57 protein-coding genes (2 of these 57 cut by a window edge) are annotated in these 56702 nt (G+C 49.7%); 34 read left to right on the top strand and 23 right to left on the bottom strand.

Going from position 1 to position 56702, the window contains the following annotated elements:
• Together ACFSUC_RS18330 and ACFSUC_RS18325 are read right to left on the bottom strand one after the other, a co-directional pair.
• Positions 1–177: the 5' portion of a hypothetical protein gene (locus tag ACFSUC_RS18330; RefSeq protein WP_379931095.1), read on the bottom strand. It extends 105 nt beyond the left edge of the window; the window shows 177 of its 282 coding nt (coding positions 1–177); it begins with the start codon at positions 175–177; its stop codon lies beyond the left edge, outside the window.
• A gap of 116 nt (positions 178–293) precedes the next feature.
• On the bottom strand, positions 294–887 hold the full coding sequence (locus ACFSUC_RS18325; RefSeq protein WP_379931094.1) for an NAD(P)H-dependent oxidoreductase: 594 nt from the start codon (positions 885–887) through the stop codon (positions 294–296).
• A gap of 186 nt (positions 888–1073) precedes the next feature.
• Here ACFSUC_RS18325 and egtB point away from each other — a divergent pair, with 186 nt between their 5' ends.
• Genes egtB through ACFSUC_RS18310 form a run of 3 tightly spaced genes read left to right on the top strand, consistent with a single transcriptional unit; the run spans position 1074 to position 4072 of the window.
• Positions 1074–2387, top strand: a complete 1314-nt coding sequence (gene egtB / locus ACFSUC_RS18320) for an ergothioneine biosynthesis protein EgtB (RefSeq protein ID WP_379931093.1) — start codon at positions 1074–1076, stop codon at positions 2385–2387.
• On the top strand, positions 2381–3406 hold the full coding sequence (gene egtD, locus ACFSUC_RS18315) for an L-histidine N(alpha)-methyltransferase (protein WP_379931092.1): 1026 nt from the start codon (positions 2381–2383) through the stop codon (positions 3404–3406). Before egtB ends, egtD begins: the two co-directional genes overlap by 7 nt.
• 33 nt (positions 3407–3439) lie before the next feature.
• Positions 3440–4072 (top strand): flavodoxin family protein, encoded by a 633-nt coding sequence (locus ACFSUC_RS18310; protein WP_379931091.1) that lies wholly within the window; start codon positions 3440–3442, stop codon positions 4070–4072.
• A gap of 120 nt (positions 4073–4192) precedes the next feature.
• Here ACFSUC_RS18310 and ACFSUC_RS18305 read toward each other — a convergent pair whose 3' ends face one another.
• Positions 4193–5686 (bottom strand): methyl-accepting chemotaxis protein, encoded by a 1494-nt coding sequence (locus ACFSUC_RS18305; RefSeq protein ID WP_379931090.1) that lies wholly within the window; start codon positions 5684–5686, stop codon positions 4193–4195.
• 178 nt (positions 5687–5864) lie between these two features.
• Between ACFSUC_RS18305 and ACFSUC_RS18300 the strand changes: the two genes are divergently transcribed.
• From ACFSUC_RS18300 to ACFSUC_RS18280, 5 genes are all read left to right on the top strand, one after another.
• Positions 5865–6386, top strand: coding sequence for a type 1 glutamine amidotransferase domain-containing protein (locus ACFSUC_RS18300; RefSeq protein ID WP_379931089.1), 522 nt, complete (start codon positions 5865–5867; stop codon positions 6384–6386).
• 207 nt (positions 6387–6593) lie between these two features.
• Positions 6594–6944 (top strand): YrhK family protein, encoded by a 351-nt coding sequence (locus ACFSUC_RS18295; RefSeq protein ID WP_379931088.1) that lies wholly within the window; start codon positions 6594–6596, stop codon positions 6942–6944.
• A 126-nt stretch (positions 6945–7070) separates the two neighbouring features.
• Positions 7071–7541, top strand: coding sequence for a MarR family winged helix-turn-helix transcriptional regulator (locus ACFSUC_RS18290; protein WP_379931087.1), 471 nt, complete (start codon positions 7071–7073; stop codon positions 7539–7541).
• Positions 7542–7561: 20 nt separating this feature from the next.
• Positions 7562–8116 carry a glutathione peroxidase gene (locus ACFSUC_RS18285; RefSeq protein ID WP_379931086.1) on the top strand — a complete coding sequence of 185 codons (555 nt, stop codon included), beginning with the start codon at positions 7562–7564 and terminating at the stop codon, positions 8114–8116.
• 172 nt (positions 8117–8288) lie between these two features.
• Complete coding sequence (locus ACFSUC_RS18280; protein WP_379931085.1) at positions 8289–9275, top strand: NADPH:quinone oxidoreductase family protein; 987 nt, start codon at positions 8289–8291, stop codon at positions 9273–9275.
• A gap of 128 nt (positions 9276–9403) precedes the next feature.
• On the opposite strand, the gene ACFSUC_RS18275 is transcribed toward ACFSUC_RS18280, so the two are convergent.
• From ACFSUC_RS18275 to ACFSUC_RS18260, 4 genes are all read right to left on the bottom strand, one after another.
• Entirely contained in the window at positions 9404–10096 is a 693-nt protein-coding gene (locus ACFSUC_RS18275; RefSeq protein ID WP_379931084.1) for a DNA alkylation repair protein, read from the bottom strand.
• 21 nt (positions 10097–10117) lie between these two features.
• On the bottom strand, positions 10118–11683 hold the full coding sequence (abc-f, locus tag ACFSUC_RS18270; protein ID WP_379931083.1) for a ribosomal protection-like ABC-F family protein: 1566 nt from the start codon (positions 11681–11683) through the stop codon (positions 10118–10120).
• Between the two features lie 199 nt (positions 11684–11882).
• Positions 11883–12581: a GerMN domain-containing protein gene (locus tag ACFSUC_RS18265; RefSeq protein WP_379931082.1), complete on the bottom strand. Its 699-nt coding sequence runs from the start codon at positions 12579–12581 to the stop codon at positions 11883–11885.
• Between the two features lie 141 nt (positions 12582–12722).
• The gene (locus ACFSUC_RS18260) at positions 12723–13808 is read right to left on the bottom strand and encodes a VanZ family protein (RefSeq protein WP_379931081.1); all 1086 of its coding nucleotides are present in this window, start codon (positions 13806–13808) and stop codon (positions 12723–12725) included.
• A gap of 187 nt (positions 13809–13995) precedes the next feature.
• On the opposite strand from ACFSUC_RS18260, the gene ACFSUC_RS18255 reads away from it, so the two are divergent.
• The 4 genes from ACFSUC_RS18255 to ACFSUC_RS18240 all read left to right on the top strand — a co-directional run bounded on the left by ACFSUC_RS18255 (position 13996) and on the right by ACFSUC_RS18240 (position 21096).
• Positions 13996–17244: a DEAD/DEAH box helicase gene (locus tag ACFSUC_RS18255; RefSeq protein WP_379931118.1), complete on the top strand. Its 3249-nt coding sequence runs from the start codon at positions 13996–13998 to the stop codon at positions 17242–17244.
• A gap of 53 nt (positions 17245–17297) precedes the next feature.
• On the top strand, positions 17298–17780 hold the full coding sequence (locus ACFSUC_RS18250; RefSeq protein WP_379931080.1) for a DUF456 domain-containing protein: 483 nt from the start codon (positions 17298–17300) through the stop codon (positions 17778–17780).
• A gap of 92 nt (positions 17781–17872) precedes the next feature.
• The gene (locus tag ACFSUC_RS18245) at positions 17873–18832 is read left to right on the top strand and encodes a diacylglycerol/lipid kinase family protein (protein ID WP_379931079.1); all 960 of its coding nucleotides are present in this window, start codon (positions 17873–17875) and stop codon (positions 18830–18832) included.
• Positions 18833–18894: 62 nt separating this feature from the next.
• The gene (locus tag ACFSUC_RS18240; protein WP_379931078.1) at positions 18895–21096 is read left to right on the top strand and encodes a DNA topoisomerase III; all 2202 of its coding nucleotides are present in this window, start codon (positions 18895–18897) and stop codon (positions 21094–21096) included.
• 102 nt (positions 21097–21198) lie between these two features.
• On the opposite strand, the gene ACFSUC_RS18235 is transcribed toward ACFSUC_RS18240, so the two are convergent.
• The 5 genes from ACFSUC_RS18235 to ACFSUC_RS18215 all read right to left on the bottom strand — a co-directional run bounded on the left by ACFSUC_RS18235 (position 21199) and on the right by ACFSUC_RS18215 (position 23426).
• Complete coding sequence (locus ACFSUC_RS18235) at positions 21199–21573, bottom strand: hypothetical protein (protein WP_379931077.1); 375 nt, start codon at positions 21571–21573, stop codon at positions 21199–21201.
• Positions 21574–21585: 12 nt separating this feature from the next.
• Entirely contained in the window at positions 21586–21723 is a 138-nt protein-coding gene (locus ACFSUC_RS18230) for a cyclic lactone autoinducer peptide (RefSeq protein WP_379931076.1), read from the bottom strand.
• Between the two features lie 5 nt (positions 21724–21728).
• Positions 21729–22250, bottom strand: coding sequence for an accessory gene regulator B family protein (locus ACFSUC_RS18225; protein WP_379931075.1), 522 nt, complete (start codon positions 22248–22250; stop codon positions 21729–21731).
• A gap of 9 nt (positions 22251–22259) precedes the next feature.
• A complete protein-coding gene (locus tag ACFSUC_RS18220; protein ID WP_379931074.1) occupies positions 22260–22616 on the bottom strand; it encodes a hypothetical protein in 357 nt (118 codons plus the stop codon).
• 597 nt (positions 22617–23213) lie between these two features.
• Positions 23214–23426 (bottom strand): hypothetical protein, encoded by a 213-nt coding sequence (locus ACFSUC_RS18215; protein WP_379931073.1) that lies wholly within the window; start codon positions 23424–23426, stop codon positions 23214–23216.
• 301 nt (positions 23427–23727) lie between these two features.
• Between ACFSUC_RS18215 and ACFSUC_RS18210 the strand changes: the two genes are divergently transcribed.
• Both ACFSUC_RS18210 and ACFSUC_RS18205 read left to right on the top strand, forming a co-directional pair.
• Complete coding sequence (locus tag ACFSUC_RS18210) at positions 23728–25023, top strand: DUF2254 domain-containing protein (RefSeq protein WP_379931072.1); 1296 nt, start codon at positions 23728–23730, stop codon at positions 25021–25023.
• Positions 25024–25572: 549 nt separating this feature from the next.
• Positions 25573–26106, top strand: a complete 534-nt coding sequence (locus tag ACFSUC_RS18205) for a hypothetical protein (protein ID WP_379931071.1) — start codon at positions 25573–25575, stop codon at positions 26104–26106.
• Positions 26107–26160: 54 nt separating this feature from the next.
• Here ACFSUC_RS18205 and ACFSUC_RS18200 read toward each other — a convergent pair whose 3' ends face one another.
• The 5 genes from ACFSUC_RS18200 to ACFSUC_RS18180 form a co-directional block, all read right to left on the bottom strand.
• A complete protein-coding gene (locus ACFSUC_RS18200) occupies positions 26161–26412 on the bottom strand; it encodes a hypothetical protein (protein ID WP_379931070.1) in 252 nt (83 codons plus the stop codon).
• 2 nt (positions 26413–26414) lie between these two features.
• Positions 26415–27818 carry a radical SAM protein gene (locus ACFSUC_RS18195; RefSeq protein WP_379931069.1) on the bottom strand — a complete coding sequence of 468 codons (1404 nt, stop codon included), beginning with the start codon at positions 27816–27818 and terminating at the stop codon, positions 26415–26417.
• A complete protein-coding gene (locus ACFSUC_RS18190; protein ID WP_379931117.1) occupies positions 27811–28569 on the bottom strand; it encodes a prolipoprotein diacylglyceryl transferase in 759 nt (252 codons plus the stop codon). The genes ACFSUC_RS18195 and ACFSUC_RS18190 overlap by 8 nt, the downstream gene beginning before the upstream one ends.
• Before the next feature lie 171 nt (positions 28570–28740).
• Complete coding sequence (locus tag ACFSUC_RS18185; protein ID WP_379931068.1) at positions 28741–29766, bottom strand: FecCD family ABC transporter permease; 1026 nt, start codon at positions 29764–29766, stop codon at positions 28741–28743.
• Complete coding sequence (locus ACFSUC_RS18180) at positions 29759–30769, bottom strand: FecCD family ABC transporter permease (RefSeq protein WP_379931067.1); 1011 nt, start codon at positions 30767–30769, stop codon at positions 29759–29761. Before ACFSUC_RS18180 ends, ACFSUC_RS18185 begins: the two co-directional genes overlap by 8 nt.
• Before the next feature lie 249 nt (positions 30770–31018).
• Between ACFSUC_RS18180 and ACFSUC_RS18175 the strand changes: the two genes are divergently transcribed.
• On the top strand, positions 31019–32053 hold the full coding sequence (locus ACFSUC_RS18175; RefSeq protein WP_379931066.1) for an ABC transporter substrate-binding protein: 1035 nt from the start codon (positions 31019–31021) through the stop codon (positions 32051–32053).
• A gap of 220 nt (positions 32054–32273) precedes the next feature.
• On the opposite strand, the gene ACFSUC_RS18170 is transcribed toward ACFSUC_RS18175, so the two are convergent.
• On the bottom strand, positions 32274–32795 hold the full coding sequence (locus ACFSUC_RS18170; RefSeq protein WP_379931065.1) for a FixH family protein: 522 nt from the start codon (positions 32793–32795) through the stop codon (positions 32274–32276).
• A gap of 192 nt (positions 32796–32987) precedes the next feature.
• Here ACFSUC_RS18170 and ACFSUC_RS18165 point away from each other — a divergent pair, with 192 nt between their 5' ends.
• From ACFSUC_RS18165 to ACFSUC_RS18140, 6 genes are all read left to right on the top strand, one after another.
• Complete coding sequence (locus ACFSUC_RS18165) at positions 32988–34010, top strand: LLM class flavin-dependent oxidoreductase (RefSeq protein WP_379931064.1); 1023 nt, start codon at positions 32988–32990, stop codon at positions 34008–34010.
• Between the two features lie 93 nt (positions 34011–34103).
• A complete protein-coding gene (cysK, locus tag ACFSUC_RS18160; protein WP_379931063.1) occupies positions 34104–35030 on the top strand; it encodes a cysteine synthase A in 927 nt (308 codons plus the stop codon).
• A gap of 159 nt (positions 35031–35189) precedes the next feature.
• Entirely contained in the window at positions 35190–36158 is a 969-nt protein-coding gene (locus tag ACFSUC_RS18155) for a LacI family DNA-binding transcriptional regulator (protein WP_379931062.1), read from the top strand.
• 83 nt (positions 36159–36241) lie between these two features.
• Positions 36242–39490, top strand: a complete 3249-nt coding sequence (locus ACFSUC_RS18150; RefSeq protein ID WP_379931061.1) for an EAL domain-containing protein — start codon at positions 36242–36244, stop codon at positions 39488–39490.
• A 41-nt stretch (positions 39491–39531) separates the two neighbouring features.
• Complete coding sequence (locus ACFSUC_RS18145; protein ID WP_379931060.1) at positions 39532–40029, top strand: GAF domain-containing protein; 498 nt, start codon at positions 39532–39534, stop codon at positions 40027–40029.
• A 293-nt stretch (positions 40030–40322) separates the two neighbouring features.
• A complete protein-coding gene (locus ACFSUC_RS18140) occupies positions 40323–41975 on the top strand; it encodes a glutamine--tRNA ligase/YqeY domain fusion protein (RefSeq protein ID WP_379931116.1) in 1653 nt (550 codons plus the stop codon).
• An 89-nt stretch (positions 41976–42064) separates the two neighbouring features.
• On the opposite strand, the gene ACFSUC_RS18135 is transcribed toward ACFSUC_RS18140, so the two are convergent.
• Positions 42065–43393 (bottom strand): hemolysin family protein, encoded by a 1329-nt coding sequence (locus tag ACFSUC_RS18135; RefSeq protein ID WP_379931059.1) that lies wholly within the window; start codon positions 43391–43393, stop codon positions 42065–42067.
• 335 nt (positions 43394–43728) lie between these two features.
• On the opposite strand from ACFSUC_RS18135, the gene ACFSUC_RS18130 reads away from it, so the two are divergent.
• From ACFSUC_RS18130 to ACFSUC_RS18120, 3 genes are all read left to right on the top strand, one after another.
• The gene (locus ACFSUC_RS18130; protein WP_379931058.1) at positions 43729–44721 is read left to right on the top strand and encodes a YbgA family protein; all 993 of its coding nucleotides are present in this window, start codon (positions 43729–43731) and stop codon (positions 44719–44721) included.
• A 315-nt stretch (positions 44722–45036) separates the two neighbouring features.
• Positions 45037–45774, top strand: coding sequence for a hypothetical protein (locus ACFSUC_RS18125; protein WP_379931057.1), 738 nt, complete (start codon positions 45037–45039; stop codon positions 45772–45774).
• Between the two features lie 4 nt (positions 45775–45778).
• The gene (locus ACFSUC_RS18120; protein ID WP_379931056.1) at positions 45779–46732 is read left to right on the top strand and encodes a hypothetical protein; all 954 of its coding nucleotides are present in this window, start codon (positions 45779–45781) and stop codon (positions 46730–46732) included.
• Between the two features lie 106 nt (positions 46733–46838).
• On the opposite strand, the gene ACFSUC_RS18115 is transcribed toward ACFSUC_RS18120, so the two are convergent.
• Positions 46839–47459 (bottom strand): HD-GYP domain-containing protein, encoded by a 621-nt coding sequence (locus ACFSUC_RS18115; RefSeq protein ID WP_379931055.1) that lies wholly within the window; start codon positions 47457–47459, stop codon positions 46839–46841.
• 262 nt (positions 47460–47721) lie between these two features.
• Here ACFSUC_RS18115 and ACFSUC_RS18110 point away from each other — a divergent pair, with 262 nt between their 5' ends.
• The 8 genes from ACFSUC_RS18110 (at position 47722) to ACFSUC_RS18075 (ending at position 53355) form a co-directional block, all read left to right on the top strand.
• Positions 47722–48576, top strand: a complete 855-nt coding sequence (locus ACFSUC_RS18110) for a carbon-nitrogen hydrolase family protein (protein ID WP_379931054.1) — start codon at positions 47722–47724, stop codon at positions 48574–48576.
• 140 nt (positions 48577–48716) lie between these two features.
• Positions 48717–49580 carry a DUF72 domain-containing protein gene (locus ACFSUC_RS18105; RefSeq protein WP_379931053.1) on the top strand — a complete coding sequence of 288 codons (864 nt, stop codon included), beginning with the start codon at positions 48717–48719 and terminating at the stop codon, positions 49578–49580.
• A gap of 71 nt (positions 49581–49651) precedes the next feature.
• On the top strand, positions 49652–50374 hold the full coding sequence (deoC, locus tag ACFSUC_RS18100; protein WP_379931052.1) for a deoxyribose-phosphate aldolase: 723 nt from the start codon (positions 49652–49654) through the stop codon (positions 50372–50374).
• A gap of 195 nt (positions 50375–50569) precedes the next feature.
• Entirely contained in the window at positions 50570–50854 is a 285-nt protein-coding gene (locus ACFSUC_RS18095; protein ID WP_379931051.1) for a hypothetical protein, read from the top strand.
• A gap of 221 nt (positions 50855–51075) precedes the next feature.
• On the top strand, positions 51076–51903 hold the full coding sequence (locus tag ACFSUC_RS18090) for an aldo/keto reductase (RefSeq protein WP_379931050.1): 828 nt from the start codon (positions 51076–51078) through the stop codon (positions 51901–51903).
• Between the two features lie 155 nt (positions 51904–52058).
• Positions 52059–52745 carry a DUF421 domain-containing protein gene (locus tag ACFSUC_RS18085; RefSeq protein ID WP_379931049.1) on the top strand — a complete coding sequence of 229 codons (687 nt, stop codon included), beginning with the start codon at positions 52059–52061 and terminating at the stop codon, positions 52743–52745.
• A 54-nt stretch (positions 52746–52799) separates the two neighbouring features.
• A complete protein-coding gene (locus tag ACFSUC_RS18080) occupies positions 52800–53033 on the top strand; it encodes a hypothetical protein (RefSeq protein WP_379931048.1) in 234 nt (77 codons plus the stop codon).
• Positions 53034–53037: 4 nt separating this feature from the next.
• Positions 53038–53355, top strand: coding sequence for a hypothetical protein (locus ACFSUC_RS18075; protein ID WP_379931047.1), 318 nt, complete (start codon positions 53038–53040; stop codon positions 53353–53355).
• 53 nt (positions 53356–53408) lie between these two features.
• Here the strand turns inward: ACFSUC_RS18075 and ACFSUC_RS18070 are convergent, their stop codons facing one another.
• Positions 53409–53537: a hypothetical protein gene (locus tag ACFSUC_RS18070; protein WP_379931046.1), complete on the bottom strand. Its 129-nt coding sequence runs from the start codon at positions 53535–53537 to the stop codon at positions 53409–53411.
• Between the two features lie 116 nt (positions 53538–53653).
• Here ACFSUC_RS18070 and ACFSUC_RS18065 point away from each other — a divergent pair, with 116 nt between their 5' ends.
• Entirely contained in the window at positions 53654–54547 is an 894-nt protein-coding gene (locus tag ACFSUC_RS18065; RefSeq protein ID WP_379931045.1) for a TIGR01777 family oxidoreductase, read from the top strand.
• A 52-nt stretch (positions 54548–54599) separates the two neighbouring features.
• The gene (locus ACFSUC_RS18060) at positions 54600–55109 is read left to right on the top strand and encodes a ferritin (RefSeq protein WP_379931044.1); all 510 of its coding nucleotides are present in this window, start codon (positions 54600–54602) and stop codon (positions 55107–55109) included.
• A 178-nt stretch (positions 55110–55287) separates the two neighbouring features.
• Here the strand turns inward: ACFSUC_RS18060 and ACFSUC_RS18055 are convergent, their stop codons facing one another.
• Both ACFSUC_RS18055 and ACFSUC_RS18050 read right to left on the bottom strand, forming a co-directional pair.
• Positions 55288–55935: a copper amine oxidase N-terminal domain-containing protein gene (locus tag ACFSUC_RS18055; RefSeq protein ID WP_379931043.1), complete on the bottom strand. Its 648-nt coding sequence runs from the start codon at positions 55933–55935 to the stop codon at positions 55288–55290.
• A gap of 123 nt (positions 55936–56058) precedes the next feature.
• Positions 56059–56702, bottom strand: partial view of an MATE family efflux transporter gene (locus ACFSUC_RS18050; protein ID WP_379931042.1) — the final stretch only. 715 nt of this gene lie beyond the right edge of the window; only the last 644 of its 1359 coding nucleotides appear in the window; its start codon lies off the right edge, out of view — the gene reads right to left on this strand; its stop codon occupies positions 56059–56061.

Below are 56702 nucleotides of genomic sequence, written 5' to 3'. Positions count from 1 at the left end.
CTCAGGAACATCCACGTCTACGTTAGTGTCCCCTTCTTCAGGTACAGTCGTCGGTTCATTGTTCTCGATAATGATGTTCTCATTGTTTGCCGCCTCGTTATTTCCGCATCCGGCCAAAGCAGCCATCGATACACTCAGAACCAAAGTCAGTAAAATACTCATCCACTTCTTCGTCATTTTCATTCTCCTCTCAGTGTCTATCTCTCTGTTTTTGTTTGCTGCACCTACTTCTTACCCAGTGACTCAGAGTTGAAACCACGATGTCGATATTTTTTTTAAAAAAAATAGGCAGCTTAGTGAACGGTGCTTTGTTGCGCTTGAATGATTCCCTTCACTTTATCCAGCATTTGCTTGCGGTCGTCATCAGTGATCGTCGGGACTTCATAAAAGATTTCATGAGCGAGCGTCTCGATGCCGCAGAAACCAAGTATACCGGTATCGATGGAAATGCGAAGCGGCTCAATCAAGCCATATTGCTGTAACACTTGCTCAGGCTGCCCGCATGTTTGAAAGACCAGCGCTTTCTTGCCGGTAAGTAGCCCTTCTGCTCCGCTCTCCGTATAGCGAAATGCAAAACCGTTCGTGAATACCCGGTCAACATATCCTTTCAATATGGCGGGCATGCTGATCCACCATGTGGGATACAGGAGAATGAGCTGCTCCGCCCAAGCGATGTGTTCCTGCTCTTCTTTCACATCGGCCGGCAACGATTTCTGTGCATATTCGTTAAAGTCATCGACACTGAGAATAGGGTTGAATCTCATCTCATACAAGTCGCGAATCCGAACCTCACTCCCCTGTTCCTGCAACGAATGCTGGAGTGTGTGCTTAATCGCGGCATTGAAGCTTTGCGGATTGGGATGGGCATACAAGATTAATGTATTCATGAAAATAACCTCCAGTTTCATAGATATATTCCCTTCATTCACCTGAATAGCTTTTCCAAATCGCCTGGAATCATCCCATAAAGATGGTTCGTCATTGGCATATTGTGGTTAAGTCAGAAATATTGTAATCAGGAATTTTGTTGTGCGTATCGTACGCAAGCATTGATTTATGGAGGAGGCTGAGTGGTGCATATTCAAACCGGAACCCCGATTCATCACCAGATGGATCTGCGTAAAGAACAGTTTCTCGCCGTCAGAGCGACCACGGACAGACTGGTCAAGCCGCTATACACAGAGGATTACGTCATTCAGGCATCAGAGGATGTCAGTCCGGTTAAGTGGCATCTTGGACATACGACCTGGTTTTTCGAGGCTTTCATGCTTGTTCCGCATCAGGAGGGTTATGAATGGTATGAACCCAAGCTGGATGGCTTATTCAACTCGTATTACATCACACACGGGCATCCATTTGAGAAGAAGCATCGCGGATGGCTGTCCAGACCGACGGTCGAACAGGTCAAAGCTTATCGGGAGCATGTAGAAGCACACGTCCTGCAATTGATCAATGAAGCGGATGAAGAGAAGTTGCAAGAGCTCGAGCCCATTTTGGAAGTAGGCATCCATCATGAACAGCAGCACCAGGAGTTGCTGTTGATGGACATCAAATACAACTTTTCCGTCAATCCATTGCGTCCCGTCTATCATCCCTTGGATGCTGCGACCGATCGTGTCGTGGATGAGATTCATACCGTGCAGCCCGGTCAGGAATGGCTATTCTTCGAAGGCGGCAAGACGATGATGGGATGGGAGGAACAAGGCTTCGCCTATGACAATGAAAAGCCCAGACATACGGTTTGGCTGGAGGATTACTCCCTTGCGGCCAGGCCGGTAACGAATGGAGAATACATCGCATTTATGGAAGATGGCGGCTATCAGAAAGGGGAATACTGGCTGGCCGCAGGGTGGGATACGGTTCAGAAAATGGCGTGGACCCATCCCTTGTACTGGGAACAGAAGCAGGACGGAACGTGGCATTCGTTCACGTTGAGCGGGATGAAGCCGGTTCACCCGGATCAGCCGGTGTGCCATATCAGTTATTATGAGGCCGATGCCTTCGCGAGATGGGCAGGCAAAAGGCTGCCGACGGAAGCAGAATGGGAGCATGCGTTTCGCCATCATAGTCAATCGGGACATTTTGCCGAACTGGAGACCTACCACCCGACAAGCGTATATCAAAAGGAAAAGGACGGCAGCTATAAAGCATTCGGAGATGTCTGGGAGTGGACGCAGAGTCCGTATACCCCCTATCCGGGCAATAAGCCCTTTGACGGGGTGCTGGGTGAGTACAATGCCAAGTTTATGTGCAATGCCTATGTATTAAGAGGAGGAAGCTGTGTGACACCACAAACACATATACGTGAAACCTATCGGAATTTTTTCGCGCCAGACAAGAGATGGGCCTTCAGCGGCTTTCGATTGGCAGGTGACGGCAAATGCTAGAAGCTACGTTACGAACCGCTAGTCTGCCCACAGCTGACCTGCAAACGGCGGCCCTGCAAATGCCACAACGGACCTCAGCTCGCAGGTTGCCCCTTCAGACCCGGAGTTTTTATCAGGATGTGGTGTCCGGGCTTAGCCAAGAGCAAAAAAAACTGCATCCTAAATATTTCTATGATGAAGAGGGCTCCAAGCTGTTTGAAGAGATTACGACTGTTTCGGAGTATTACGTGACCCGCACGGAAATGGCCATTCTCCAGTCCTGTATCGCCGATTTGTGCGCTCAGATTGGAGCCGGAGCTTCTCTCATTGAATTTGGCAGTGGAAGCAGCAGAAAAATCAAGCTGTTATTGAATGAGCTGGAGGCCCTGTCTTGCTACATGCCGATCGACATTGCACAGGAGATGCTAAGTGAAGCGTGCGCCTCCCTGTCGGAGGCCTATCCCGAGTTGCCGATTATTCCGGTTTGCGCGGACTTTACACGTTCCCTTCAGTTGCCTGCGATTCCTGGCAATCAGAAGAAGGTCATCTTCTATCCTGGTTCCACCATCGGCAATTTTGAGCCGATGGAGGCGATGCTGCTGATGAAGCAGACCCGCCAGCTGCTGGAGCCAGGCGATGGCTTCATTATCGGAGTAGATCTGAAGAAAGACGTACAGGTGCTGCATGAAGCTTATAATGACCGACAGGGCGTGACAGCCCGGTTCAATCTGAATGTTTTGCGCAGAATGAATCGGGAGTTGCATGCAGACTTTCAGCTAGAGGAATTTGAGCATTTTGCATACTACAACGCTAGGGAAGGCCGGATTGAAATGCACATTCGCAGCGCTATCGATCAACAGGTTCGAATTGGAGATCATGTGTTTGATTTTCATGCAGGCGAGACGATTCATACCGAGAGTTCCTACAAATATGACATTGATCAATTTCAACAGCTTGCTTCCCAGTGCGGGTATGCATCGAAGCAAGTGTGGACCGATCCACGCCAGTGGTTCAGTGTCCATTACTTTGAGGCGATCTGATCCGTTTTAGAAAAGAAAGGCAGGGGAGAGACGATGAAGAAACTGAAAGCCGTATTGCTGAACTGTTCACTGAAAAAAGGAAACGAGACTTCCAACACGGACGCCCTGCTCCAGGAATCGGTTAAGATCATGCAGGAAAAAGAAGTGGCGATCACCCAAATTCGCGTCGCGGATTACCACATTGCCTACGGCATTTCCGAGGATATGGGGGATGGGGATGAGTGGCCCCGTATATTCGATCATGTAAAAGAAGCCGATATTGTCCTGATCGGGACCCCGTTATGGATCGGGGAGAAGAGCAGTCTGGCTGCGCTCGTGATGGAGAGGTTGTACGGGGGCAGTGGACTGACGAATGAAAAGGGTCAGTATCTGTATTACAACAAAGTCGGTGGCGTGGTCATTACGGGCAATGAGGACGGAGCCAAGCAGGCTGCCAGCTCGATTCTGTATGGCATGTCGCACATCGGCTTTACGGTACCGCCCAATGTAGATACGTATTGGGTGGGTGAAGCTGGACCGGGGCCTTCCTACATCGAGGCAGAAGGGCATAAGAACGAATTTACGATGCAGCATGCCAAAATTATGACATACAACCTTATTCATTTTGCGCGCATGCTCAATGAGCATCCGATTCCGACAGAAGGAAATGTCATATCTCAGTCTTAACTTGTCAGGAAGCCAAAAACAAGCCCCCTCACACCGAGGGGGCTTGTTTTTTGGGTCCGGATATCAGATGGATGAGACGCTCGGTTCCGAGGTTACTCCATTTGTTTCGATTATGAGCCATCAGGAGACAGCAGGGTCAGTGGTGTTGGCGGTAGCCTGCTCCTTCGTCAGTTTCTTCAAATCGGCAATCAGCTGCTCCAATTGTGTGAAATGAGAGGCGATGCTCGCAATGCGGGCCGACTGTGTTTCGACACTGGCCGCGATTTCCTGGAAGGACGCACTTGATTGCTCCGTAATGCTCGACATATTCTCCGCTTCGGATACGATGACGCTGGAGCCTTCCTTGAGCTGTTTCATTCTCGTTTCGATCGCGAGGGTTCGACTGGATACGTCCTCCGATTGCGCCTGGATGGTACGGAAGATGTCGCCGGCTTCTCTGACCGTACGCTCACCTTCCGTGACTTTGTCCCGTCCTTGCTGGGTCTGCACCACGGCTTCATCGGCCTGGTTGACGATCGTCATTAAAATGCCGGTAATATCTCGCGTAGCCGTCTCGCTCATGGCAGCCAGCTTGCGAATTTCATTGGACACGACCGCAAATCCTTTGCCATGCTCGCCGGCTCTGGCTGCTTCAATGGCAGCATTGAGCGAGAGCAGGTTCGTCTGCTTGGAGATGTTTTCAATTGTTTTCAAAATACCGCTAATTTTTTGCGATTGTTCACTGAGCGACGCCATCGTTTCCACCGTTGTGTTCATTTGCCGGGTAATCTGGGTCATTTCCTGCTCCAGCTCGGACATTTTGACCGATCCTTGCCGGGTGACGGTATGCGTGCTTCGGGACAGGGTCTCCAGTTCAGCGGTCCGTGCGACCACATCATCGACAGAGGCATCGGCATCCAGGATGGAGTCATTGATCGAAATGATGCTGGAAGTCTGGGTTTCAATGCCCGCACACACTTCATTGACGCCTACCGTAATATCCTTGGCAATCTGGTTGGACGCCTCTACATTTTCCTTGAGCTGCTCACCGAATTGACCGAGATGATCGATGGATAGCTGAATACGTTCCAGCAGTTGCTCGTTTTCCACGCTTTTCTTTTCGATATCCTTGAACATGCGATTGCCGATGACACAGACGCAGGTCGCGGCCAACTGGACCATGATTAGCGCCGCGTAAACGACGAGATAATCAATGCCTTCCGAAAAAGAAATATAGTCATTGAAAAAGAGGTGAATCGTAACGACTAGCAGGGAGTAGGCGAATCCATAAACCATGACTTTCGTATCCAGATAAATCAGGGTAAGCAGTACGTAAAGAAAGATAATCGCCCAGGCAAGGGAAGAAGGAACAAACCAGATAATCGTAAAGCAGGCCAGGTACGCTGCTGCTGAGAGGATATATTTCGATTTTGGAGACGCCATAAATTGTTGGTACAGGACATACAGTAAGCCGGAGAGGGCTATGGCACAGATGGCGAAAATCCCAACCCTCGCCCAGGTTAGCATGCCGGTGAGTGCAGAAACAGCAAAAATCGGAACGCTGGACAGGATGAGACCGATGAGAGTAAAAGTAAGCAGTTTCGAGCTGAATTTGTCATATGCTGTGGTCGTCAAATTGTTCACCCTTTTTGTGATGTAAATTAGAATCATTCTTATTTTATATATTATACAGCGGGAAACAACATGGAAACAACTACCGATTTTTATCGAGGGAATCTTCGATTCAGGGAAGAGATGGCAGGGTAATGGAAGGGGTGACAGACAATCAGGATGAATAGGAGTGAGATTTCAAATGGCAAAAGTAGCTTTTCTGTTAGGCCCTCAATTCGAAGACAGTGAAATGAAAAATCCGTATGATGCCGTGAAGGAAGCAGGACATGAGGCCGTCATTATTGGTTTAACCAAGGGTGACACAGTAGAAGGCAAGCAAGGAGAAGCGTCCTATCAGACGGATTTGTCTATCGAAGAGGCCAATGCCGATGAATATGACGCCGTGGTCATCCCGGGTGGTTCTTCCCCTGAAAACTTGCGGCTGAATCGCTTTATTCAGACATTTGTACAAAAGATGAACCAGCAGCAGAAGCCGATCTCCGCGATCTGCCATGGACCGCAAATTTTGATCAGTGCGAATCTGTTGCATGACCGTACTCTGACCTGCTATCCGCAGTTAAAAGACGATATGATCAATGCCGGGGCCAACTTCAAGGACGAGGAAGTGGTCGTGGACGGCAATCTGATTACTTCCAGAACACCGAAAGACGAGCCGGCCTTCATTCGAGAGACGCTGAAGGCGCTCGATAAGGTCACCGTTTAACGGACATCGTTTAATAACGGAGAAGGTAAATGTGGAATTCATGTGACAAATGATAGATAAGGGATTACCTTTGATGAAGTAGGTAACAGGTAACGACAGCAGTGCTTACGGAAGAGAACCATCGGTATCCGGTTTATCGATGGTTCTCTTCGTCATTGATCTTGCCCGGCCAATCAGGACATCGGGCGCAAAAGGAGGAATGTAACTGTGTCCGCTCATCCTCACCCTTCGCGGCAGGATCCACAGACGGAAATCGAGCCTTATGACTTGGTATTAACATTTCGCAATCATCGTTTGGTCATTAAGAACCGATATGAGATGGCCTCGATCAGCAATGACATGCTGATTGCCATTGCTTTTCTGGCTGGCAGCATTTTCTCTTTCTTTTCATCGTACCAGTTGATCGGGACCTGGCTGTATATTTTCGGCAGTGTACAGTTGGTCGTCCGTCCGTGTATCCGTATCGCCCGCCGAATGCATTTGCAGCGGATACAGGATGAGAAAACCGTACAGTGGGAGCAGCGATCAGAATCCAGCGAAGCGCAAGATGTGAGTTAAACCTGCGTGAAACAAAGATGGGTGAATAGGAAGAAGTTGACGTAAACTAACCAATGTGCTAGATTGAATGCAACAAATTAAATTGTGTACAATTTAATTTGATCAAATATATAAGGAGGGGAGCGCATGAACCATTCAGAGTCAGAGTTGGCACCAGACATGAAGCTGGAACATCAGCTTTGTTTCGCCATCTATGCCTGTTCCCGGGAAATGACCCGGCTGTATCGTCCTCTGCTGGAAGGGCTGGGGATTACCTATACGCAGTATGTGACATTGCTCGTGCTATGGGAGCAGGATGGACTGACGGTAAAGGAACTGGGGCACAGGCTGCTGCTGGATTCAGGCACGCTGACTCCTCTATTGAAGAAACTGGAGAAGCTGGGCGTCATTCGCCGCATGCGTGACACAGGAGATGAACGGAATGTCCGTATTTATGTGACCGAGCAAGGCAAGGAGATGCAGCTCCAGGCACAGGATATCCCCTATCAGCTCTCCTGTCGGGTTGGCATGGAGCCGAATGAGGCACGGGAACTGCTAATGCAGATGAAGCAGGTGCTTGCTTTGCTTCACCAGGCCGGCGATCAGGTAGAAAAATAGTCATCTCGGGAGGAAGACACATGTCAATCTATTCGTATACGTTTACGTCCATCAACGGGGAGCCCGTTTCACTGAACGATTACAAGGAAAAAGTGTTGATCGTGGTCAATACGGCCAGTAAGTGTGGTTTTACGCCGCAATACAGTGATTTGCAGAAACTGTATGAGCGTTACCAGGGGCAAGGTCTGGAGATCATTGGTTTTCCCTGCAATCAGTTTGATGAGCAGGAGCCAGGAAGCCAGTCCGAGGTTCAGGAGTTTTGCTCTATTCATTACGGGGTGACCTTCCCATTGTCTGAAAAAGTAAAGGTCAAAGGAACACAAGCTCATCCGCTATTTGCATACTTAACTGAAAAAGCACCGTTTGAAGGATTCGATATGACCAAAATCAGCTCCAAGATGCTGGTTTCTTTCCTGGAGGAGAAGTATCCCGAGAATCTGAAGGGGGATGATGTAAAGTGGAATTTCACGAAATTCATCATCAACCAGCAGGGAGACGTGGTGGGCCGCTATGAGCCTACGACTGAACCGCTTGATATGGAACCGGTGATTGAAGCACTGCTTAGCAAATCATAAAAAGAGGCAAGGACCTGTATGCATGTATACAGGTCCTTGCGCGCCTATTCATCAGATATAAAAGGGTATCTTTACGCAAAGATCACAGCAAAGGACATGTATAAGCGTTACAATAGACGGGTAACCTGCCATACAACCAGAGAGAAACGACCTACAGAGAGGATGCATGCAGATGAAATCATTCCAGGCTTTGATGCTCCATCAGGAAGGCGATCAGACCCGGGGAACGATCCAGCAACTGAAGCTGGATGATTTGCCCGAAGGAGAAGTTGTCATTCGTGTCGCCTATTCCAGTGTCAATTATAAGGATGGGCTTGCTTCGTTACCAGGCAGAATTGTCAAATCATATCCCTTCATCCCGGGCATTGACCTGGCCGGGGTAGTGTTGCAATCAAGTGATGAGCGGTATGCAGAGGGGGATGAGGTGATTGTCACGAGCTATGAGCTCGGCGTTTCCCATTTCGGCGGATTCAGTGAAATAGCCCGTGTACGCGCGGATTGGGTCGTGCCATTGCCTGCGCGCCTCACCATGCGTGAAGCCATGACCCTCGGAACAGCCGGCTTTACCGCTGCATTAAGCATTTTACGGTTGGAGCAAAATGGTCTGCGACCAGAACAGGGACCGGTGCTGGTCACGGGCGCAACGGGCGGAGTAGGAAGTGTCGCGGTGGATATTCTCGCTCAGAAGGGTTATCAGGTGACCGCTGCAACGGGGAAAGAATCCGAGCATGCGTATCTCAAACAGCTTGGTGCCAGTGAGATCCTGTCGCGAGAAGAGGTGGCTCCCCAGGACGGCAAGCCGCTTCGTCGTCAGCAGTGGGCAGGAGCAGTCGATCCGGTGGGGGGTGCAACCCTTTCCTATATATGCAGTTCACTCGCATACAACGGCTCTGTGGCACTGAGCGGCCTGACAGGGGGCGGAGAGTTTTCGTCCACGGTGTATCCGTTTATTCTGAGAGGTGTCAATTTGCTGGGCATCGATTCGGTGTATTGTCCGATGGAGCTTCGCAAGCAAGTGTGGGAACGGCTCGCTTCCACTGACAAGCCGAAGCATCTGGAAGACGGGGTGGGCAGAGAAATCGGTCTGGATGAAGTGCCGGAAGCGATGCAGCTCATTTTGCAGGGCAAACTGAAGGGAAGAACGGTCGTCAAGCTGTAGACGCTGCGGACAGAATGGAGACATTCCTGTCTCCTGACAACCAAATAACGCAACAATCAAACAAGACCTTCTCGTTGTATGCCTTTTCTCAGGCGAAACGGAAGGTCTTGTTTGTCTGTAAACTCCAATTAAGAGGAGAGCTTGGCCTGTACCTTGTCGCTCTTCAACACTTTCAGCGGATCTGGCGTGACGCAGGACGTATCGCCGTAATTGACCATAAGAGGTCCAACTTGCTCACATACCTCAATCGCACGGGCATTCAGCTGCGGGTTGCGAGAACCGATTCCCATGAGGGCATAGATCATGCCCTCCTTCACCCAGTTTTTCTCGTGCTGGATCTCGGCTTCAATCTTGTCGAGGTACGGAAGAAAAAATGTATCCTCCACTGGCTTTTTGCGCTTTGCCCATTCGTTCAGGAGGATATAAGTGCTTCGCTCCAGGTATTCATGCGGATGATCGGTCCATGCCTGGATGAAATCCGGTACATACGTCGTTTTGGCGATCAATTCCGTGCAATACTTGTCTGACAGATCAAAGAACAGGAAGCCTTGACCATCGTCCGCCTGTTGCTCGATTTGCTCCTTCGTCACCTTCTTGGGCTCCTCAATCATGGCCGCGAGCAGGCGTGCATCATGAATCTCAGTGTCCCATAAGGAGAGGGCAAGCTCGTGATTGCGTCCTACCTTTCGGGATAGATGCTTAAGCTTGGTCAGTCCTGCCCCGAGATAACGCTCGGTGGGCATCCCCATTCGCTCCCATATCACCCTCGCTCGGGGATCGGAAATCTCCCGGATCTGTTCCAGTACCTCCGCTGTCTGCATGCCTTCATCCTCCTTGCGGGTTTATTCGCTTGAGATTGCAGCCTGTTGGGACCATTCCTCGACGTCCCACACTTTGGTGACCCAATCTTCATAAAAATCCGGTTCATGGCATACGAGTACGATGGTGCCCTTGAACGCTTTCATGGCGCGTTTCAATTCTTCCTTGGCTGTGATATCCAGATGATTGGTCGGCTCGTCAAAGACAAGCCAGTTGCTTTCTGTCAGCATCAGCTTGCAAAGCCGTACCTTGGCCTGCTCGCCCCCGCTCAACTGATTCAATGGACGGGTAATGTGCTCATTTTTGAGACCACAGCGCGCCAGAGCCGCCCGTACCTGATGCTGATCCATATGCGGATATTGCTCCCAGACAGAATCAATAGGAGTTTGCGTGCCGGCCTTTACTTCCTGCTCAAAGTAGGAAGGGGTGAGGAAATCGCCCAGTTCCACTGTTCCGTGCAGCGGTGGCAGTTTGCCCAGCATCGTTTTAAGCAGGGTGGATTTTCCGACACCATTGCAGCCGACGATGGCGACTTTTTCACCGCGCTCAATCGCCATGTTCATTTGCGGAAGCAGGGGGCGGTCATAGCCGATCTCCAACGCTTCTCCTGTGAAAACATAACGGCTGCTCGCCCTTGATTCCTTGAATTCAAAGGTAGGCTTGGCGGCGGTTTCCGGTCGATCGATACGCTCGATCCGATCCAGCTGCTTCTGACGGCTCTTCGCCCGACCCGAGGTAGAATAACGCGCCTTGTTGCGGGCAATGAAGTCTTCCTGTTTCTTAATGAATTCCTTCTGCTTCTCGTAAGCTTGCAGATGCTGGTTTTTGTTGATTTCCGCCAGCTCCAGAAATTTTTCATAGGTCGCTTTGTAGCGGGTAAGCTTGGAAAATTCCAAATGGAAAATAACATCCGTGACCCCATTCATGAATTCGGTATCATGGGAAATGAGAATAAAGGCATACGGATAGTTTTTGAGATAGTCACTCAACCAGCGGATATGCTCAACGTCCAAATAGTTGGTAGGCTCATCGAGCAGCAGCACCTTCGGCTGTTCCAGCAGCAATTTGGCCAGCAATACCTTCGTGCGCTGTCCGCCACTGAGTGCCGCGACATCGCGATCCAGCCCGATCGCATCAAGTCCAAGTCCGTGCGCGGCCTCCTCTACCTTCACATCCAGGTTATAGAAGCCCGAATTCTCCAGTTCTTCTTGCACTTCCCCCATCTGTTCCAGCAGGGTTTCCAGCTCATCGGCATCCGCATCTGCCATTTTGGCCGTAATACGGTTTAACTCTTCCTCTTTTCGCAGCAGGGGGGAGAAGGCTTCTTTTAATACGTCACGCATCGTCTTGCCCGGAGACAGGACGGTATGCTGATCCAGATAGCCATAGTGAACCCCGGGTGTCCATTCTACCCGTCCAACATCGTAAATGAGCTGGCCGGTCAACATATTCATTAAGGTGGATTTGCCTACTCCGTTCGCGCCAACCAGTCCCACATGCTCGCCTTCGAGCAGACGGAAGGAAACGTCCTTGAACAGAATACGGTCCCCGAATGTATGACTCAACTTTTCTACGGTTAATAAACTCATAAATCTGTAAACCTCCGATAATCATTCATCGTATATTTGCATGTTCCCATTCTACCGAATTTGGTGCGATTGTGCTATGGATTTGTTTTCATACTCATTTCTTGCCTGGCAGCTAGTGCGCGTTGTTGGGTAAGAAAAAACCTGCTCTCTCCGGACGAAACGGAAAAAGCAGGTGGGCTTGCGAATCTTCGATTTGTCTTCAGGTAGCAGGAGCGGCATCCGGATCGGTTGGCTCCACACTCATGGAAGGGTCATCCTCTACCGGAAGCCATTCGAAATCCTCCGGATTTGGAGCAGGATGGGGCTGATTGGTACTGACATGACCCATCAGGGATTCCCGCATGTTGCCTTCAATCAGAATTTGGGTGGAGCTGGCACCGAACTGATTCATGAGCAGAGCAATCTGATCAATCAGGAACAATTCGCCGCCAGAGCCTACATTGGTCTCTAGCAAGTTCTCGGAAAAGTTGACATAGGCGACATCTTCTTTTATCGAGACATCCAGCACCTCAACGGTTGATGGCAGCAAGGAAACAAGCTCTTCCTGCTCCGGTCCGGCTATCCAGGCTTCCAAGGCCTTAAGCGGAAGCTCTTCCTTGGACTCAGCCGTAATCTCACCGTCCACCCGGTACATATTCATCAGATTGGTATCGGTGTAAAAAAACGTGATTTGTTTTTGGATTTCATTGGTTTCTTCAATCTGCTCCTCCGTTGGAGCCTGCTCTTCCGGTGGGACGGATGGTTCATTTTGACCCTTACTGCCTTCATTGGAAGAAGAGTTGTTGGATGGCAAATTGTTCACTGCTGTATGATTGAGATTATTGTTATTCTGACCACAACCGGTTACGATCACAGCGGTTATGGCGACGACGACGGCCAACTGCTTGGATCGGTTCATAACATGTCCTCCTTGTGAATCATGTACAATCTGACGTTTTTGCCAGACTGCCTGTATCCATATAGACGAATGAGAAACAGATTCGTTACATCTTTCGATTAATTACCCATTTTCAAGGGGGCTATACCAGGAAATTATGCCTTATGACCGAATCCGATACGAGGTGCCGCTCAGTTTCTCATACAGCATCCGCTTTTTCGGGCGGTAAATGCGACTGAGCAGATCAATAACGACGACCACATTCATCAAAAACAGTATCGAGAGGTACAGGATGGTAAAGGGCACAGGCCAGTCGGCAAGATCATAGATCAGCAAAGGAACATGCGATCCGCCCCACACACCGAAAATGAGGCCATAGCGGATACATAGTCCTTTCCAGGAAAGGTGAGCCTCCGGTCCATGCAACTGAATGCGCAGCCATCGCTTTCCTACCGTCGATCCGTTTGTTCCATAATTCAACACAATAAAGTACAAGGCGAACAGGAGTAAAATGAGCGGTGCCTGCTGCATGTACAGAAGTGCCGCAGATGGCATAGACAGCACCACGGCATCGATCAGGAAGGCCAGGAAGCGGCGGACAAAGCCGACCGGGTAGGTGTCCAGATCCACATCTTCATCCAGCGTGCGAGTGTCCGGCAAAAAACGGGTCAGCACAGGTGCCAGCCAGTACCCGAGAACGCCGCCCAAGGTATTCATAAGCAGATCATCCACATCAAACAGGCGGTAAGGACAATGGTAAATGCCATAGAGGCCGCTCAGCTGGGACAATTCAAAAAACAGCGACAGCACAAAGGAGAATGCCGCCGTACGCAGCCATTTCCGCCGGAAATAATAGCGCAGCAGCATGCCAAATGGCACCAGCAGGCAAATATTGAAGAACACCTGCAAAAAGGTTGGCTCTGTCACCAGTCGGAGATAGGTGGCCGGATCAGTCGGACTGCCCTCGAAGTGAGGAGAAATCACGGAAATAAAGTGAAACATGTCCGTTTGCAGCAGCAGTCGATCTGTTGACAGTGTGCTGCACGTATCGCGAGTGTCTGGCAAAGGCAAAATGACAAGGAAGTAGGCCGTTAGCACATACAAAACAAGGGCATACAATACAAAGGCACGGATTCGATTGATGTAACCGTATGTATAATATTGATAGAACAGAAAAGGAAGCGAGAACAAAAAAGCCGCAAACGGAAAGACCATTAGCGCATATTGAATCGGAATAAGATAAACCATGGATGTTCACCTGCAAGGATCATAGAGTCGACAAGCTTGGGAAATGCTGGATAACACTGCCTTATATTTTACCACATTTCTGTCCGATCGTATTGAGTTCCCGAAGCCACGACTCCGAAAAATGGGAATTCAAGCAGGTGCATGATAAGATAGAAGGAATGGCACACATTGGAGCATTGAGGTGAGAATGGTGCACGAACAATTGAATCTGACCCACATCAAGCAGCGCTGCGGCAATCTCGTATACCGCAGGGGCAAACAGGTTTATGAATATGGCTATATTAATTCATTTGGATATGATCCGGAGCAAAGGTTGTGTACGGCAGAAGTAGAGGGGGCAGAGTCCTATCAGGTCAAGGTGGATCTGAGTCATGCACAGGAACTGCGAACTTCCTGTACGTGCCCGGCCTATTATCAATATGACACGGATTGCAAGCATATTGCAGCGGTTTTGCTGAAGCTGCGGGATATGTGGAATGGCACGTCCGAACCGCTGTCAGAGCACAAAATGCGTATGCTGCAAGAGGCAAACAAGACGCACAACATCATCTCATTGCTGGAACAGTTTCATGCGGCTCGCTCTCAGGAAGTGGATGCGCCGGAACTTGACGAAAGGGAAACGGTTCAGGTGGAATATCGGTTTCGCATCGATTACTCCTTCGAAGGCAAGCATGTGCTCGTCCTGGAGATGCGAGCTGGCGTGCGGAGGCTGTATGTGGTTCAGAGAATTCAGGAGTTTCTGGAGCATGTCTGGCAGGAGCAGCCGTATTCCTTTACGAAAAAATATGCCTATGATCCCATTGAGCAGACATTCAGTCAGGTCGATGCGGACTTGATGAATTTGCTCCGTGAAATCGGCAAGAACCAGACGGCCTTTCAAGACCGGGATTCGGCATATGCCCGCTCGCAAGGACGAAATGAGACGAGGGAGCTTGTCATTCCTCCCTTCATCTGGCGCCGGATGCTGCCAATGCTGGAGCGGTCTCAGACGGTCGTGGAGCATGAAGGGGTGGACATGGGCCCGCTGCGCGTAACGGAAGAGCGTATTCCGTTTGCCTTCAGGCTGGAATCGACGCCCTTTGATTCGTATGAGCTGGATATGCAGGAGCTGTCAGCGTGTACATTTATGGAAAGCTACGGCTGTGTTTATTATAAAGGGATCTTTTATTTGATGGAGGACCATCCTCTGCAGGTTCTGCAAAATATGAAGAGCCAATTTGGTTACAAGGGCAGACATACGCTGGTGATTTCGCCGAGTCAGATGGAGGAATTCATGTTCAGAGGCTATCCGGGGCTCAAGCGTGTAGCGAATATCGAGATCGACCAGAAAATTTCAGAACGGTTCATTCAACCGCCGCTGCTGGCAAAGTTCTATCTGGACTGGCAGGAACCGTATCTGACGGCCAGACTGGAATATCATTATGATCAAATTGTGATCAATCCGTTCGATGAGTCGGCCACTGATCATCAGCCGCTTCATACGATCCTGCTGCGTGACTGGGAACGTGAGCAGAGGAATATGTCATTTGTCGAAAAGGCAGCGTTCAAATTTAATGGCAAGTCGTTGTTTCTGGAAGAGGAAGCGGATATCTACCTGTTCCTGTTTCATATTGTGCCCGAGCTGGAGCAGGAGGTTGAGTTGTTTGGAACACCTGAGATCGAGAGCTGGGTGAGACAGGACGACAGGGAAGAACCGCAGATGCGAGTCGAAATGGACACAGCCAACAGACTGCTGGAAGTCAGCTTTGAGATGGATGGCATTGACGAGGCCGACATCCGGCGCATGCTTGATTCGGTCGTGGAGAAGCGCAAGTATTACCGGATGCCTGGCGGACGGTTCGTCTCCCTGGAGGCGGAAGCTTTTCAGGGCATGCAGCAGCTCATGGAGGAATTGGGACTTGGGAGCAGCGTGCAACGAAACGATGGGCGCATCCAGCTTCCGATGATGCGCGGATTTCAGATTGATGAGCAATTGAGCGCCAAACATCGGGCTATTCGTTTCGGTCCCGTGTTCCAGCAGCTGCAAGAGCACCTCAAGCATCCGGAAAGATTGCAATTCACGCTGCCCCCTGCCTTTGAGCCGGTGCTGAGGGATTATCAGAAAAAAGGGTTCCATTGGCTGAAGACATTGGCCTATTACCAGTTCGGGGGTATCCTGGCCGATGATATGGGACTGGGCAAGACCTTGCAAAGCATTGCCTATCTGGTGTCTGAACAGACGCAGGATGCGCCGGCTCTGATCATTTCCCCGTCTTCGCTGATTTACAACTGGGAGAGCGAGTGCCACAAGTTTGCCCCTGAATTGCGGGTGCTGGTCGTAGCAGGGGACAAAGAAACACGGGAAGAACTGAGACAGGCGCTGCAGGAAGTCGATGTGATCGTCACCTCCTATCCGCTGATTCGTCGGGATATAGAGATGTATCAGGATGTGACCTTCTCCAGTCTGTTTCTGGATGAGGCTCAGGCATTGAAAAATGCGACGACCCAGACGGCAAAAGCCGTCAAGCAGCTTGCAGCCCGGCACCGGTTCGCCCTGACAGGCACCCCGATTGAGAACAAGCTGGAGGAACTGTGGTCGATCTTCGACATCGTGTTCCCCGATCTCTATCCGGACAAGAAAAGCTTTTTACAGCTTTCTCCTGAGATGATCGCCCGCCGGACACGGCCATTTATTCTGCGCCGTCTGAAGAAGGATGTCCTGACGGAGCTCCCGGATAAAATTGAAACCGTGCAGTATACCGAGCTTCATGCTGAGCAAAAAGCGCTGTACATGGGCTATTTGCAGCAGATTCAGCAGGAAACCCTTACCCAGCTTCAGGAGGAAGGCTTTCAGAAAAGCCGCATGAAGATTCTGGCCGGACTGACTCGTTTGCGACAGTTGTGCTGCCATCCCGCACTGTTCCTCGAACAATATACCGGAACATCAGGGAAGCTGGAGCAGCTTATGGAGATGGTATCGGAATATACATCAGAGGGGAGAAGATTGCTGGTCTTCTCGCAATTCACCAGTATGCTGGCATTGATCCGTCAGCAGCTGGAGCAGCAGGGGATCGATTACTTTTACCTTGACGGCAGTACTCCCTCAGAGGAAAGGCTGCATATGAGCCACCGATTCAACCAGGGGGAAAGGGACATGTTTCTCATTTCCTTGAAAGCAGGCGGAACCGGTCTTAATCTTACGGGGGCGGACACGGTGATTCTGTATGATTTATGGTGGAACCCCGCAGTTGAGCAACAGGCGGCAGACCGGGCACACCGGATGGGGCAGAAGAAGGTCGTCCAAGTCATTCGCATGGTAGCCAAAGGCACCATCGAAGAGAAAATGGTCCAACTGCAAGAGCAGAAAAAGCATCTGATCGAGCAGGTGATTCAGGCTGGCGAAACCGCGCTGACCAGCTTCAGTGAGCAGGAAATCAGAGAAATCCTTTCCCTTTGATTGGTCCTGTGTCCTGAATGTGCAGCAAAACACAGAATGAAGGAGAGAAATGTATGGAGTGGTTGGCATGGATACTCACGCTGAGCTTGTTTGGCATCGGCATGGTGGGAATTGTGTATCCGGTATTGCCCGGTGTGGTTGCCATTTACGCCGCCTTTTTTGTCTACGGCTGGCTGGTAAGCTTTGAACCGTTTGGTCTCTGGTTTTGGCTCGTCCAGACCTTCCTGTTGCTGGTGATCTTCATTGCAGATTATGGACTCAGTGCAGCGAGCGTTAAGCGCTACGGAGGCAGCAGAGCATCCGTAGTCGGGACCACCATCGGCCTGATCCTGGGCCCGTTTGTTCTGCCGGTCGCAGGTCTTCTCATCGGTCCATTGCTCGGAGCGATGCTGGGTGAGCTGACGCAGAAGAAGGATCTGGCTCATGCCTGGAAGGTCGGGCTTGGCTCACTTGTCGGACTCCTGACCAGCACGCTTATGAAAGGAGTCCTGCAGACCCTGATGATCGTCCTGTTTTTCCTCTGGATATGGTTCTAGGCAAGGGAATAAGATCAAATATCGAATGGTTGGACAAATATGGGTATGGCCATGCGAATGCCTCTAAATAAAAGGATGCAGGAGAGGTGCAAATGGACATGGATGAGACATGGAAAAACGGACTCTTAATTTATAATGGTCATGCGGGACAAGGAGAACTGCGGGAGAGGCTCGGCCAAATTTCCGGCATTCTTGCAGAAACCTGTGACCGTCTGTCCCTGATCGCGACGAAGGAGCCAGGTGATACGGAGCGTATTTGCCGAGAGGAAGGCGAAATGGCAGATGTGGTGTTTGTGCTCGGCGGAGATGGCACGGTACATGAGGCCGTTAATGGCTGCGCCGACTTGGATTCTCCCCCTGTCCTGGGCATTCTTCCAGGCGGTACCTGTAACGACTTCTCTCGTGCACTGGGCATTCCCCAGCCATTGGACAAGGCGGCAGCGGCAATGGCCAGCAGGAAGGTGGACCTGATTGATATCGGAAGAATGAATGATCGATGGTTCTCCAATTTCATGGGCATTGGCCTGATCGCGGAAGTGTCGGAAAATCAGGACGCCAAGCTGAAGCAATCGATGGGCCGACTCAGCTATTATGTCAGCACATTCAAAACGTTGTCGCAGGCACGGCCTTTTCACTATCAATTAGAAACGGATCAGGGCAGGCAGGAGGGAGAAGCGGTTATGATTCTGGCTGCCAATGGTTTCTCGCTCGGAGCGGTGCAGATTCCATCTCCGTCTATCTCGCTTGAGGATGGATTGCTTGACCTGTTTATCGTCAGGGAAGCCGGGCTGTCCTCCATCCGTCACTGGTTCACACAGGGAGCAAGCTTGCTCGATGAGAGTCAGGAGGACATTGTGTATCTCCAGACGAGCGAATTCACCTTGCAAACTGAGCACGGCATGGCTATTGACATGGATGGCGAAATGTATCGATTCACCCCTGCGGACGTATCCGTGAAGAAGAAGAAGCTTCCTTTCTTGACCGGAACCCGACCTGTGCGGAGGGAACAGCCCGCGCAGGACGAAGAGGATCATAAGAGCGCTCAGCAATAATCAGGACATCCAACGAAGGAAGTCATTCAAATGAAGGAAGAAGGAACGGAGTAGATGGAAATATGAGCAAATCAGTCGTACTAGCCGAAAAGCCTTCCGTGGCCCGGGACATTGCCCGGGTATTGAAGTGCTCACAAAAGCACAACGGATTCTTTGAAGGCTCGCAATATGTGGTGACATGGGCGCTGGGGCACCTGGTTACACTCGCGGACCCGGAAGTCTATGATGACAAGTATAAATCCTGGCAGCTGGATCACTTGCCGATGCTGCCTAACCCCTTGCAGTTGGTCGTAATTAAACAGAGCGGTAAACAATATCAGACTGTGAAAACCCAGCTTCAGCGTAAGGATATCCAGCGGGTGATTATTGCCACTGATGCAGGACGTGAAGGCGAACTGGTGGCGCGCTGGATTCTGGAGAAAGCCAAAGTGAACAAGCCGGTTGACAGGCTGTGGATTTCATCGGTGACAGACAAGGCGATTCGTGAAGGATTTCAGAAACTGAAGCCAGGTAAATCGTATGAGAACTTGTACGCATCTGCCGCCGCCCGTGCGGAAGCAGACTGGATCGTAGGCATGAACGGCACGAGAGCACTGACGACGAAATACAATGCCCAGCTGTCCTGCGGACGGGTCCAGACGCCGACTTTGGCGATGATCGCCAAGCGGGAGGAGCAGATTCGCACGTTCCAGCCGGTGCCGTTTTACCGAATTCTGGCTCATTCCAGGACGGGCATGGAGCTGCACTGGCAGCATAGCAAGTCCGGGGATACCCGTATCTTCGATCAAACGGAAGCGAAGCGATTGCTCAGTCATGTATCTGGCAAGCCGGGGCAGGTAGCGAGGGTACAGAAGACGGCGAAAAAAAGCTATGCGCCTGGCCTGTATGACCTGACCGAATTGCAGCGGGAAGCCAATCAGCGTTACGGGTATTCGGCCAAGGAAACCCTGTCTATCATGCAGCGGCTGTATGAACAGCACAAAGTGCTGACGTATCCGAGAACCGATTCACGCTTTCTCTCCTCGGATATCGTCCCTACACTGAAGGATCGGGTAAAGGCATCGGCAGTCGGAAGCTTTGCCTCGGCTGCTTCTGAACTGCTTCGTTCCGGATGGAAAACGGGCAAGTCGTTTGTAAATGATGAGAAAGTCTCTGACCATCATGCGATTATTCCGACAGAAGAACCGGTTCGTCTCCAACAGCTAAATGAGAAGGAACGCAAAATTTACGAGCTCGTGGTCAGCCGGTTTCTGGCTGTACTGAGTCCGCCGTTTGAATACGAGCAGACGACCGTAGAGGTGAAAATCGGCAGTGAAACGTTTGTTGGAAAGGGCAAGCGAGTCCTTTCCGAAGGATGGAAACGTGTCTATGGATCAGGCCATGATGATCTGGAGTCCGATCAGGATGATGATATTCGGGATCAGCGCTTGCCGAAGGTGGAGCAGGGAGACCAGCTGGTGATGGACCAGGTACGTTTGAAGGAAGGAAAGACCAAGCCCCCTGAGCCGTTTACAGAAGGAACGCTTCTCTCCGCTATGGAGAAGCCAGCACAATATTTGGAAGTCTCGGATCAGCGTGCTGCCCGAACACTCGGAGAGACTGGCGGGCTGGGAACGGTTGCGACACGGGCCGATATCATTGAGAAGCTGGTCGGTACCTTCCTCATTGAAAAACGAGGCAAGCACCTTCATATCACGTCCAAGGGCAAGCAACTGCTCGACCTCGTTCCGGATGAATTGAGATCGCCGCTGCTGACGGCAGAATGGGAGCAGAAGCTGTCAGACATCGCCAGTGGGAAATTGAAAAAGCAACAGTTTGTCAGCGAGATGAGAAACTATGCCGTTCAGGTCGTACAGGAAGTGAAGACGGCACAGAAACAGTTCAAGCATGACAATGTCATTTCCAGCAAGTGTCCGGACTGTGGCAAGCCGATGCTCGAAGTGAACGGCAAACGGGGCAAAATGCATGTATGTCAGGATCGGGAATGTGGCTTCCGCAAGCAGATTGCCCGCACCTCAAATGCACGCTGTCCGCAGTGCCGCAAGAAGCTTGAGCTGAGAGGGGAAGGGGAAGGACAGATTTTCGTGTGCCGCTGCGGCTATCGGGAGAAGCTGTCCTCCTTCCAGGAACGAAGAGGCAAAGAGAAAGAGGGCAAGGCATCCAAGCGGGATGTGCAGGCATTCTTGCGTGAGCAGAACAAGCAGGAAGAGCCTGTGAACAATGCGCTGGCCGAAGCTTTGAAGAAGCTGAAGCTGGATAAGTAAACGGCTTCAACAAATAGAAAAGATTCACCCAGCAGATACGAAATGAAATAGAACCTGACCCGTTGCCATAGCAGGACGTACACGGTCAGGTTCTTCAAGTTCCTATGTTTTTTTAGAGATATCTTTTTCTATACCGAGAAAGTCTTTTACTTTCTTCAGATGTGCGGGAGCAACTGTCGCATAGATCGAATCTTTTGTAATTTCAGCATCGAAGAAAATCTTCCCCAACTCAGAATCGTAATACGTGACCTTCTTCATTTGTGCACCAATCGCACGATCCAGCCTCTCCCATCCCTCCTGAGGTGTTAGTAGCTGAGATAAGTTTTGGAATGTCATGATATGATAAAAGATACCTTCATGGGTGTAATAAGCCAGTTTTCTGTTATCGACAATCGTAAAGAAATATACATCTTGTAGTTTAAGCCAATGTATATCCTTTTCATTTTCTTTAACAACCGGTATCACTTTATCATTCATAAGCAACCAACCCTATTTCTCTAATAGTTCTGCTGGCGGAGTGCGTCTGTGATTCCACCAAGGACAGGCACCAGCGACGCTAAAATTAGCTATAAAGTATAAAAATGTTGAAAGTAACGAGAATAATACTTTAACGAGAGATTTTCTCATATCACTCACCTCCTTAATTTAACAATTAATATAGCTTGTGTAAAGAGTGTAAATGCTATTATTTTAGATAAAATGAAGAAGTTGGAACAAGCAATGATAACTGAAATCGTTTTAAATAAAGGATAGTACTTAATAGGAAGTCTTGAATATTGAACGTTTGCAGGTGCAAATATGAGAAGTGAGATGACGCTGAGGATTGTCAAAATAACTGGAAGACTACTCAAATCAGGTATTGTTGTCGCGATATATGGAAGCGCTATTATTATTGTTGTTGATAAAATAAAACAGTTTAGGGCGGACTTTAAGTGAAGGCCACCGGAAAAAAACCGAATACAAAAAAAAGTGAAAATCGTAAGTAATGTTTCTGGGACAGTTCCTAAATACCAGGCTATTATCAGAGATACAATTGGAACAGAAAAAGCGTCTATACTTACTAGTAGTCCATGCTTTAGAACCTCAATACTAGCTGAATCGGGGTGACTGTTTTTTATTCTTATTGCTACTTTTTCTGCTACTAAATCAAGCATACACGTTCACTACCCTTCATTTTGTTCTTTTTTATACGAAAAAATCATTAAAATTGTTACATTTACGGCTAATAAAATAACTGTTAGAACAAAGCCTAGTATATCCATCTGATAAATTGTATTAGAATAAGAAAGAATACAACCTATGAGCAGTAAGAAAATAATCAAAATAGTACTTGCTGATTTTAATGTTCCTGTGAGCCCATATCTAGTTGATGGAGTATCAAAGTAAAATGAAAAACCACGGTTCTTTCTTCTGATGAGGTAGCTTATCAGGATCATAATACTGCATGAGAGAATTGAAATGAGGTTCATGGGGGTAGAAAGCGGTTCTAATGCTTGATTGGAAACTACGTTTGCGATCATAACAAGGATTCCTTGTAACAAGCCATAGGTGAGATATCCAGTGCTTGTTGCTAAGGAAATAAATTTGATATTAAACCGATAAAACAGGTGTAGCAGTATGATGAGAACAATTAACTGAACAATGGGCGAAAATGCAGTCCATTCCATCTCTCGCATAGTAAATGAAAGATAACTGAGTGACACACATATAAAAATGACCTCATGAGAATACCATTTAAAACGAAGTCGAAAAAGAGAAGAAATGAAAATAAGTATGGTAATGTATTCAAATGAGGAAACGAGAGTATAGAAAATATAGTTGATCAGTGTCATAATATTCATCCCTTTGCACTAGTAACTTCTACCACTAATATAGCGAAATTTGGCATTTAAGTCACTACTAAAAGTTGAAAATATTACTCCTGGAATAAATACATAGAAAGAAAACTAAAAATAGTATGTTCAGTCGAACATAGCGGGTCAGAGAGAAGCACAATAATGTAAGCGCTTACTATATTGTATTTTTCTTTTACATGAATATGACTATTGTTGTGAAATGAAAAAGACATCCGGTCCGTGTCAGAAGGCTAGGATGTCTTTCTTTTGTGTTGCTATTTCCTATTTAACGGTTCCGGTACCGAGCAGAATTCCCAAGATCAAACTGATCAGAATGCCGGCTGCAGCCCAGATAACCGTATGTTTGTAGCGCTTGCGAAATGCCTCGACAATCGCCCAGCTGAAGCAGGAAAAAATGAGCATCAGCATGGTAAAGAGGGTAATAAGCAGAGGTCTGGATACCTCGGTAATATCAACGAGCCCCAATGTTTTCATTCCTTTCCGTCCATCATCACGTATCGATGCTATCTTACCTTCATCATACCACTCGTCCAAATGGAAAAAAAGACGGCTCCAGCCTGCTTTATTGACAAATTCAGCAAATGTTTGCTCCCCTGCTCAGGATGCAGTGCCGATTCAACGACAGGAGGCACGGGTAATACAACAGTGAGGTTATGCCCATACTGATCGGTACGTGGCTATTCCATCGGCATGACCTGTGCTTGACTTTGATGATGATGATAGCTGAATAGAAATAGACAGACCTAATCCTGCAGGACAGGAAGGAGAATGAACCATGTTCGGATGGTGGACACGTCTGAGCAAGAAATTCTGGACGTTGCCGGTTATGTACAGCCTGGCAGCCGTTCTGCTCGTAACCCTTACCGCTATGCTAGACCATACATACGATGGAAAGCTGGAATCCCATTTACCCGCCATTCTGTTAACGAAAGTAGGGTTGGCAGAGACGATTCTAAGCACGCTTGCTTCGGCATTGCTCACGGTCACCACGATTACTTTTTCCATGATCATGGTGGTGCTGACAACGTATACGTCCCAATTCTCACCCCGAACGCTTACCAATTTCATGACTCACAAGATGACTCTGCGGATTCTGGGGGTATTTATTGGCGGATTTCTGTACAGTCTGCTTTCCCTGTTGTTCATGAAAGAAGATCTGGGTGATCGCTATCTAATCTCTGCTACGACGGGTATCCTCATCGCGGTTATCTGCGTGGTGTTTTTTGTACAGTTTCTTCGCCACGTCTCCTCGTTTATTCAAGTCGAAAACCTGATTGATCGGCTGATGGACGAGGCGCTTGCGGTCGTGGACAATCAGATAAAGAAAGCTTCTGCGCCTCAGCTTGTTATCGGTGCGGATGCGCTTGCTGTCACCTCTGTTTACCGGACGATGACACCTGTATATCCCGAGAAACCGGGCTATGTGCAGGAAGTAGACACAGCGCAAATGATTCAGCTTGCCGTCCAGCATGGCTGGTTTATCGAAATGACCAGCAGACAGGGGGATTTTGTGGCACCTGAACAGCCCTTGCTGCACCTCTTCTCTGATGGCGATATCGGAGAGCAAGCTTATCGGGATGCGGTTAGATCCTGTGTGAAAATCGGGAAAAACAAGCGCATCGTTCAGGACCGGGTCTTTGCCTTGCAGAAGCTGGCGGAGGTTGCACTCCGAGCCATCTCGCCTGGCATTAACGATCCCAATACTGCCCGAGACTGCATTCGAAGTATGTCCGTGGTCCTCGGACGTGCGGGTGAAATCGAGTCAGGGGACTGGCTGTTTGCAGATGAAGACGGCAGGCCCAGATTGCGTTGTGTAGAATACTCCTTTGACGAGCTGTTGTATTTGAGCTTTTATCAACTGCGTCATTACGGCCGAGGGGATGTCTCGGTGTATGCAGCTATGCTCGACGCCTTGCTGTTAGTGGCACGCCAGGCCGGCAACCTGCAGCGTGAAGCCATTCTCGCCAGTGTAAGGGATATGGAGGAAGAAATCGAACGGGATTCGTATCAACAACGTGATCTGGTTTATTTACAGGAGAAAATGCAACGTATTCATCAGCTGTTTGGATAAGGATGAGGAATAACATCATGATGACGGATCAACTGCGTACATTTTGTAGTTTTTATATGCGAAGTAGGTGAATCGTGTGTTTTTGAAAGTAACCAAACACCGAGACACTGGTTATGGAAAGCATGTTCAAATCGGACATTGTATAGAATATCTTCCCTACTTCGCATAAATTCGTGTCTGATCGGATTATTTTAATGCCAGCAATTATATCGATACTATCATTTCTGGTGAAAATACATACAATATCATCGCTAATCTCTTCTTGAAACAAGATGCTTTCGATATCTTTCTCCTTTAGCTTCTTTAAGAGACTGTTCTGATTTACATGTTGGAAGTGAAGATCAGCCTGTTCTTCACTGTCCGGATTGAACGGCAGGTGATGAATTAAAAGGATATCATAGCTATTTAAAGAATAATTTTTAGGTAAGATATTTATGAGCAAGGTTTTCTAAATATTGTTTTCCTGTGAATGAGAGACTATTCAATTATGAATCAATGTGCAGATGCTTCATATCCTTACGACGGATTCATTAGAAAAAAGGAATGTAGGTGAATGTTGTGAAAAGCGCAAAAGTAATAACAGTTTCCATTTTACTGGTTATTTTCGCGCTATCTGTATTAGCGGCTGTATACGTTTATTCAAGTACAGATGCAATGAAAGCAGATGAAGACATCATACGTGAGCATGGTTTCCCAAATAAAAGGATTGTGCATTCATTCGAACATGACAATCGAAAGATCATTTTTTACGAACAGTTGCGAACGGATCAGATAGGAGTAGTTTGTTTGGAAAAAAGTTGGTTTTCACAAAAAGTGAAAGGAAGTGGCGGGTTTCTTGTGAGAAACAGTACCAACCAAGTCAACTGGGCATTTACACAACTAAATCTTGATAAGGAAAACGGACTCCCCATATTGTATGGCGTTATTGATTCCCATCACACGCAATTAGAAGTTGAATACATCTCTAATGGAAAAGTAACGGTTGATAAGGCGATCATCACCCAGGATAGCGGTGATGAAAGTTTTTGGTACTTAATACTGGATACAGCCTTTGAAGACAAACCGCCCATTTTTCATTTCTAATTTCTCTCCCTTGCAGGGGAGGGATTAGAGAAAATGCTCTTGTTCATCTGTTCATTACCAAAACGAGACGAAAACCAGTCCAAAGCAGGCCGAGTTGACCAGAAAGGTGATGAGTGCACCGATCAGCAGGCCTTGCAGAAATCGGTATGTTTTCTTGACAACAGCGAAAACAACAAGAGGGGCGAGATAGATAATCTGAGCCATCCCGATTAAAATGAAGACCATCGGCCACAGAAACCAGATGAGGTGACAGAGCGACAGGACGAGAATCCCGATACCAAGCCGGTCATAGCGCGGAGCTGTCATACTTATTCCCCCTCTATTTTGCTGCGAATCGGCGTGAGCCGTTCTTCCAGGCCATCGCGGTAAAACAGATTGTACGTATCAAATGGGATGATGCGTCCATCCGGATGCGCGATGTGCACACAGGAGCGCTTCACAGACCGTATATCCAGGTCTCTCGCATCCATGAACTGCATGATCAGCACACGAAACACATTCTCATAGCTCAGGCTGGCAGGCGCCTCCACCTTGGGCAGACAACATAGCAATTCGCGCAAGGAAGACGGGGTGGATTCAGGTGTCTGACTCAGGGAAAACAGCTGATTCATCTTGGCACGAAGTTCGGCATCCTGTTCGAACACAATCGTATTGCGTCCGCCTTCCAGCAGCATATCTGGCGGCAAAAGACCGGTTAAAGGGAGGACTTCCTCGCCCAGCTTCAAGGCATAGGCCATGGCCAGCGCATCGGGATGACAAGGAACGGGAATCAGATCATCGGAGTCAAATAAATCAGACTGTTCCAAAATTTTCGTTCGTACCTCACTTAACGTCAATCGATGTTCACCCGGGTCATATTGATCGAGCCGGCCGGCCTCTTGAATGGGCTGGAAGGTCACTCCTCTTACGGCAGGCTGCTGGATGGCATAGTTCAAAATCGATCCAAGTTGATCATCATTCAACCCTCGTTTGACCGTCACGACAAGCGTAGTAGAGAGGCCAAACTCATTCAGATGATAGAGCGCTTTTTCCCGAATCATGCTGAGGTCAGCTCCGCGCAACTCTTTCAGCACATGCGGCTCCAGGCTGTCAAATTGCAAATAGATCTCGATGCCAGGCATGTAGGCAGCCAGCTTGCGTACGAATTCCCGATCCTGCGCGATCTTGATGCCATTGGTGTTAATCATGAGGTGACGGATTGGCCTCGCTTTGGCGGCATCCAGGATGGCGAAGAATTCTGGATGAATCGTAGGTTCGCCTCCACTGATCTGCACCACATCCGGTTCCTTCTCATTCGCTACCACCGCATCCAGCATTGACTCAATCACCTGCAGGGAACGAAATTGTTCGCGATGAGGGGACGAATTGGCATAGCAGATCGGGCATTCCAGATTACAGCGATCCGTGACCTCTATCAGGGTCAGGCAGCTATGTTGTTCATGATCGGGGCAAAGTCCGCAGTCATAAGGACAACCATAACGAATCGGCGTATTGAAGCGGTGGGGCATCTCTGACGGCTTGATGTAATGTCTGCATTTCAGATAATAATCTTTGTCAGTGGAAATGAGCACTTTCTCAGGGCCGTGCTTCAGGCACCGTTTTACTAAATAAACGCGTTCTTCCTCAAAAATAATCTTCGCTTCCACTTTTTCATAACAAACAGAGCAAATACTCGCCGTCAAATCATAATACGTATAGGCTCGATTAGGCATGCACTTCATTCCTCTCTCGCAAATATGAACGCTGAATCAGATAGAGATAGTAGATGATACCCAGCAGCGCTGCCAGCTGAATACTGGTAAAGGGTCCGTAGGCCGTAAAGGTTGGTTTGATAAAATCAATGAGAAGTCGATAGGAAAGGTAGCCTAGCATAAACCATTGAAAGCGGGCCCCTTCATATTGGAAAGGTTGATATCTGGATGTGAGAGAGAGGAAGAGGCCAAGCGATAGCAGAAACACGATTTCATAGAGGGAAGTAGGATGACGCAATATCCCGTCGCCCAGGTCCATGCCCGTCGGGAACGAAGTCGGATTGCCATAGGTTCGATCGGTAACGCCGGACAGAAAACAGCCGATTCTGCCTATACTCATTCCGACAATCAGCGGGAGTACCATCGCATCTCCAGTAGAGCGGGAATAGTTGAGCTTTTTCTTCATCAGTTCGACGCCTATCAGTCCGCCCAGCAATCCGCCTACAATCGTCTTGCCTTCCATGAGATATACCGGGTCGAGCAAATGGTGAGAGGTCAGGCCGGGATTTTCCAGCCAATATAGCAGCTTGGAGCCGAGCGCAGCTCCGCTGATGGCCCCGATCACAATCCAAAGCCCCTGGGCACTGGAGAGCTGGTTTTTGGGGCGCAGCTTCATATAGAGGCGGAAGCCGATAAAGTAAGCCAATGTTTCAAAAAGCAAATGGGGATGCATGCGTGCAAATCCTAGAGAGATATATACAGGAAACTCCATACCCTCACCTCGATCATCGCCGTGCAGCAAGCCAAAAGCCCCCAATTGTGAGCGGGGGCTTTTCTTGTGCCCGGCTAACTTGCTCTCTCTGTACTGTACCACAGGAGAGGTGGGGAATTCATCTCTATACGGATTGTATGTGATAGATGCACCGCCTAGCAGGTCCGGTTGTTATCTTCTATATAGTAAATAGAGAAAGAAAGGTGCGCCGATGCTGGCGGTGAAGACACCAGCAGGGATATCGAGCGGCTCGAACAGCATCCGCCCTGCCAGATCCGCTGCCAGCAGGATCATTCCACCTGTGAGGGCCGAGACGGGGATTAGAATACCGTATGTAGGCCCCACCAACTTGCGTGCAATATGAGGGGCCAGCAAGCCGATAAAGGCAATCGTACCCGCAAATCCGACCGCTGCTCCCGCAAGCGCAACGCTGAATAGCAGTAAAAGCATGCGATTCAATTGCAGACGAATGCCAAGCCCTGTCGCGGTCTGATCCCCCAGAGCCATAACATTCAATTGATTGGAGAAGAGCCAGGCCAATGGAATAAAGACGGCTACCCAGGGAAACAGCGCATTTACATCCGCCCAGCTTGTCCCGTAAATGCTCCCTGTCATCCAGTTCAACACTTGAGAAGCGAGATGGGCAGGTCCACTTAGAAACAAAAAGGTGGTGATGGCGTGCAGGGCGGTAGAGATACCCAGCCCGATCAGAACAAGCCTGTAAGGGGATACGCCGTCCTTCCATGCGAACATATAGTTTAAACTCGCTGCAAAAAATGCCCCGGCAATGGCGATGAGAGGCGTCCAGTGAATGCTGTACGTTCCGGTGAACAAGGTCATGAAAGCGACGACAAATACAGAGGCACCGCCAGTGACCCCTAGCAGGTCAGGCGCGGCTAACGGGTTGCGAATAATCCCCTGAAGCAAGGCCCCTGAAACGGCTAACGCAGCGCCGATGAGCAGAGCAGCCACCATGCGCGCAAGCCGGAATTCGATAATAACGAGTTCATGATTGGGCTCTCCCATACCGAGAAGCACCTTGATCGTGTTCCAAAATGAGATCGACATACTTCCCATGGAAAGGTTAAGGATAGATAGCAATAAGGTCAAGACGATGAGTGAGATTGTAACCAGTACAATTCGTTTTTTGGAATGCTGCGAATGGAACGAATGATGTTGGGATTCCAATTTAGACATAGGTTCTCCTTCTCGCGATATAGATCAGGAATGGCACGCCCAGAAAAGCGGTCATGACCCCTACCGGTACCTCTTTGGGCATCAGCAAAAATCGGCTGCCCACATCGGCTGCCACCAGCAAAATAGCTCCTGTAAGCCCGCAATAGGGCAGCAGCCAGCGGTGGTCATTGCCAACGAGATATCGGCATAGATGAGGAACGATCAAGCCCACAAATGCGATAGGCCCTGCGATGGCGACAGAACTTCCTGCCAGCATCACGACGGCAAGGCCGGACAGCAAACGAACGAGCCACACCCGCTGCCCAAGCCCCCGGGACACATCATCCCCGAGTGCCATAATATTGAATTTGCCTGACAGGGCAAACGTCAGCAGCCAGCCTAGTAAGAGATAGGGCAGCACGACATACAGATGATCCAGTTCGCGTCCGGCAACCGATCCGACCAGCCAGAACATCGCTTGATCCAGTGACTGCTTGTCGATCAGCATGATCCCGGAGGTGACTGAGGAACCAAAGGCTGCGATCGCGGCTCCTGCCAGCGTGAGTTTAATAGGGGTATAGCCTTCGGCCCCCTGTGAACTGAGTAGAAATACGACCGCTGCTGTGATCGATGCACCGATTAGAGCTACCCAGATCATCGCAGACAGCGTGAGCTGAGACCCAAGCAGGGAAATCCCGATAACAAGAAACAGCACCGCTCCGGCGTTAATCCCGAGTATGGAAGGAGAGGCGAGCGGATTTTTCGTCAGTACCTGCATCATCGCCCCCGCCATAGCCAGGCTCCCTCCCACAATGGCGCCGATGAAGGCACGCGGCACGCGGGTGTCCATAATGATGAGATGCTCGACAGAACCGTCAAAGCGGGTCCATGCCTGCCAGAGTGTTTCCAGCCTGAACTGCTGGAGACCGAACAGCATACTGGCCAGCATGCAGAGCAGAAGCAATAGCGTTCCGGCCAGCAGCCCATACATTTTCGCGTGTCGATGCTGCAACAAGATGTTCATATTTGTTTTTCCACCTAACTGAGTTTATGTATCACATGATTTTCATCATGATCTGATTCGAATCCCTTTCATTGTAAGAGTTGTTATCCAGCACTGTCAATGATTTTGAAAATCATTCTCATAAAAATATTGACATCACTCAGGACGCATGATATATTAGGCATCGTTGATAATGATTTTCATTACCATCGAATATCAGATATCTACAGTATCGGATATCTACATATCAAAAGGGGAGAGAAGAGTATCATGCAAAATCAAGCAAAACGTCTCAGATTGAATGCTTTTATCATGATCATGGCTGTCATCATGCTGGTTGTTGCCGGTTGTGGCGGGAACAACAACAGTGCGAATACAGGCAACAATGGCAGCAATTCCAATGTGGCTGCTGAGGAGAATACAGCGGCAAATACTGAACATACAGGTACACAGAGTGAGGAAGTCAGAGTCATTGAGCATGCGATGGGATCGACGGAGATCGAGGGAACACCAGAGCGCGTCGTTATTCTGACAAACGAAGGTACAGAAGCGTTGCTCGCGGTTGGTGTTAAGCCAGTCGGTGCCGTGATGTCCTGGATTGGTGATCCGTGGTATGACCACATCAAGGATGAGATGGAAGGCGTAGAAATGGTCGGGGATGAGCTTCAGCCGAATATCGAGTTGATTGCAAGCCTTCAGCCGGATTTGATTATCGGGAATAAGGTTCGTCAGGAAAAAATCTATGATCAGCTAAACCAAATTGCTCCGACCGTATTTGCAGAGGATCTGGCAGGGGACTGGAAGATCAATTTTGCCTTGTACACCGATGCCTTAAATAAAAAAGCAGAGGGCGAAGAATTGATGGCCGCCTATGATCAGCGAGTGGAAGAAGTGAAATCCAAGCTGGGCGACAAGGCCGATACGAAAGTATCCGTTGTTCGCTTCACGGCTGGAGATGTTCGAATCTATCAGAAGCAAACCTTCAGCGGCGTACTGTTGAGTCAGTTGGGTGTTGCGAGACCTGCTTCCCAGGATAAAGATCAGTTTATTGAAAAGCTGACCAAGGAGCGTATTCCGGATATGGACGGCGATGTGATGTTCTACTTCGTTTCTGAAGCGCCAGGCTCCAGCGATGCAGCCAACGTAGCCAAGGATTGGTTAGAAGATCCACTGTTCCAAAGCCTGAACGTAGCGAAAAACGATAAAGTTATTGAAGTAAACGAAGCCATCTGGAATACAGCGGGCGGATACAAGGCAGCCAACCTGCTGCTGGATGAGATCGCTGCTTATTTCGAAGTACAATAGTCGTGTACGCGAGCGCAATCATCTTGGGTTAATCTATAAAAGCCGAGCATGTGATGGGGTCAAGGTCAAACGCCCCTATCCTGCTTCGGCTTTTTAATATATAGAAGGACGTATAAAAATGGCACATAAAAATAACCGCTCGGCGATATTCCCGAGCGGATAATCCAAAGTCTGTAGTATGTCGCGATGATTTAGCTCGTTTCATGCTGTCGTCATTCATCTAATGATTATGGTGTGTGTCATCGTCATGCATCATATCGTCATGATGCATGTCTTCATCCATGTGAGATTCTTCTTCTTGCCCTTCATCCATCGGGGCAGGACTGCCTACAGTGATGGCCTTTTTCGGCATGCGATGGGTGTCTCTGGCTGTAACGTGAGAGACTGCGTAGTAATGGGCTTCTTCTTCAAATGTATAGGATATGCCATATACCCCTTCGCCCAGGTGCTGGCCTTCGATCATCTCATGATCCTCTTCACCATGTTTCCATACTTCAAAGCGAACCTCGTCCGCATCTTCGACCGCTTCTCCCTCCAGCTTAACTGACGCCTGTAGCTCTGCGGAATCTCCCGGTTGAAGTACGTCAGGATTTACCGTCAGCTCAACATCCAGAATAACTTGCTTGGGCGGCGTGGTAGAGCGCATATCATTATGACTGTTTTCCTGGTTACCGTTGTCCCCACATGCAGACAATACAAGCAGGGCGGAAAGAATCATGATAAACCATTGTATGTTCTTCATTTCAAACGTCCTTTCTAATAGAAAAGTATCCGTATTCCTCTTCATTGTAATGGACGGCCTGGATGAGGTACAATCCCAGTGTTGACTATTTCATGACAATCCAAACCGGGTAAACAAAGAGAACATAGACCGATCCCAATGGCATTGCCTCACATCTATGCGCACACAACAATCGAAGAAGAAGGTGACATCATGGTCAAATTAAGTATATTGGATCAATCCCCTATCGCAAAAGGACTAGGACCGACGGAAGCCCTTCAGCAGACGACCCGGCTCGTCCAGGAAGCAGAGAAGCTCGGCTACCATCGGTTCTGGGTATCGGAGCATCATCATACGTACAGCCTGGCAGGCTCCAGTCCGGAAGTCCTGATTCCCCATCTGGCGGCAAAAACAGAGCGCATACGGCTCGGTTCAGGAGGGGTCATGCTTCCTCACTACAGCGCCTACAAGGTAGCGGAAAATTTTCAGTTGCTTGAAGCGCTCTACCCCAAACGCATTGATCTGGGCATTGGACGGGCGCCGGGAGGGATGCCTATTGCCACCAGAGCTTTGCAGGAGGGTAAGCCTCGGGGCGTGGATCTGTATCCCCAGCAGATCGATGATCTCTTGCACTATATCTATCAGCCCGATGAACAGCACCGATTTGCTGATCTGAAGGCCACGCCGTTAACCGCTACGCAGCCCGAGCTCTGGATGCTGGGTTCGAGCTATGGAAGTGCGGGTATGGCGGCAGCCAAAGGTGCTGCCTTTGCCTTCGCCCAGTTTATTAACGGGGATGGCGGTATCGCATCGGTTCACGGGTATCAGGAGCAGTTCCGCCCATCTGCAGCCTGGCGAGAACCGTATACGATGCTCGCGATTTTTGTCATCTGTGCGGATACGGATGCGGAGGCAGATGCCTTGGCAAGCAGTCTGGACTTGTCCTTGCTACTGCTTGAAAAAGGGTATACCTCCGCTGGCGGTTTCCCTTCTCCTGAGGAAGCGAAGGGATATACCTATGATGCGTTTGACAGGAGCCGTGTGCGGCATAATCGGCAGCGCATGGTTGTCGGGGGGCCTCAAAGTGTGAAGCAGCAACTGGAGATGTTGCAGCAGGAGTACCGGGCTGATGAGCTTATGGCGGTAACCATTACGCATGATTTCGAGGCGAAACTTCATTCCTATCGCCTGCTTGCAGAACAGTTCGGACTGGAGAAAGCTGAAATATCCAGCTAAGCGGACAGCAATTGCGTTGACGAATTGCTGTCATTCTCCTACAATGGAGCATTATTGACCTGCACGATATCCAGGCAGAGGGGAGGCACCAACATGAAGATGGTCTCATCCATCGTCGAGTTGATCGGTGAAACGCCGATCGTCAAGCTTAACCGGATACCCGATTCACAAGGCGCGAACGTATATATCAAACTGGAGTATTTCAATCCGGGCAAAAGTGTCAAGGATCGCGCCGCCTCGAATATGATTCACATGGCGGAGCGAGAAGGGAAGCTGATTCCCGGCAAAAGCACGGTCATAGAGCCTACGTCAGGCAATACAGGCATCGGACTGGCAATGGTATGTGCAGCAAAAGGATATCCGTGTATCATTACGATGCCCGAAAATGCGACCCAGGAGAGGGTCAACGTACTAAAGGCCTACGGAGCACGTGTTCATCTAACAGATCGGACAATGGGAATGCGCGGTGCGATTGCCAAGGCGCAGGAACTGGCAGAAACAGTGCCGAACAGCTTTATTCCCATGCAGTTTGACAATCAGGCCAATTCGGATGCCCATCGTCGCACGACAGCGGTAGAAATACTGGAGGCCTTCGACGGGAAGCTCGACGCCATGGTGCTGACAGCCGGTACAGGGGGAACCGTGACCGGAGTAGGGGAAGAGCTGCGCAAGGCGCTTCCGGATTTGAAGATTTACGTCGTGGAGCCTGCCGGTTCGCCGGTTCTGTCCGGTGGACAGCCAGGCCCGCACAAAATTCCAGGAACGGGACCCGGCTTTGTGCCGACTATTTTGAATCGGGAGATTTTCGATGAGCTCCTGCATATTCAGGATGATGACGCCCAGCACATGGCCAGACGACTGGCAGCGGAGGAAGGCATTCTCGTCGGGGCGTCTTCGGCTGCTTCCGCACATTTCGCCATACAGATCGCCAGTACGCTGTCGCCTGACGCCCGGGTACTGAGCATCGCCCCAGACAGCGGGGAACGGTATTTGTCCTCGGACTTATTTGCGAGCGAGTAAATCGGACAGCATTTCACGGACAGCATACAGCATGGAAGACAGGATGAGAAAGGTCATACTTTCAAATCCTGTCTTTTTTTCTTGACAGAAGGAAAACGATACCTATAATATGTTCACAGACTGGCACAGAATGGAGTAAAAGGAAGAAGGGTATTTCAGATGAAAAAAGTAACCTTGAAGGACATTGCCGCAGAAGCAGGTGTTTCTGTAGCGACCGTTAGCTATGTGCTGAATAAATCACGCACACAGACGATTACACCAGAGACCAAGCAGAAAATCTGGGATGCAGCCTACAAGCTGAACTACTTTGATCATCATGCGAAAGCCGCCCTCAAGAAAAAACACCCCAGCAAAAGAGTCGGCATCTTGCTGACGAATCATCCCTACCAACTCGTTTCCAAGTATATGTTGTATAGCTCTTTTATCCATCAGATTGAGACCGGAATGAAAGCGAAGGGTTACCAGGTCAGTGTGAGCACCATCGAAGCCAATTTTCCACAGCTCGATTTAATTCAGACACTTGATGTAGACGGCTTGATTGTGGTAGACGGATGGGAAACGACGATTCAGCTGATTTCCTCCAAGGTGGGATTCGGCACGCCGCTCCTGCTTGTGGACAGTTGGCTGGAAGATCCGCTGTTCCATTATGTTTTTCCGGATTACAATGAGCTGCTCGACCGACTGGAAAACTCACATGGACAAGCCTCACAGGGTCCCGTGCTGGTGATCATGGAACAGCTGTATCATGCAACGCTGCAGGATCAGATTGCATCTCGTTGTGCAGTCTCGCCTCATTTGGAGTTGATTCGTCTGACGCACGGTGAAGAGCAGCTGAAGGCCATCTTGCAGCGACAGCCGAATCAGCCTGTTGTCGTGCTGCATGAAGCGATGGCGCTCATGGCAGCCAAATATATCGAGAGCCGAAACATTACAGTGCTGCAGCAGGATCGTTCTTCCGAGCTGTTGCCGCCGGATATGAATGTATGGTCGCTAGAGCGCCCCAAGGGCGAGCTGGCGCTGGAGCTGCTGCAAAAAATGATTTCCAACCCGTATATGAAAATCCCCCCATATGGAAGGATCGGATTAGCGAATCAGCCTAACCAGAAGTCAGGGAGAGACAGGTCATGAAAAGGGGTTTGCCTCAGAATGTCGAATAAAGTCAAGACAAGTATGTACGGTCGAACGCAGAACGATCATGTTGAGGTGTGAGCATGGTAAACCTTTCATCGCTAATTATTGGGAGCATTACGCTGTTGGCTGCTTGTTGTATCCTGATCCTGAATCGACGCCTCAGCCTGAACAACCGCCAGCTTGAAGAACAAATGCAGTATTATCAATCGCTGTACAGCCATAATCCGAATGCGGTCATCATCTTCAATGTGAACCGCACCATCCGTGAGGTCAATCCTCAGACCGTTGAACAGTTCGGTTATCTGGAAACCGAAATGAGGGGTCAGAGCTTTGCGCCTATCGTACTGCCTGAATATAAAGCGCACACCATCGAGCAGTTTGAGAAAGCGTGTGCCGGACAGTCGGTTCAGTTCGAATCGGCGATACGGGATGCAGATGGTGTATGTCGAAACTTGTGGATCACGAACCTTCCGATCTTTGTAGGCCATACGGTGAAGGGCGTGTATGCCATTATTCAGGATATGACAGAGAAGAAGAAGGCTGAGCATCTGATCAGGCAACTGGCCTATTATGATACGTTGACAGGGCTGCCGAACCGCTCCAGCCTGATGGAGAAGCTGAGGGAGCGACACAAGGCGATCTCTGGCAAGGACAAGCAAGCTTCAGACTCCTCTTACGCCATCCTTTATATTGATATTCACCAATTCAAGCAAATGAATGAAATGATGGGACATGCACACGGTGATGAACTGATGAAGCTGATCGCAGAGCGAATCCATCGATTCGTGAAGCAGAAAGGACAGTTGTATCGGCTGGAAGGTGATGAGTTTATCGCGCTGGTCAATCAGGTTAATGACCGCCAGGCCATGGAGCTGGGTCAGGAAATGACGCGTCATTTTACCCAGCCCTTCTATGTCAGCCACTATGAGCTGCATGTCAGACTGAGCATCGGTATTAGCGTGTATCCGCAGCATGCGGATGACCCGGATGGGCTTATACACGCCGCTCAGGCTGCGATGATTGCAGCCAAGCAGCACGGGAGCACCAGGGTCAACCTCTATGCCCTCAAAGAATATGAGCGGTTGCAGGAACGAAATGAACTGCAAGCTGAGCTATACCACGCCTTGCAAAGCGAGGAATTGGTGCTGTTGTATCAGCCGATGGTGGATCTGCAGCGCGGGAAAATCGTCGGTGTGGAAACCCTCGTGCGCTGGCAGCACCCGACACGCGGCCTGTTGACTCCGCAGCACTTCATTCCACTGGCTGAAGAGAACGGGTATATCATTCCACTGGGGCAATATGTGCTGGAGAAAGCCTGCCACCAGATGAGAAGGTGGAAAGATGAGGGACTGGACCTGCAATTTGTCTCGGTAAATATCTCAGCAAGACAGGTGCACCAGTCGGATATTTGCCAGACCGTCAGACAAGCGCTCGATGAGGCCAAGTTATCAGCCCATTGCCTGGAGTTGGAGTTGACCGAGAGTGTGACGATGGACATTCAGCGCACAGAACTGGTGCTGTCGGAGCTGAAGAAGCTGGGCGTACAGATCAGCATCGATGACTTCGGTACGGGCTACAGCTCCCTCGCCTACTTAAAGCGGATGCCGCTGGACAAGCTGAAGATTGATCGCTCTTTTATTGAAGACTGTGTGTATGATCTGCATGATGCGCACATTGTAAGAGCGATCACAGCGATGTCCCGTAGTTTGAACCTGCGAGTGACGGCCGAGGGTGTAGAGAAACGGGAGCAGCTGACTTTTTTGCAAAATGAACTGTGCGATGAAGCGCAGGGCTATTTATTCTCCCCGCCCATCTCAGCGGAGGAATTCAGTCGGAAGGTCGAACATATCGAGCGCCAAATAGCGGAGATGGGGCTGCGCAAGGCATTTACGGAACAGGTCAAAATGAATGAGTCTATCCGGATGCTGGAGCAGGATCTGCGCGACATTCTCAGGTTGCAGCAGGGGATGATGATGAAGGTCCAGCGGGTAGACGGACGATTTGTCCATACTTTTTGCGAGGGCGAGCTCATTTACCGGATGGGCCTCATCCCGGATCAGCTAATCGGCAAGACCGTATGGGACATCGGGATGTCAGAGGAGACGGCCAGATTTACAGAAGAACATTATGCGGCTGCGTGGGATGGCAAGCATCATGTGACCTATGAAGGACAAATCGGCAGAATCGGCTACCTGGCTACGCTGCGCCCTGTATATCGTGGAGGCAAGGTCGTAGAGATTGTCGGCATTCTCATTGATATTACCGAGCGTCGCGAGATGGAAGCGGAATTGAAACGAAGTGAAATGAAGTACCGGTTCATCGCTGAGAATACAATGGATCTATTAATATCCTTGAATCGCAACGAGCAAATCGTCTATGTCTCTCCGTCCTGCATCGAGATGCTTGGCTACCTGCCTTATGACCTTGAGCACAGGCGGGTGCATGAAGTGCAGTTGATTGACGGGTGGAATGGATTTGAGTCGGAATTTGCCGCTTTTGCCGATCAACAGTCCTCGCTCGTCAAGCAGTGGGACTTGCTGCATCGCAATGGCAGCCGCATCTGTACAGAAGCGACCTGTTCGCCGATCTGGGGGAAGGACGGGCAACTGGAGCAGGTCATCATTGCAGCCAGAGACATGACCGAGCAGCGTAAAACGGAAACGCTGATTCGGCAGTCAGATCGACTGAATGTTGTCGGGGAGCTCGCAGCCGGGGTCGCCCATGAGATTCGCAATCCGCTGACTGCCATCAAGGGATTCGTGAAGCTGCTGCAACAAAATCAGCGCAAGGATCATTATTATGAAATCATGCTGGAGGAACTGGAACGCATTGAAATGATCGTGACGGAACTGCTCATGCTGTCCAAGCCTCAGGCGGTGACGTATTCGGATGTCCAACTCAATGAACTGCTGCATGATCTCATTACCTTGCTGGACACCCAGGCGATTATGAACAATATCGGCTTTAAATTGATCACCGATCAGGACATTCCCGTCATGAAAAGCAACGTGCACCAATTGAAACAGGTTCTGATCAACTTGATCAAAAATGCGATGGAATCGATGAATCATGGCGGGATCATAGAGTTGTCTACGGCTTATGCGGATCATTGGGTATATATCCGGATTGTGGATGAAGGAAGCGGGATTAGTGAAGAACGCATGAAGAATCTGGGCGAGCCGTTTTACAGCACGAAGGAAAAGGGAGTGGGACTCGGGCTGACTGTCAGCAACAAGATTGTGAAGGAACTCGGGGGGACCATCCGAATTACGAGCAAGGTGGGCGAAGGAACGGATGTGGTCGTGGCACTTCCACTGCAAAAAGAGTAAAATAGGTGCGAACCGCTATCTATTTGCGAGGAGGTACACACATGTTTCAAGCATCAAAGCTAAACGTTCAAACGGCAGAAGATTATGCCATGTTAAATAAACAGCTCGAAGCGCTGCTCGATGGCGAGCAGAACGCCATCGCCAATCTGGCAAACAGCTCCGCCCTGCTGATGCAGGCGCTGTCCGATATTAACTGGGCAGGGTTTTATTTGTGGGAGACGCATTCCAGTCAGCTGGTGCTGGGCCCTTTTCAAGGCTTGCCAGCCTGTGTGCGCATAGACAGTGGCAAGGGTGTGTGCGGGACGGCATTTGAGCGCAGGCAAACGATGAGAGTGGCGAATGTTCACCAGTTTCCGGGTCATATTGCCTGTGACGCCGCTTCTCAGTCTGAGATCGTCATCCCACTCGTACGGGAAGGGCAAGCAATCGGGGTGCTGGATATTGACAGTCCTTCCGTCAACCGGTTCAGTGAAGTCGATCAGGCTGGGCTGGAGGCATTCGTGCAAACCCTGATGCCGTTTCTGGAACAATGGCACTGATCGGACATCCATCCCTTCGGTTTTCTGTTTTTTAGCATGCCCCAAGTGCGGGCGTGCTTTTTTACTTTCTGGTGTGCGCGTGATTGGGACGGGATAAAACAGACCATCAAAAAGCGAGGATGAGGCGATGAAGAAGCTTTGCGGTCCAACGCCAACACCTTTATAATGGGAATGTACATGGAGAAAGCTGGCTATTATAATGGAATAATAGCTTTCACCGAAAGTAGACACGGTAATTTGGATGGGGAAAAGATGGGGAAAGGCAGGATTTGCACATGGAAAAGGAAACGCATATGAATGAACATACGCATTTTATCAAAGCCATTATTTCAGAGGATGTGAAGACGGGCAAGGTGAAGGAAGTCATTACACGCTTCCCGCCTGAACCGAACGGCTATTTGCATATTGGACATGCGAAGTCAATCTGCCTCAATTTTGATCTGGCTGATGAATTTGGCGGCAAAACCCATTTGCGGTTTGATGATACGAATCCGCTCAAGGAAGATGTGGAATTTGTAGAAGCCATCAAGGAAGATGTAGAGTGGCTGGGCTATAGCTGGGACGGGCTGTTTTTCGCTTCGGATTACTTTGAGGACATGTATCAATGTGCGGTGCGCCTGATTGAAAAGGGGCTGGCTTATGTCGATGACCTCAATGGGGATCAAATTCGGGAGATGCGCGGAACCTTGACAGAACCGGGCAAGGAGAGTCCGTACCGCAGTCGCTCCGTACAAGAGAATCTGGACTTGTTCGAGCGCATGCGCAAGGGTGAATTCGGAGACGGCGAAAAGGTGCTGAGAGCGAAGATTGATATGGCTTCTCCCAACATCAACCTGAGAGACCCTGTATTGTATCGAATCTCCCACACCGCTCATCATCATGCTGGAGATGCCTGGTGCATTTACCCGATGTACAGCTTTGCCCACCCGCTGGAAGATGCCATCGAGGGGGTCACGCATTCGATCTGTACACTGGAGTTCGAGGATCAGCGACCGCTGTATGACTGGGTGATTGCACAGTGTGAGATGCCGAACGTTCCCCGTCAGTATGAATTTGCCCGGTTGAACGTCACGCAAACCGTCATGAGCAAACGCAAGCTGAAACAGCTGGTGGATGAGCAGAAGGTGGACGGATGGGATGACCCGCGGATGCCGACCATTTCTGGGTTGCGACGCAGAGGTTATACCGCAGCGTCCATCAGGCAGTTCGTGCGGGAGATCGGGGTGACCAAGAGCAACAGCACCGTCGATCACAAGATGATGGAGTATTTCGTACGGGAGGATCTGAAGCTGAAAGCGCCACGTACGATGGGCGTCGTTCGACCACTCAAGGTTGTGATCACCAACTACCCGGAGGGACAGGTAGAATGGCTGGAGGCCGAAAACAATCCGGAGAATCCGGAAATGGGCACGCGAAAAATTCCGTTCTCCAGAGAGATCTATATCGAACAAGAGGATTTCATGGAGGACCCGCCCAAGAAATACTTCCGATTGTTTCCTGGCAATGAAGTGCGTCTGAAGCATGCCTATTTCATCAAGTGCGAAGAGGTGATCAAGGACGAGCAAGGGAACGTCACGGAGATTCATTGCACGTATGATCCGGAAACGAAGAGCGGCAGCGGATTTACAGGCCGCAAGGTGAAGGGGACTCTGCACTGGGTGGAGGCGACTCAGGCTGTACCAGCGGAATTCCGTCTGTATGAACCGCTCATTTCCGAAGAGGAGACCGAGGAAGGACAGAGCTTCCTCGATCATATTAACCCGAACTCACTGGAAGTCAGTGCCGGCTATGTGGAGCAGGGCATGAAGGAAGCACAAGCCCAGGATAAATTCCAGTTTTTCCGCCACGGATATTTTAATGTCGATCCGAAGCACTCGCTGCCTGGCAAACCCGTCTTTAATCTAATTGTATCGTTGAAGAGTTCCTTCGTCCTGCCGAAAGGCTGATGGAAGAGCCAAGCAAAAAACCCGCCAGAGCGATGCCTGCGTATACGCGCAGCATCTGTCTCTTGAGCGGGTTTCTTTCTATCTATCCGTTATGCCGTTGGAGGTGGCTCTGTGGTGGCAGCCAGCTTCTCGATGTGTACACGCAGGACACGCATTTGATCGGTTTCCTCAATCGTGAACTGATAGCCCTCGTAGCTGACAGACTGTCCCTTTTCCGGTGGCAGTTCCACCTGGGAGATCAGCCAGCCGCCAATGGTGTCATAGTCTTCACTCTCAATCTCGATCAGCAGAAGCTGGTTGACCTCTTCGATCAACACGCGACCATCCAGGGAATACAAGTGTTTGCCAAGCTTCTCGATCTCAGCACGTTCATTGTCAAACTCATCCTGGATCTCTCCGACGATCTCTTCGATGATATCTTCCATCGTCACAAGGCCGGATGTGCCGCCATATTCATCAAACAATATCGCCATCTGCGTGCGGTTCTTCTGCATGAGCTTGAGCAGGTTGCTGATCTGAATTGAATCAGGAACACGCGGCAGCGGGCGTATGATGGCGTGCAGGTCACCGTTTTGACCGTTCTCGCGGTTTTCCTTCAGCAAATCCTTCATATGCACAAAGCCGACAATATGATCCTTGTCCGCTTCAAAGACCGGGAAGCGGGTAAAGGTCTTCTGTAAAGCGAACTCCACATTTTCCGCAAAAGCCAGGCCCGTTTGCAGTCCGATGATCTCGGTACGCGGGATCATAATTTCTCTTGCGTGTGTGTCTGCGAAGTCGAAGATGTTGTCCACCAGCGTCAGTTCGGTATTGTCGATCAGACCGCTACGGTGACTTTCCTTCATCAGGATGCGTATTTCTTCTTCCGTGTGTGCCGACTCGTGCTCACCAGCCGGCTCAATGCCGACCATCTTCAAAATGTAGTTGGCTGTTCCATTCAGCAGCCAGATAAATGGACTCATCACCTTGCGGAATGCAATCATCGGAATAGCCGCCCACAGCGTCACAGAATCGGATTTCCGAATGGCAAGCGTCTTCGGTGCCAGCTCACCCAGTACGATGTGCAGGACGGTGATGATCGTAAATGCAATAATGAAGGAGATCGTATGCAGGGCCACATCGCCCACACCCATCTTGGTCAGCATCGGTTCCAGCAAATGGGCAATCGCCGGTTCCCCGATCCACCCAAGACCCAGGGAAGCGAGGGTAATCCCTAATTGACAGGCGGAGAGATATGCATCGAGATGATCCACCAGATTGCGGGCGAACTTGGCCTTGCGGTTTCCTTCGTCAATCAGCGACTGGATGCGGCTCTTCCGCACCTTGACCATGGCAAACTCGGCTGCCACAAAAAATCCGTTCAAAAAAACGAGAAATAGGACCAGGGATAGATTTAGAACAATGGGTAATAGTGACATGTAGATTGGTACCGTTCTCTTCAATGCCGGCTAGCTAACACACAGGGTTAGCCGCAGGGGTCGACAGAACGGCGCACCTCCTTTAATTTAGCCTCATCTGAAATGCCATGCAGGTGTTGCGGGATACGTGCTTGTGTTCTTAGCATCATATCGGATGTTGAAATTTATACGCGATAACAGGTTGGGGGGGGTTCAATTTGCGTCTCTTTTCAAATCACTCGCTTCTTGTTATATTCAGGATACTGAAATGAGTATACCATATTCAGGCATACTTGCGCTGAGAGACAGGCACGTCAGGCTGAACTTGCCATTCACCACAGAAAGGAAGGTACCGGATGGATACACAACCGTATCAATTTGCCAAACCCACTGTTGTCGTAAGCAAATGTCTGGAGTTTGAAGCCTGCCGCTATAATGGTGACCGCGTGCCGGATCAAACCGTTCGAAACCTGAAGCCCTATGTCCGGTTTATACCCGTCTGTCCCGAGGTTGAAATCGGTCTTGGGACCCCGCGTGAGACGATTCGACTGGTGACGGGAGAGGGAGACGGCATTCGTTTGATTCAGCCTTCGACCGGAACGGATCTGACCGGGAAGATGGACACTTTTGCTGTTCAGTTTCTCGATGCCCTCGAAGGGGAAGATGTCGATGGATTCATATTGAAAAATCGTTCTCCAAGCTGCGGTATCCGTGATGTCAAAGTGTATGCAGGTGCGGAGCGTGCTCCCGTCGTCGATCGCGCCAGCGGTCGCTTCGCGGCACATATTTTGGAGCGATTTCCCGGACAGGCCATAGAGGAGGAGGGGAGATTGTCCAATTTCACGATTCGTGAGCATTTCTTGACCAAGCTGTTCACGATGGCTGAATTTCGGGAACAGAAGCAGAACCCTTCCATGAAAAAGCTGGTTCAGTTCCATTCCAGGCATAAATATCTGTTTATGGCGTACAATCAGACCCAGCTCAAGGAAATGGGGCGGGTTGTAGCCAATCATGAACAGCGGTCTATTGCACAGGTCTGGGACAAGTATGGCGAGCATCTGGGCAAGCTGTTTGCCAAAGCAGCCCGCTATACGTCCAACATCAATGTGTGTGAACATATTATGGGCTACTTCAAGAAAGAGCTGTCGGCAAAAGAAAAAGCGTACTTCAAGGAATTGCTCGTGAAATACCAGGATCGCAAAATTCCGCTCGGCAACCTGCTGACCCTGCTGCGTTCCTGGGTGCTGCGATTTGACCAGATCTATTTGCAGCAACAGTCGTTTTTTGAACCCTATCCGGAGGTGCTGGTCGAACTTTCAGACTCCGGAAAGGGAAGGAACTATTCCTAACAGACAAGTGAAAACACGCTGGAACGAGGGGATGATCGCATACCGCGCGATCTCGCTCGTTCTTTTTTTTGTGAATAGGTGGCTTTACACTCACTTCTCGACAAAGAGAGCGTTAATTTATACAGGATTCAACGAAAATAGAACCTGATGACCCAACGAATTTAGACAAACATTTTACATGATTCCCTTTACAATTAGGCTAGCGAAAATGGACAAGGACAGCGGGGTGAGCAGAGAGGGGGAAGAATACTGGATACACATCATCATTATGGACAGGCAGTGGTATGTGGAGAAGAAAAACTGAGCTATGTCGCATTGAGGGAAGCCATTGGACGCAAGCAGGATGAACTGTGCAAGTGGAGCGTCCAGCAGCATCACCGCATTTATTTGGATATACCGGATTCGATGACCTCCATCGAATGGATTTTGGCCGCCGCTTTTTTTGGCTGCAGTATTTTTGTAGCCGATCATTATTTGTCCAGGGAGGAGAGGCAACAGGAACTGGAGCATTTTGCCCCCGACTATCAGATATGCGCGGATGTGCCAGAGGAAAGCAGTCAGTACACCGTATTTCGCAAGGAAGTCGGCTACTTTATTTATCCGTGCGCCGCTTTGCAGCCCGTAGAGGAACTGCAGCTTCACGGAAAACTGGAGTGGGTCGATCCCCGAATTGATGGTCTGGACCCTGATCATACGGAGACCTATGCCGGGGAACTGTTAATGCTGTCCCCGTTCAGCGATCCAAGAGCCAGACAAATTCTCATTCACTGCATACTGAATGGCGGGACGGTATTCATTCCCGAGGATGGAGATAAACAGACCTATATTCAGCTGCTTCTGAAAGGGATGGATGGCATGTATGTGCATCCTACCCGTTGGCCTACTTTTGCAGATGCCTGGAAAAAAACGCGTCCGTTTCTCCGTTATTCCCCTTACTGGTTTCCACGGAAAACCAGGCAGACCGAACAGCTCCGGGTGATCGAACACCCGCGAGACAGACAAACGGCTGTCTATCATTCTGTTAAATCCACATATGAAAGGTTGGGTGGGTAAGCGCATGTTATCGTTGACAGCAGCGTATCATCCCTTTGTATCCGCTGCGCTGAACTATATTCGTCAGGTGTATCACATCCCGATGGAAATGAAACATACCTGTTTCCCTCCCCTGTTTGCCCTGCATGCAGGAGATGGTGGACTTTCTATTAACGCTCCCAAGGAGCTGCTCAAAACCTGTCTGAAGCCGATGAACGGGAAGATTGAATTTGCCAGATTTCACGATTACATGGAAGCGATGGAATTTGCCGAATGGCATGTGCGGGAGCAGGGGCCACTACCGGTGCAAATTAACCGAAGGCATCATCCGTTGGACCCGACGCCGTTCGATATCGATGCGGACCAGTTGTGGATGCTGATCGAAAAAAATGGAGAGGATCAGTATCGCTTTTATGATCCCTTGATCGAAGACATTATGGAGATTAGCGGGCACCAACTGCGAAAAGCGATGGATACCCCGATCAATTACGATGGAGCGAATGGCTTTCAGCCCTTCATGACCGTGGAGTTTACCCATGCGGAAGCAGCTGGGGAAGCGTTTCGAACGCATTACTCGAATGAGGCGCTGATTCAGAAATGGACCCAGCAGCCTTATCCGCTGGAGGATAATCTCAAGGCAGTGACGATGTTTACGGAGGAACTGCGAAGCAGGCAGAAGCGCGTGCATACCCTCAAGGAACGGTATGGATTGCTGGAGTCCTTCCAGATCATCCGTGCTTCCAGAGAATGCATCGACCAGCATGTGAACGGCATGTCCACGAATAAACAAGCCCAGGAGCGCTTTCCGCTGTGGGCAACAAATGCCAGTCGATGCTCCGCCTATCTGCTGAGTTATAGCGAAGAACTGCTGCAGGCCCTGGATGAGGGCTTGCGAAGAGCGGTACTGGTGGAATGCCGCTGGATTGAGCATATTAGTGAACGGTATACCAAATACCAGCGTTATCAGGAATATGTATAGTGGACAAGGGCCTGTTGCTTGCAACAGGTCTTTTTCATACAGTGAACGTTATGCTTTTTCAGCTAGACTCATCGCAACATGAGCGGACACTGAAGGGGACAAGACATTATCTTTTGGACCGTTCCCCTTCGACGACCAGGCGGATCATATAGGAAAAATGCTCTACGATTTCGGCATCGTACAGAATATCGCTCCAGGTGTAGAGCTCGTCCAGCATCGTATCCAGGGAACGAATATACGGATTGGCCTCCCGGGTGATGACGGCAAAGGAGTCAATAATGCGCAGGACCCTGACCTCATAGGAAAGATGTTGCCAGTCCAACTGGTATGGATAACCACTGCCATCCAGATTCTCATGATGGTACAGTATCATTTCTTCATGGACGTTGGATATATTCAGTGAACGCACAATGTTCATGCTGAGAGTCGGGTGCTGCTTGTATGCTTGCCAGGCGTCTGCATTCAGGTAAATATCCTTCAACCCATTCTGGGGAATATGCAGGATTCCGATGTCATGCAGGAGCACCGAGCGGATAAAAGGCAGTTTCTCTTCCTCATTCATTTGACTGGCTTCAGCAAACAGCAGGGCAAGCTGTGCGGTCGTAATCGTATGCAGGTACGTATGTCGATGGTGTTGGTACAATCTGCGTAGCAAGAAATCGATGGATTCGTCTATGTATGGCTTCAAGCCGTGGAAGTGAACCCACTTTGTTGATTTGCTGACCATGTGTTTGTCCCTCCTTTACGAACAAGATTCGTTAAGTATATTGATTTTAGTACCCTTTTTTTATACATTTGAATCAATCTTTCATCTTGGAACTGGAAAATCAGACGATCACAGGCAATACGTATTCGGACATAACAGCCCTGCACGGCCGTTCAAGGACAAGCCGACGCGAGTCAGTCCAATGGAAGACATGCGTATCCTATCAAATAAAGAAACGAGAAAGACGTCATCCAGCAGACGGCAGGAAGGGGTTCTACATCTGATGAAGTTACGCACGGCCGCGGTACAATATCACTTGCACTCGATTGACAGCTTTGACCAATTTGCTGCCCAGATTGAGCATAGTGTAAAAACCGCAAAAGAATTTGAGAGTGAGTATGTGCTGTTTCCGGAATTCGTGACTACCCAGTTGCTTTCGTTGGGCAGCTTGACGACGAACAGGCAGATACAGAAGCTGCCAGATTATACGGAAGACTATCTGGCGTTATTCAGAAGCTTGTCCCGTCATTACGGGATGTATCTGATCGGAGGCACGCATGTCATTCGTGAACAGGGCAAGCTTTATAATGCCGCTTTTACCTTTACACCGGAAGGGACGGTTCATGAGCAGCGCAAGATTCACATCACACCCTCCGAGGTGAAGGAATGGCAGATTGCAGGGGGAAATGACCTGCGAATCATTCCGACTGAAAAAGCAAACATCGCTGTTCTGACCTGCTACGATATCGAATTCCCGGAAATTGTGCGCATGGCCCGGGCAAGGGGCGCAGATATCATCTTCTGTCCATCGTGTACGGATGATCGACATGGTTTTCATCGGGTTCGGTATTCCTGTCATGCCCGAGCTGTTGAAAATCAGATCTATGTCGTGACAACAGGGACGGTAGGGGCGCTGCATACCGTTGATTTTATGAGAGCGAATTATGGTCAGGCTGCTGTGATCACACCGAATGATATTCCTTTCCCTCCTGGAGGGATACTCGCGGAAGGGGAATTCAATCAGGAGATGGTAATCGCAGCAGACCTCGATTTGCAGCTGCTGTACCAGGTGAGAGAACGCGGTTCCGTGACCACGTGGCGAGACAGGAGAACAGATATGTATCCAGACTGGTCTTAATATACCGTTAGCCTGTCCGGAATCGACCAACTTTAAACATCGCATCGGAGAAGATTGTCGGTTCAATCGCCCTGCATTAGAAACGTAAGGAAAACAAGGAACCAGGGAATGCAAGGATTTGCGAAGAAGGGAGGCTGTTCATGATTGAGATTGGATTAACAGGTTGGGGAGATCATCCTTCCCTCTATCCTACCCCTGAGCTGGCCAAGCACAAATTGAAAAGCTACAGCGCCCATTTCCCGATTGTCGAACTGGACAGCTCGTTCTACGCGATTCCTTCGGCCAGAAACGTCGAAAAGTGGGTGAAGGAAACACCTGAACGGTTCGGATTTATTGTGAAAGCCTATCAAGGCATGACCGGACACACACGGGGCAAGCAAATCGCTGCCGAGCAGGAGCCGCTTTCGGAGTTGCTTCGTACCTTTCGCGAAGTGCTGGAGCCGATGCGGAGTGCAGGCAAACTGAAGGCCGTCTTGTTCCAGTACCCGCCTTGGTTTCGATGTGAGAAGAATAATGTGCAATTGCTTCGCTATACAAAGGATCAGATGGCGGATTGGCCCTGCGCCCTGGAATTTCGCAATCAGAGTTGGTTTCGTGGGGAAATGAGGCAGAAGACGATTGATTTTATGAAGAGCGAGCAGTGGATGCACAGTGTGTGCGACGAGCCGCAAGCTGGAGAGGGCTCGATTCCCATTGTACCCGTCACCACCTACTCGCCTTGCACGATCGTTCGTTTCCATGGTCGGAACACATTTGGGTGGCTCGACCGCAAGACAACCGACTGGCGAGCCGTGCGTTACCTGTACCGTTATTCACCAGCCGAGCTGGCAGAATGGAAGGAGCGACTCGTTGCGCTGGAACAGACTTGCGAACAGTTATGTGTCGTATTCAACAATAATTCTGGCGGTGATGCTGCAGACAACGCGAAGCAGCTCATGGAACAGTTGAATATTCAATATACGGGTCTTCACCCCAGACAACTGGAATGGTTTGATGAGTGGTAGTGCAAGCTAGAGGTAACCAGAGTGAGCAAGTTGTTTCGATGAATGGCTGAAAAATGACAGGAGATGATAGGATGTCGAATACCGCGGTAAGGGCGGATCAGATTGATCATACGTTGCTCAAGCCTGATGCGACCCGGGAGCAGGTAATGAAGCTTATTGAAGAAGCTAGGGAGCACGGATTTGCGTCCGTCTGTGTCAACCCGCGATGGGTAGAGACAGCTGCCCGGCAGTTGAAGGGAACGGCAGTAAAGGTATGTACGGTAATCGGGTTTCCTCTGGGTGCAACCCTGACAGAGGTGAAGGCTGCTGAGACGAGCATGGTCATCGCCCAAGGGGCACAGGAAGTAGACATGGTTCTTTCTATCGGAGATCTGAAGGATGGCAATCTGGACGGTGTAAGAAGGGATATTGCGGCCGTTGTAGAGGCTGCCCGGGGACAGGCACTGGTAAAAGTCATTATCGAGACGTCCCTGCTGACAGATGAAGAGAAGAAAAAGGCCTGCACACTGGCGGAGGAAGCGGGTGCGCAGTTTGTCAAAACCTCAACCGGATTTTCAGGTGGGGGTGCAACGGTTTCAGATATTCGGCTGATGAAAGAGACAGTAGGAGAGAGATTGGAAGTCAAGGCATCGGGCGGCATTCGCACGAAAGAAGATGCCGGGGATCTGATCGCTGCTGGAGCAAGTCGCCTTGGAGCTAGCTCCGGCGTGAAGATTATCGGAGGCGGCGAGAGGGACCAGACTGCGGCACAACCATCGACACCATCCCAGCCATCCGAGAACGAAGCGTACTGATTTTCTTTTTTCAGCAGAAGCAGAAGCACAAAGGGTAATGAATCTGGAAGGAGTCAAGGGCTGGAGAACGGGTTCATGTTTGCCAGCATAAAGTTTGTCGTCTTGCTCCATGCTAATCATACACGATGGCCAGGCGCGATCTGAATGTACGCGGCCGCACTATCGTGATGGTCAGTCAGAGAGGGAGGATGCAGCATGAATATCAAGGATTCCAGCTTGCAGTCGCAAAATCCATTATCCCAGGCCCAGCGTTCGATGGAACGTGTTCACCATGCCGTCTGCCAGGCCCAGTCTCATCCAAACGAGCAGACGATTGCCCAAGCCTATCAATCGATGGAGCATGCTGAGCAGGCTTGCAATCAGGCAGCGCATTACAGCAATAATACGATCGCCGTATCCGAGGTACAGAATCAGCTGTCTGAAGAGAAGCAAAAACTTGCCCAGTGCCAGCAGCAGTTTGATGATCATCACCACGGATAACGAACAGTCGCTTCATGCAACTCCGAACCGTGTAGCTCAGAGCGGTTGTACAGAGTGAAACAGAGACTTCGGTGCAGGTGATGACCGAAGTCTTTTGGCGTCTTTTGGCCTGCACGGACACCTCGTTTGCAATGGACAGGCCAGATTGTTAAGATGGGCTTACATCGGGTACGTACAGTTTGAACATCAACTGTACAACACAAGAAGGTGAGGGATATAGGATGATGAGATTAGAAGATCGTACAACGTTGAATAACGGGGTGAAGATGCCCTGGTTTGGTCTGGGGGTATTTAAGACCGAAGAAGGCGCAGAAGTACAGCAGGCTGTAAAAGCGGCGATTGAAGCCGGTTATCGAAGTATTGATACAGCTGCGATCTATGGCAATGAAGAAGGGGTGGGCACTGCCATCAAGGAATCCGGCGTGGACCGGCAATCCCTGTTCATTACGACAAAAGTATGGAATGCGGATCAGGGCTATGAAGAGACCCTGCGAGCCTTCGAAGAGAGCCGCAAGAAGCTTCAGGTGGATTATCTCGACTTGTACCTCGTTCACTGGCCTGTGAAAGGCAAATATGTGGATACGTATCGTGCCTTGGAGAAGCTGCACAAAGACGGTCATGTTCGAGCGATTGGCGTTAGCAATTTTAACGCGCATCATATCGAGGATCTGTTGCAGCAATGTGAGATCGTTCCAGCGGTCAATCAGGTAGAATACCACCCGCTTTTCCAGCAGAACGAATTGCATGCGTTTTGCAAGAAGCATCACATTCAGCTGGAAGCATGGGCGCCGCTGGCTCAAGGACAGTTACTGGACCATCCGAAGCTGCAGGCGATTGCAGACAAGCATCAAAAAACGATTCCTCAGGTCATCTTGCGTTGGGACTTGCAACAAGAGGTCGTGACGATTCCGAAGTCCATCAAGGCTGAGCGCATACAGAGCAATGCGGATGTGTTTGATTTTGAATTGGATGCGTCAGACATGGACACGATTGCTTCCTTGAATGAGAACAAGCGAATTGGGCCAGACCCGGACAATTTTGACTTTTAATTTCATCCTTCCGCCTTTTCATTTCTACCGTGCAGCACGCCAGGTAGAAATGAAAAGGCTTTTTTGTTGCGCTCGTTTACGCATCCGCTGTTTCGTCAACAATGAGAAAGAAAAGCGATGACCGAACAGCAGGGTGAAGCGGGAGGAAGGAAAGCATGCCTTTTGTACAGATTGTCGTTGAGCTGTTAATTGGATTTGTTCTGTTGTTTTTAATGACCAAACTGCTGGGCAAGACCCAGATTCAACAAATTACCCCGTTCGATTTTATTTCTGCACTTGTACTGGGCGAACTGCTGGGAAACGCCATTTACGATGAAGAAGTGGGTCTCACTTATATTTTCTTCGCCGTGCTGGTATGGGGCTCTCTGATGTACCTGGTGGAATTCATCGAGATCAAGTCGCTCTCGCTACGTGGTTTTCTGGATGGCAAACCGGCGATCCTGATTGCAAAGGGCGTCATGGATCGGCAGACACTGGGTAAAAATAAAATTAGTGTGGATCAACTGAAAAATATGCTTCGGCAAAAAGATATTTTTTCTGTGCAGGAAGTGGAATATGCCATTTTGGAAACGAGCGGTACGCTGTCCGTGATGAAAAAAGAAGCCTATGAAGCCGTACAGAAGAGGGACCTTCAATTGACGCCGGGGCCGGAAGCGTCACACGCGGAGTTGCCGCTGACAGTCATATTAGAAGGGAAAGCCATGACGCATGATCTGCATCGCAGAGGATATAGTGAGGATTGGCTCTTGCAAAAGCTGAAGGAAAAAGGCTATGAAGGCATGCAGGGTATATTCTTTGCAGAATGGACGGATGAATATGGACTGTATGTGGTGGAACAATAAAGCTTCACAGGTACACGCAGACCGCTGGGTAAAGATGAAAGGAGACATGCTGCAATGAGTTCAATGACACTGCTGCTGCTCGTGGTACTGATCATCGTGATCTCGGGTATTGGCATTTGGTATACCGTCAAGGTGGGGCGGGAGCAGCCGGTCGAGCATGACGGGGACGTGTCTCAAGCCCGTATGAAGCATAAACTGTCTCGCAATCCTGTTCTGCTGGCTTATGCGCTATTTCCGGTATTGGTTATTTTGGGCGCTATATTCATTTACTTGTTCACAGGGGGGTAAGAGGGTGAAGAAGATGTATTACGTATCGGTGCAGGCTCATTCCGTACTGGAAGAGAAAGGAGCCGCCAGCTTTGAGTTTGAGATTATGGCAACCGACAGGGAGATCGAGAAATTGTCCGCCTTGTTCGAGGATGTGGAGCAGGCAGAGAATGCGACCTTTCGGCAAACCCCTGTCCCCTCCGTGCCGTATCATGAGCTGGATGATGCTAATGACTTCTATGACAGCACGCTGTGTGAGGTCTATGCCAAAATTCACGAACTGGGAACCACGCAGACCAGACAGCATATTGAGAGCATGAACATTCTGGAGAAAACCGAGTGAGTAATCACCCGGTTTTTTTGTGCGTGTTCAAGGCTTGATGGTATGGGAAGGGCTTATCGGTTACATTCATTCTTCTTCGGGATGTGTCCCAAAAATGGCTGGTGCTGTTCGGAATATTGATCGATTCGGCTGGGATTACTCTTGCCGCCGTCTTTTTTCGGTGCGCTGTTTCTTCCGCTCATGTGACTCCCTCCTTTCCCTGTTAGGATGACTCCGATTCAAAATGGCATTCGATGAGGTAAAAGTTTACAATGAAACAGAAGAAGCTGATGATTCCAAGCGGTAGGAGGGGATGTCCATGCGGATATTGATTGGCGGTGCAAGCGGGTTTATCGGTCAGCGACTGATGGCGCGCTGCAAGCAGGAGGGCTACCAGGTGACCACCCTGACACGAGGCCCGACCAGACAGGCATCATATGGACTTGCGGCGGTGAACTGGGATGAGTTGCTGACACATCAGGAACAACTTGAAGGCGTGGACGTGATTGTGAATCTGGCAGGGGAGACGATCAGTCAGAGGTGGACAGAAGACGCGAAGGAGCGAATCTTGCAGTCCCGTCTGGAGACGACTCATGCCATTGCCAGACTGGTGGCCGGAATGACACACAAACCAAAAGCCGTGATCAACAGCTCGGGGATGAATGTATACGGCACCTCCCTGTCCAAAAAGTTTGATGAAACCAGTACGGACCGGGGAGACGATTTCCTGGCTGAAGTGGTGCAGAAGTGGGAAGAAGCGGTGGATACCATAGAAGTGGAGAGACGCGTGAAGCTGCGTACGGGATTGGTGCTGGGCAGAGAAGGGGGCGCGTTACCGAAAATGGTTTTGCCTTACCGCCTGTTTGTCGGGGGGCGAATTGGCAGCGGTCGACAGTGGCATTCCTGGATTCACATCGAGGACATGGTACGGATCATCCTGTTTGCCATCGTACATGCCGATCTGGAGGGTCCCGTCAATTGCACGACTCCCAAACCGGTTACCAATGATCAGTTTGGTCGTACAATCGCGGGTGTCCTGCATCGCCCCCATTTCCTGCCTGCCCCGGCAGCAGCCTTCAAGCTCATGTTTGGCGAGATGTCCCAGCTGCTGCTGGAGGGACAGTATGTGTATTCATCCAAGCTCAAACTGCACGGATTTGACTTCCAGTATCCCGACCTGAAAAGCGCGCTGACGGATTTACTTGGGCGCTAATATGTTATACTATTAACGGAGCAAATGACCTTTGGAAGGAGTTGGCATCCACATGTTAAGCGACAAATTACTGGCTGAACTGAATCAACAAATGAATTTTGAATTTTTATCTTCTCATCTCTATTTGGCGATGGGAGCGTATTGTCAGCATGAAAGTTTGGATGGCTTCGCGAACTTTTTTATCGTGCAGGCAGAGGAAGAACGCTTTCATGCGATGAAAATTTTTGATTTTATCAATACGCTTGGCAAACGGGCGGAAGTAACAGGTTTTGAATCGCCGAACAATACGTACACATCAGTGCTGGATTGCTTTGAAAAGGCATATGAGCATGAGAAAATGGTGACAAAGCGTATCTATGATCTATCCGATCTGGCATGGAATGAACGGGAACATGCCACCATCAACTTCCTGAAATGGTTTATTGATGAGCAGGTAGAGGAAGAGGCGCTGTTTGACGGCATCATTCAGAAGCTCAAGCGCATTGACAAAGACAGCAATGCCTTCTTTATGATGGACAGTGAATTTGCCAAGCGGAGCTTTACCCCTCCTACGGCTGAATAGTACCAGTAGCACAAAATGTAGGATCAGACAGGAAAAAGCTTGCCAATGGCTCGAAATCAATCGGGCAACGGCAAGCTTTTTTTGTTCCTGTTTTCTTCTTGGCCAATCAGCATCGGCCATTGTCAGAGCGGTTGTCTAAGCGAAATCCCGCATTGTTGACCGTGACGGTAGGATCGTATTATTCGGACTCGTTATGCAAATCGAGCACGTCTGAGTTCAGTACGCCATCCACATTTCCGTCGATATCCGCCTCTACATTTACATTCGAGCTTTCTTCACTGCCTACACTCAGTGCCGCATCCACCCCGGCATTGAGAATAATATGATTTTCATCTCCATCCCACGCGACACTGGCACCGAGTCCTTCCGCGGCAAAGCGTACCGGAATGAAGATACGTCCATCCTGAATTTCAGCTTCTGTATCCATCATGATACGGGTGTCATTTTTCCACATTTCATTGTCACCCAGTGTGATCTTGATTTCTGTGTCTCCCTTAACCATCATCGTGGTCTGAGTCTCACTGTCCCAATAGATATCTCCTTCGCTTACACCCATGGCTTCAGCAAAGAATCGGACGGGAACCATCGTTCTGTTATCCTGGTTGATATAAGGCAGGGGCTCATCTACCGGATTTGCATAGAGGGAGCCATTGATCATAAAGTCTATAGAAGCATGGACATTTGCATCGGCTGATGCATGATCCTCACCTTGATGCCCATTTGCAAAAATGGACTGGGCCGGCAATGCCATCATACTGCAAATGGCTGCGGTCGCAATCAGTTTCTTGCCTGTCTTCATCGGGTTGACGAGTGCGTTTTGCTTCACAAATGATACCTCCATTGACTTTCCTGATTTGAATCGAGCATGTCGATCCATGCTCCCTCCTTACCCGTCGAGGTTTGGAATGAATCGAAAATCAGGAAATCAGCAGTCAAGATCAAGCCAGGATCAGGTCTGAGCCTTGTCTGTGTCCAGTACCTTGATCTTCTGCCAGCCTCCGTAGCGGTAGTACCCGGCCGCGATCAGACTGCTCAGAACAAAGCTGATCCCGATCCCCAGGGCGATTCCCTTGCTCCCCATCCATAAGGAGAAACCGTAAGCCAGTGGAAAACGCAATGCCCAGAAAGAGACGAGGTTCAAGATGAGCACTTGCAGCATCGCGCCAGATGATCGGGCGATGCCGTTCAGCACGAAGTTCAATCCGAGAAATGGGTAAAAAAACGCAATCAGCTGTAAATATTCCACGCCGTAATCGATCGTGGCCGAATCGGACACGAACAGACGAATAAGGAACTCTGCTCCCAAAAAAACGAGGAGACTGATCGTTGTGGATACCGCAAAAATCAATACGGCTCCCTGTCGGGCAATCTGATGGACCCTTGACCATATTTGTGCCCCTACATTTTGTCCCGCCATACTGTTGACGACTGAGCCCATCGTAAAAGCAGGAATCATGATCAGGCTCTCAATTCGGGACGCTGCGCCGAACCCTGACACGACATCGCTCCCAAATCGGGATACAACGGCAAGAATGGCGACCATCCCGCTGGAGATAGCCATCATCTGCAAGCCGCCCGGCACCCCCAGCTTAA

Source organism: Marinicrinis sediminis (assembly GCF_042685085.1).
GTDB lineage: Bacteria > Bacillota > Bacilli > Paenibacillales > KCTC-33676 > Marinicrinis > Marinicrinis sediminis.
The sequence above is the reverse complement of the archived record's forward strand: the minus strand, read 5'-3'. Positions and strand labels throughout refer to the sequence as shown.

What these genes read in the sequence shown, in the direction of transcription:
- ACFSUC_RS18325 (WP_379931094.1), bottom strand. Translation starts at nt 887, where the DNA reads ATGAATACATTAATCTTGTATGCCCATCCCAATCCGCAAAGCTTCAAT.
- egtD (WP_379931092.1), top strand. Translation starts at nt 2,381, where the DNA reads ATGCTAGAAGCTACGTTACGAACCGCTAGTCTGCCCACAGCTGACCTG.
- ACFSUC_RS18310 (WP_379931091.1), top strand. Translation starts at nt 3,440, where the DNA reads ATGAAGAAACTGAAAGCCGTATTGCTGAACTGTTCACTGAAAAAAGGA.
- ACFSUC_RS18300 (WP_379931089.1), top strand. Translation starts at nt 5,865, where the DNA reads ATGGCAAAAGTAGCTTTTCTGTTAGGCCCTCAATTCGAAGACAGTGAA.
- ACFSUC_RS18290 (WP_379931087.1), top strand. Translation starts at nt 7,071, where the DNA reads ATGAACCATTCAGAGTCAGAGTTGGCACCAGACATGAAGCTGGAACAT.
- ACFSUC_RS18285 (WP_379931086.1), top strand. Translation starts at nt 7,562, where the DNA reads ATGTCAATCTATTCGTATACGTTTACGTCCATCAACGGGGAGCCCGTT.
- ACFSUC_RS18280 (WP_379931085.1), top strand. Translation starts at nt 8,289, where the DNA reads ATGAAATCATTCCAGGCTTTGATGCTCCATCAGGAAGGCGATCAGACC.
- ACFSUC_RS18275 (WP_379931084.1), bottom strand. Translation starts at nt 10,096, where the DNA reads ATGCAGACAGCGGAGGTACTGGAACAGATCCGGGAGATTTCCGATCCC.
- abc-f (WP_379931083.1), bottom strand. Translation starts at nt 11,683, where the DNA reads ATGAGTTTATTAACCGTAGAAAAGTTGAGTCATACATTCGGGGACCGT.
- ACFSUC_RS18265 (WP_379931082.1), bottom strand. Translation starts at nt 12,581, where the DNA reads ATGAACCGATCCAAGCAGTTGGCCGTCGTCGTCGCCATAACCGCTGTG.
- ACFSUC_RS18260 (WP_379931081.1), bottom strand. Translation starts at nt 13,808, where the DNA reads ATGGTTTATCTTATTCCGATTCAATATGCGCTAATGGTCTTTCCGTTT.
- ACFSUC_RS18255 (WP_379931118.1), top strand. Translation starts at nt 13,996, where the DNA reads ATGGTGCACGAACAATTGAATCTGACCCACATCAAGCAGCGCTGCGGC.
- ACFSUC_RS18250 (WP_379931080.1), top strand. Translation starts at nt 17,298, where the DNA reads ATGGAGTGGTTGGCATGGATACTCACGCTGAGCTTGTTTGGCATCGGC.
- ACFSUC_RS18245 (WP_379931079.1), top strand. Translation starts at nt 17,873, where the DNA reads ATGGACATGGATGAGACATGGAAAAACGGACTCTTAATTTATAATGGT.
- ACFSUC_RS18240 (WP_379931078.1), top strand. Translation starts at nt 18,895, where the DNA reads ATGAGCAAATCAGTCGTACTAGCCGAAAAGCCTTCCGTGGCCCGGGAC.
- ACFSUC_RS18235 (WP_379931077.1), bottom strand. Translation starts at nt 21,573, where the DNA reads ATGAATGATAAAGTGATACCGGTTGTTAAAGAAAATGAAAAGGATATA.
- ACFSUC_RS18230 (WP_379931076.1), bottom strand. Translation starts at nt 21,723, where the DNA reads ATGAGAAAATCTCTCGTTAAAGTATTATTCTCGTTACTTTCAACATTT.
- ACFSUC_RS18225 (WP_379931075.1), bottom strand. Translation starts at nt 22,250, where the DNA reads ATGCTTGATTTAGTAGCAGAAAAAGTAGCAATAAGAATAAAAAACAGT.
- ACFSUC_RS18220 (WP_379931074.1), bottom strand. Translation starts at nt 22,616, where the DNA reads ATGATCGCAAACGTAGTTTCCAATCAAGCATTAGAACCGCTTTCTACC.
- ACFSUC_RS18215 (WP_379931073.1), bottom strand. Translation starts at nt 23,426, where the DNA reads ATGAAAACATTGGGGCTCGTTGATATTACCGAGGTATCCAGACCTCTG.
- ACFSUC_RS18210 (WP_379931072.1), top strand. Translation starts at nt 23,728, where the DNA reads ATGTTCGGATGGTGGACACGTCTGAGCAAGAAATTCTGGACGTTGCCG.
- ACFSUC_RS18200 (WP_379931070.1), bottom strand. Translation starts at nt 26,412, where the DNA reads ATGACAGCTCCGCGCTATGACCGGCTTGGTATCGGGATTCTCGTCCTG.
- ACFSUC_RS18195 (WP_379931069.1), bottom strand. Translation starts at nt 27,818, where the DNA reads ATGCCTAATCGAGCCTATACGTATTATGATTTGACGGCGAGTATTTGC.
- ACFSUC_RS18190 (WP_379931117.1), bottom strand. Translation starts at nt 28,569, where the DNA reads ATGGAGTTTCCTGTATATATCTCTCTAGGATTTGCACGCATGCATCCC.
- ACFSUC_RS18185 (WP_379931068.1), bottom strand. Translation starts at nt 29,766, where the DNA reads ATGTCTAAATTGGAATCCCAACATCATTCGTTCCATTCGCAGCATTCC.
- ACFSUC_RS18180 (WP_379931067.1), bottom strand. Translation starts at nt 30,769, where the DNA reads ATGAACATCTTGTTGCAGCATCGACACGCGAAAATGTATGGGCTGCTG.
- ACFSUC_RS18175 (WP_379931066.1), top strand. Translation starts at nt 31,019, where the DNA reads ATGCAAAATCAAGCAAAACGTCTCAGATTGAATGCTTTTATCATGATC.
- ACFSUC_RS18170 (WP_379931065.1), bottom strand. Translation starts at nt 32,795, where the DNA reads ATGAAGAACATACAATGGTTTATCATGATTCTTTCCGCCCTGCTTGTA.
- ACFSUC_RS18165 (WP_379931064.1), top strand. Translation starts at nt 32,988, where the DNA reads ATGGTCAAATTAAGTATATTGGATCAATCCCCTATCGCAAAAGGACTA.
- cysK (WP_379931063.1), top strand. Translation starts at nt 34,104, where the DNA reads ATGAAGATGGTCTCATCCATCGTCGAGTTGATCGGTGAAACGCCGATC.
- ACFSUC_RS18155 (WP_379931062.1), top strand. Translation starts at nt 35,190, where the DNA reads ATGAAAAAAGTAACCTTGAAGGACATTGCCGCAGAAGCAGGTGTTTCT.
- ACFSUC_RS18150 (WP_379931061.1), top strand. Translation starts at nt 36,242, where the DNA reads ATGGTAAACCTTTCATCGCTAATTATTGGGAGCATTACGCTGTTGGCT.
- ACFSUC_RS18145 (WP_379931060.1), top strand. Translation starts at nt 39,532, where the DNA reads ATGTTTCAAGCATCAAAGCTAAACGTTCAAACGGCAGAAGATTATGCC.
- ACFSUC_RS18140 (WP_379931116.1), top strand. Translation starts at nt 40,323, where the DNA reads ATGAATGAACATACGCATTTTATCAAAGCCATTATTTCAGAGGATGTG.
- ACFSUC_RS18135 (WP_379931059.1), bottom strand. Translation starts at nt 43,393, where the DNA reads ATGTCACTATTACCCATTGTTCTAAATCTATCCCTGGTCCTATTTCTC.
- ACFSUC_RS18130 (WP_379931058.1), top strand. Translation starts at nt 43,729, where the DNA reads ATGGATACACAACCGTATCAATTTGCCAAACCCACTGTTGTCGTAAGC.
- ACFSUC_RS18120 (WP_379931056.1), top strand. Translation starts at nt 45,779, where the DNA reads ATGTTATCGTTGACAGCAGCGTATCATCCCTTTGTATCCGCTGCGCTG.
- ACFSUC_RS18115 (WP_379931055.1), bottom strand. Translation starts at nt 47,459, where the DNA reads ATGGTCAGCAAATCAACAAAGTGGGTTCACTTCCACGGCTTGAAGCCA.
- ACFSUC_RS18110 (WP_379931054.1), top strand. Translation starts at nt 47,722, where the DNA reads ATGAAGTTACGCACGGCCGCGGTACAATATCACTTGCACTCGATTGAC.
- ACFSUC_RS18105 (WP_379931053.1), top strand. Translation starts at nt 48,717, where the DNA reads ATGATTGAGATTGGATTAACAGGTTGGGGAGATCATCCTTCCCTCTAT.
- deoC (WP_379931052.1), top strand. Translation starts at nt 49,652, where the DNA reads ATGTCGAATACCGCGGTAAGGGCGGATCAGATTGATCATACGTTGCTC.
- ACFSUC_RS18095 (WP_379931051.1), top strand. Translation starts at nt 50,570, where the DNA reads ATGAATATCAAGGATTCCAGCTTGCAGTCGCAAAATCCATTATCCCAG.
- ACFSUC_RS18090 (WP_379931050.1), top strand. Translation starts at nt 51,076, where the DNA reads ATGATGAGATTAGAAGATCGTACAACGTTGAATAACGGGGTGAAGATG.
- ACFSUC_RS18085 (WP_379931049.1), top strand. Translation starts at nt 52,059, where the DNA reads ATGCCTTTTGTACAGATTGTCGTTGAGCTGTTAATTGGATTTGTTCTG.
- ACFSUC_RS18080 (WP_379931048.1), top strand. Translation starts at nt 52,800, where the DNA reads ATGAGTTCAATGACACTGCTGCTGCTCGTGGTACTGATCATCGTGATC.
- ACFSUC_RS18070 (WP_379931046.1), bottom strand. Translation starts at nt 53,537, where the DNA reads ATGAGCGGAAGAAACAGCGCACCGAAAAAAGACGGCGGCAAGAGTAAT.
- ACFSUC_RS18065 (WP_379931045.1), top strand. Translation starts at nt 53,654, where the DNA reads ATGCGGATATTGATTGGCGGTGCAAGCGGGTTTATCGGTCAGCGACTG.
- ACFSUC_RS18060 (WP_379931044.1), top strand. Translation starts at nt 54,600, where the DNA reads ATGTTAAGCGACAAATTACTGGCTGAACTGAATCAACAAATGAATTTT.